Here is a 45,175-nt window from a genome sequence, read left to right on the forward strand (position 1 = left end):
GTGTCGCAACTTAAACGTTAGGGTGAGATTGTGGTTGCTGGCAAGTCCTTTTTCTTTTCTAAAATAGGAGTGCAGAGTTGTGTACGTTTCCGTTGCACACTTCTGCACTCCTATTTTGCACTACACAAATGGAACAATCGACATTTATAAACAAATAAGGGAATAAAGAAAGGAAAGGATATGAATAAAATAGAATCCAAGTTCAATCGTGTAAAAAAGATGATAGAAAAGTACCCACAGGTGTTCGAGTACGGTCCAGGAGCTTCAGAAGCTGCCATTCAAGATGTGGAGAAACAACTGAATGTAACGTTTCCTCCGCTGTACAGAAAGTTTTTAGAAATCTATGGCTATCTTGTAACAGAAGATGAATCGATTTGGGGAATCGCGCCTCAAAACCTTGAATATGATTTAGTCTTTCAAAACGATAAGTTCAAAAATATGTTAGCAAAATCAGGTAAACCGCCTCTTCCTTCATATTTGGTCGGCATCCAAACTTTTGAAGAATCGCTCATCTGTCTTGATTTAAAGACAAAGTCATACGATGGGGCAGAAGTGAAGACTTGTTTTTATCCACCGGAAAAGGAGGGTTTTGAGTATTTAGATGACTCTTTCACAGAACTATTTTATATGGAATGCGACAATGCGATATCTTCTTATTTAGATGAGCAAACCTTTAAGAAGGACAATCACACGCCTTTAACAATTAAAGAAACGAAACTATCCTCAACTCAAGATGATTTATATGAGACAGCAAAGCAGCTAATTCTTCAACATCCCGAACTTTCTGAGTTAGGTGACGGTTATACCAAGGAAGAAATCGCAATCGTCGAACGGGAATTAGGGGTCAACTTTGCAGGAAGTTATTATACGTTTTTAAACGAGTTCGGTGGGGGACTGTTTGGAGAGAACGTGTTCTTCTCTTTGGACGATGATGAGTTGATAAAAATCAACCTACAACTATATCATCCGACCGATTACGAATATGGGCTGGCAAAAAAGCTGGTAGCGGTATACTACGATGACTTAGAAGACTTCTACGCCTGCCTTGATTATGAAAATAAGATAAACGGAGAGCCGAGCGTCGTATACCGGAACGCGAACGTATCCGAGGAAGATTATGATCAAAACGAACGACTTCAGTCTTTCGCTGAGTTTCTTTTATACATCATTAAGGACACAGTATCAGTCGATGGATAGGTCGAAAAATTGAATCTAATGCAAAGCAAACCCTTATCAGAGAGTAAATTCTCTAATAAGGGTTTTCCTATACTAAAGTCAGCCTTGTGACTTTTTCTCTTTGATCGCCACCCACACTTCGCTATAGACGTTGTCCGACGGACCATCATGCTTCGTGAACGAGATGCTCGGCAAGTCGGCGAGTTCGTACCCGGACGTCGGCAGCCATTCGGCATACGTCTTCGCCATCGTCTCCTGGAGCGTCTCCGGGAACGGGCCGGTATTCGGGAAGACGGCCCACAGGTTCGACTTAATCGTGATTTGTTCAAGGTCCTCGTACGGATTATCTTGCATCGTCGCGAAGCCGATCATGTGCGTCAGTGAGCCTTGTTCGTTCAAGTAGCCTTCATCGAACTCATACGATACATTAAGCACTTGGTGCGGATAAAGGTCCGCCAATTGATGCATCTCGCTACGCTGTTGCTCCGTGATTGATTGTGCCAACTCGACGATTGAATTGTTCACCCCTTCAAACTGAATCGGGACCCGTTTGGACACGCCGACGACATTGAAAGTAGGTTTTTGTTCTAGTTTGAATTCCATCGAGATTCCTCCTTTGATATCGATAAAGAATGTGAATTTCGGGAATGACTTTTGAATCTTGTTTTTAATCACTTCTGACGGTAAAAAGCCGCACCAGTCTCGAAACGCCCGCGAGAACCCATCGATGGATTGATAGCCATACGTAAAGGCCACGTCCGTGACCGATTTCACATGAATCAAGTCCTTATTCGCCTCGGATAATCGACGGTTTCGGATGTATTCATTGAGCGTCATTCCGGCCATGTACGAAAACATGCGTCGGAAATGATAGTCGGACACCCCGACGATGCGGGTCACGTCCTGACTCGTGATGTCTTCCGTTAAGTGTTGATCGATGTGGTCCATCAATCGGTTCAATGATTCAAGCATATGCATTCCCTCCTTTCTGCATTCATCATACTTTGAACATCGTGGGGGTACTCGATGATTTCGATACGGACATCATCGGATAGAAGACATCACTGGTTGTAGCCTATGAACATCGTGAACATGATGAGGATGACCGATGACGTCATGAGTAGAAACGCGAGCGCACTCGCGAACATGAGAAATCCTTTGGAGAAGTGGAGGCGTCGCTTCCAAATCCCGATTAGAAACACTACGTTCAGAATGAGAAACAATGTGAGCAAGAGCAACGGGAGGGCCCGGTTCTGCATTAAAATAAGTAAGTCCATAAAACATTTCCTTCCTTTGCTGTTTGTTGGTTAACGAAACTTCCATTTAATGATCAGTGATGTTCGGTGAAGACGATGTACCAACAATCTTGACCTCGCCAGACGCGTGTCGTCCAACAATAACCATTCGGAAACTCATCAGGCAAGAAGGAGACATCAAACGTGAGATGATGTTTGAATGTTTTTTTTCCACGCCATTAGTAGTTGATCGAGTTGTTGTTCTTCCAAGTGGATTCGTCGTGAAGACTGATGTCGGCTCACAAAACATCGGACTGTCTCCGGGCCAAACAACAATCGTTCGATGGACTCCAGATTCAATTTCTCAAGCATCTCGAATAAAGATACAAGCAAATCTCCTTGATAGAGCTGTTCATCGGTGTTGTTGATATAAAAATTTGATGTGGTCAATGTGACTGTCCTTTCATTCAACTATTTAAAAATCAGGTGATTAATCATAACCTCCCCTTATAATAAACAAGCATTAAAGCGCATATTGTTTGTTACTAAGGAGGAAAGAACAATGAAGAAGCTACTTCGTGCGACCATCGCTGGAATCGCTCTGTTCACGCTAAGCGTCGCGCCGTCAGAAACCGTGGACGCCGCACCGAAAAAATTCAAAAATTGCACCGAGCTGAATAAGACGTACAAGGGCGGTGTCGCCAAAACAAAGACGACGAAAAACAAGGGCGGCAAGACGAAATACAAGCCGTATGCCAACAGTTCGCTGTACAAAGCGAACGAATCGAAAGATCGCGATAATGATGGGATTGCCTGTGAACGCTAAGAGATGAGGGGACAGTCGTCCTCCATCTCTTATTTAGTTATTGAAGCGGTATGATACGTCTCCCGCAGCATCGTAACCGGTGATGGCGTCAATCGATTCGATTTGGTCGACGACGACAAACCAGACGTCATTCCCGGATTTCGTCTTCATTAGTTCCGGTTCGAACCGCTCCCCGTTCAACTCGACGACGACACGTGTTGTCGTCCCATGATTCATCCCGTAAAGGATATCGAACGGAGCGCAGTCCAGCTCATCCCCGCACGTCCGTCCGTCGACCGACCAGGTGAGACCATCATCTGACAGCGAGCGGGACGTGACCGATTCGACACGGTCGTCGATGGTGATTTCCAAGCCGATGCCTTCGATGAACAGTTCATCGCTCAGCTCGTCCGTCGAGTAGCGTTCTGTGAAGAAACGGATTGTCATTTCAGGGTCAGCGACCTGATGGACCAGGATGGGCTCGGCCGTCGCTGATAATTCGGGTTGCTCGGTCGATTCCACTTTCCAGACAATCCTGGCAGAGAGTAGCAACACAACGACGATGATGAGCACAAGCTGTTGATTACGCTTCATAAGAACTCGCTCCTTGTGTTGATAATAAAAACTGACGCACCCGCTCGAGCGGGAACTCCGGACTCCAATGAACGAAGTGACCTCCAGGAACGGACTGATAGGTGATTGGGAGTCGCTCTTGCTGAAGACTCGTAACGGAAGTCTTCGTCAATTCAGCACCTCGGCGAGCGTCAGTCCCTCGTTTCCTGAGAATCCCCCAGCCGGTAGGAACAACAGCGGAGACCCGCTCCCGATCACTTCCGCATCATGTCGTCCCAAGTCATCAACCCTTCCTCAAATCCCAATATATGTATTCCTTTCATTGTAAAGGAGATATCGTACGAAAAGAAGAACATTCTTCCATCAACAGCATGCAGGTCGCTTCAAATTCGGGTATAAACTACTGACACGTGTCCAGTCCGCACTTGTCGTTTTGCTGTGTCGTCTTCTACTTAGCCAAGGAGGAATGCTGTGTGAAACTATCAGGCAAGACAGCGCTCGTGACCGGTGCCGGTTCTGGCATGGGGCGGGCCATCGCCAAGCTATACGCCGCGGAAGGTGCTCGCATCGTCGCCGTCGATATGAACGGGGATACGGTCGAGGCGGTCGCAAGTGAGATCAAGTCGTCCGGCGGGGAAGCGGTCGGTATCGCCGCGAACGTGACGAAGCAAGCGGACATCGACAACATGGTCGCGACGGCGACGGGGCAGTTCGGCTCACTCGATATTTTAGTGAACAACGCCGGCATCATGGACAACTTCATGACGGTCGGTGAAGTGACCGACGACGTATGGGACCGTGTCATCGCCGTCAACTTGACCGGTCCGATGAAGATCGCCCGGGCCGCCATCAACGTGATGGAGAAACAGGAGTCGGGTGGGGTCATCATCAATATCGCCTCGGTCGGCGGTTTGTTCGGGACACGAGGCGGGGCTGCATACGTCGCATCAAAACACGCGCTCATCGGCCTTACGAAAAACATCGCCGCGACGTATGGCACATTCGGCAAGATTCGGGCCAACGCCATCGCACCAGGCGGAGTCAATACGAACATCGGGGCGACGATCACGGCGCCGAGCGAGCTCGGGATGCGCGCCATTCAAGCGGCAGGAGAAGCACCGATTGGCGAACCGGACCAAATCGCAAACGCCGCGTTGTTCCTCGCTTCAAGTGACTCAAGCTTCGTCAACGGGGACGTCTTGAAAGCAGACGGTGGTTGGACCGCCCGCTAAAAGACAAGCGGGCAACGGAAGCGATTTACGAGGAGGTACACGATGAGAGCAGTGATTTGTACCGCATATGGTCCGCCGGATGTGTTACAGCTTCAAGAGATCGAAAAGCCTGTGCCAAAAGCAACCGAACTTCTGATTAAAGTACACGCATCAGCCGTTCAATCCGGGGACCGCCGGCTTCGTGCGTTAGATGTACCAACAGCAGGCAAGTTGCCGATGCGGGTCGTCGTCGGCTTTAAAGCGCCGAGACAGCCTGTCTTAGGTGTCGTCCTAGCAGGTGAAGTGGTGGAGACGGGCAGCCGCGTACAACACTTCAAGGTGGGAGATCGTGTCTATGCGCTGACCGGGATGCGATTTGGCGGCTATGCCGAATATGCATGCATCAAAGAGACGAAGTGTGTCGAACTCATGCCTCAACACGCAAGCTTTGCAGAAGCAGCCAGTCTTCCGTTCGGCGGAACGACAGCTCTTCATTTTTTGCGTAAAGTGAACATCGAACAGGCGAAGACCGTATTGATTTACGGAGCCTCCGGGGCGGTCGGTTCCATCGCGGTACAGATCGCCAAACATTTCGGTGCTCACGTGACAGCTGTCTGTCGGGAACGAAACTTCGAATTGGTCAAAAGCCTTGGCGCAGACGTCGTCATCGATTATACAAAAGAGGGCTATGACAGCGAACTGACAACGTACGACGCTGTGTTTGACGCGGCAGGGAAAATCGATAAACGGAAGGCTCGTAAACATGTCGGGGAAACAGGCCGGTTCAGTTCGGTTGCCGGACAGGGAGTAGCGAGTGAGCGGAAAGAAGATCTGAGCCTGTTGAATCAGATGTTTGAAGCCGGAGACCTGAAGGCCGTCATCGATTCGATCTATCCGATGGAGGAAATCGTCGCAGCGCACCGCTATGTGGACGCCGGTCAGAAAGTTGGAAATGTCATCGTGTCGGTCGTGCATGAGGAATGACATCGTCTCTCGTCCATCGAGAACGCAAAAAGAAGGAGTCTAGCCATCGAAACTCGGCGGCCAGACTCCTGTTTTCATTTCCTCTTCACTTGGTCTTCTTGCCCTTGCGGTAAGCGAGCGGGGTGACCTTATGTACTTTCTTGAACGTCTGGACGAAGTGACTGACGCTCGTGTAGCCGAAGCGACTCGCTATTGCGGCGACCGACTCCGTCGTCTCTTGTAACTGATGCGCCGCCGCTTCCATGCGGACGTCACATGCATAGGCGAGCGGGCTCGTGGCGGTCCACTTCGTGAAATAACGGCAACATTCCGCCCGGCTCAAGCCACCGGCCTCGGCAATCTGTTCGAGCGTCACGCGCTCCGTCACATGTTCATGGATATAAGCGAGCATCGCCTTCATCCGGTCTTGACCGACCAATCGCGGTTGCTCGTTTGTCTGTTGAATCCAGTAACGCCAGACGACCGCCATCTGGAGCGTGGCATCTAAGAGGGCGAACGATGAGTCGCCATGTAAACTTCGGGATACCTTGTCGATCGTATCTAACACGGCCTTCTCCGCGCGCTCGGTCGGCGTGAGGAGTTTTAGGGGCAACGTCGCCCCCGTCATGAACGGCGTGACGAACCTTTCGGCAAGCAACGGCGCGAACAAGTCGTATGGATCGACACGGACGTCGACGAACCGAGTCGCTTCTTTGGACGAAACGACTTGATACAGTTGCCCCGGCGCTAACAAAAGGCCCGACCCAGCGCGGAGACCATGACGGTCCCCGTTGACCATCAAGTCGACGCGACCTGCCCTCACTATAAAGGCGTGGAAGTGATCGGTCACATGGATCATAGCTGTCATGACCGCGCCTGTTGACGATTCCACGCTCTGAAGTGAACTTTGTTCCAACATCTTCATCCCACCTCAATATTTGAACATTTGTTTCGGGATTACACCCGGCTGACAGTCTTGAACCAGATGAATTCATGATTAATCCGACATTTATATATCTATTGTCACGAGACGTCTTATCACGTTCCTTCTATATAATGGAGCAGAAAAGATAGCCGGCTCCACTCAGAAGATGAAAAGTGACGTGATCCCGGCGTGAACGAGAATCGCGACCGGGACCCCGATCCGAAACTTCGGCTTCAACGTCTTGTGACGGAAGAGGCGCATCGCGACATAAGCCCCAAACGCTCCCCCGATCCAGACGAGAATGAGCAACGTTTGTTCCGAAATACGCCAAGCCCCGGATTTTGCACGTCGTTTATCGATGAAAAATGACATAAACGCTAGTAAATTAGTCACAATGTAATACAGCAGTAATAGTTCCAAAGACTAAAACCTCCTTTCTCACCTTATCAGTATAGCTGAAAACGGCTCAACAAAGCCATTTTTATCTAGATTGTAAGAATTCAGACTCCTCTCATCTCCCTGAAAGCTTCTGTAACTGAACTGATATCACTCTCATATCAGCCTGTAACGGCAGTGAAATATAGAGGTGTTACAGTAAGGGAGCGTTAGAAAAGGGAGGAATATTCTTATGAAAAAACCACTATTGACACTAACGGCACTCGCTGGCCTTAGTTTAGGAGTCGCTGCTCCAGCTTCGGCAGCATCAACACACACGGTTCAGTCTGGAGATACTTTGTACCGTATCGCCGTGAACAACGGTGTATCTGTGAACGACATCAAACAAGCAAATAGCTTAAACTCGAATATGATTTATCCTAACCAAGTGTTGAAGCTTGCGAAGTCGGAAGCGAAAGCGACAGCTTCTTCAAACACTTACACAGTTAAATCAGGCGACACGTTGTATCGGATCGCGAAAAACAATGGTGTCTCTGTCAATCAATTGATGACATGGAACGGTCTTAAATCAGATCTCATTTTCCCTGGTCAACAATTCGCTGTGAAAGGTGCCAAAGCAGCATCGGTTGCGAACAGTGCACCAGCAGCTAAACCAAAAGCATCAACGTCTGCACCGGTGACAAAACAGTCTACGTCTACAACGCAAACTCAAGCTCCGGCTTCGGGTAAGACGATGACAGTTGAAGCAACGGCGTACACGCCATATTGTGCAGGTTGCTCTGGTATCACAGCAACAGGTATCGACGTTCGTTCGAACCCGAACCAAAAAGTCATCGCGGTTGACCCTTCAGTCATCCCACTCGGCTCTAAAGTATGGGTTGAAGGCTACGGCGAAGCAATCGCTGGAGACACTGGCGGCGCAATCAAAGGGAACAAAATTGACCTCTTGATGCCGACACGTGAACAAGCGCTCAACTTCGGTCGTAAATCAATCACAATCAAAGTCTTAAACTAATCGATTTACCCCAAAAACACCGCAGGCGCGGTGTTTTTTTGCGTTCCATCCGCTCAAACCTGCAAGCTCGTATACCTTTCTCCTCCGAAATCAGGCAAACTAGATATATCAGGTCTTGTCTGGTCAGAAAAACCGGGTATGTACCAAATCGTAAAAGGGGGAGAACCTGATGCTCACGACAGAAATCATCATCAGCGTGTTCGGCATCCTGCTCGTCATCTTGAACATGACGTTCGCCATCACGATCATCTTCTTTGAACGGCGCGACATCGGCTCGACATGGGCCTGGCTGCTCGTCCTCTTCTTTTTGCCGCTCATCGGCTTCTTCATCTATATCTTCTTCGGTCGTTTGATCAAGTCGAACAACTTCTATCAAGTCGACGAAGAGCGGCGTAGTGAGTATGCGTTGCACGTTCAACAACAGCTCGATGAGTTGGATGGGAACCAGCTGATCTTCAAGCAAGACCCGCTGTTAGCAAAATACCGGCGTCTCGCCAGGTTGAACCTGTCGTCGACAAACGCGCTCGTCACGTATCATAACGACATCCAAGTCATCCATGACGGGAAACAGAAGTTCGCGGCCTTGTTCGACGATATCGAGGCGGCCAAACAAGAAATCAATATCCAATACTACATCATCCAGAACGATTCGCTCGGCCAGGCGTTGATCGCGGCGCTGACCAACCGGGCCCAAGCCGGTGTCCGGGTCCGGTTGCTCTATGACGCCGTCGGCTCGAGAGAGCTGAGACGTAAACATTTCAAAGAGCTGATCGAAAGCGGAGGCGAGGTCAAGTCGTTCTTCCCGTCGAGCCTCGGCATCAACTTCCGCGTCAACAATCGCAATCACCGCAAACTGTGTGTCATCGACGGCGACATCGGCTATATCGGCGGCTTCAACGTCGGCGACGAGTATATGGGGACGAACCAGCATTTCGGCTATTGGCGTGACGTCCATCTGCGGATGAACGGGGAGGCGGTCCAAGAGTTGCTTGAACGGTTCTTGCTCGATTGGAACCGTTCCGTCCCGACGAAACGAAAAGCGTTGAAAGAAGAGTTCATTTGGCCAAGCAAGACCCTCGAGGCGTTCAAGTCACCCGTCCAGATCGTCACGTCCGGTCCGAACTCGACGACGGAGCATTTAAAGAATATGCTCGTCAAGATGATCGGGGAAGCGAAAGAGACGATCTACATTCAGACACCATACTTCATCCCGGACGCGAGTTTCCTTGACGCCTGCCGGATCGCGCTCATGTCAGGGACGAAGATTCAACTGATGATCCCGAACAAACCGGATCACATGTTTGTCTACTGGGCGACATACGCCAATGCGGCCGAACTCGTCCGGTACGGGGCCGAGGTGTATACGTACGAGGGCGGTTTCTTGCATGCGAAGACGCTCGTCATCGACGGCGAGGTCGCTTCGATCGGGACGACGAACATCGACGCCCGCAGCTTCCACCTCAACTTCGAGATTTCAGCCCTCGTCTATGATGAGGCTGTCGCCCGGTCCGTCATCGACGCATTCGACCGCGACAAATCGTGCGCTGAGCTGTTGACGCTCGAACGTTATGAGACACGGACGAAATGGATTCGCTTCAAAGAGAGCGTGTCGCGTCTGTTGAGTCCAATCCTATAAAAAAACCAGTCAAGACGCCCGGGTTCAATCCCGAACATCTTGGCTGGTTTTATTTTTTCAACACGTGTTTGACGTGTCGTTCAAACGCCTCGACGACCGTGGTCGGCGCTTCTTTCTCACCGTACTCGGCCGCCTCGAGCCAACTTGCGAACAAGCTTCCGTCGGTAAAGTCGATCCGTTCCAACCACTCGTGCGCGGTCTCCTCGCGATGGCGAGGGTGCACCTGTTCGAGCCGGCGTCCGGCCTCGAGCAAGCGGACATCACGTGGCGTCCGCGTCAAGCGACGTTCCGTCCGTGCCGTCTGATGGGCCTTTTTCGGGACCGACAGCACTTCTTGGATGTCTTTTCGCTTTTGTAAATAGAAGAACAACAGGACACCGCCGACGAGCAGGACGATGAAGAAGATGACTAGCGCGGAAGACTGATTCTTCGCCGATTCGAGCAACGTCTCGTTCGCGATCGTCTCGGCATCGAGGTTCGGGTTGTCCGGTATCATGAATCGATTGACCCGGTCGGACGGGTCGAGCGTGATCCCATCGAACCAGCCGCCGATCCAAAGCAAGAACGGTCGGATCCAAGTGATGAGGTCGCCGAACAACAGCTCTTTGACCGTCCGGATGACAAAAGCCAGTCCGAGACCGACCGCTAGGCCGACGACGAGCGTCGACAACATCCGTTTATAGTCGCGACGGTAATACAGGCTCCGTTGCCAAAATAAAAACAGGAACGGGAACACGATCATGAGGAGCGGTTGCTCGGCCGGTGGGAACAGCCAATCCGTGATCAAGAACAACACGCTCGCGATCGCGTAACGGTCGGTCCAATCGAGCGTGCGGATGAAGGCGTGCGCATACGTGAACAACAGCAACGTGATGCTCATCTCATACGAGAACCAGAGCGCACCGATACTGAGCAAAGTCTGGACGCCGAGCTGCCAGTTCCGCGGCAGACGGAGCGTCAACAGGAAGACGAGCGGATAGACGTGACCGACATAAAATGCCGCGAACGACCACCAGAGCCAGTTCATTTGCCGTCACCTCCGAGCCTAAGAATCGATTGGCTGCCGCCGTATTTGGCGACTTTCCGTTCGAACAATGACCGGGCCATCGGGAAGTCTCGTTCCGACAGACAAGCGAGCGTCGTCATGACCTTGCGGAAATGGGTCTCGCCGCTCCCAGGTGCGAGGTCGTACGTGATCCCGTCTTTCGTCAGCGTCGGGACGATCAGTCCGTAGCTCGCGTTCTCTTTCTCGAAGTCACGGCACAGCGCCGCCGCTTGCGAGATCACCCGTTCCATCTGATGGGTGAGGGCGCGGCCGTCTTTCGTCAACAAGTCCAAGACGACGACGTACTCGTTCGCCTGGACGGGTTGCTCGGTCCGGGCCAGCAGTTCGCCCGTCTTCGCATAAGCCGACCAGTACAGTTGACGCATTGGTTGACCGTGATACGGGGCGACCGACTGGAACGTCTCCGGGTCACGGTAGGCGCTATGCCGGACCATCTCCTCACCCGGTAGCGTCGGTGGGCGTTTCGGGATCGGATAAGGCAGGAACTCTGGGAAGACGTACCCGATCCTTGCGAGCGGTTCCTCTTTATAGAGCGAGAACATGCGGAGCGGGTCACGGATCTCCATGCCGATCGCCTCGATACGGATCGGACCTCGCTTGATGGCTTTGAGCGGTAAGTCATAGGAGACGACCGACTCGCCGCCGACATAATTCTCTTGGCGCCAGAAGGCGTGGTTTTCCACTTCGACGGTCGGGTGGAGATAACCCGACAAGCGGACGACACCGAGCGGGACTTTCGCAGTCGAGATGAGGCGGATGACGTACGACTCTTCGTCACCCGGGAACAGTTTCAGTTCGTCCGTCACTTCGACACGGACGTGTTCGGCCAGGCGGAACAACAGCTCGGGCATGACGAGCGCGTAGATGCTGACGCCGAGCAAGGCGCTCGCGAGGAACACGTTCCCGTAAAGCGCCGTGAAGACCCCGACGACGAACAAGAGCCACATGTAGCCGGATTCTAGATAGCGCGGGCTGACGAGTTGCATGTCACACCTCGGATGGGACCGCGATGGTCTCTAACACAGATTTGATCAGCTTCGACGGTTTCGTCTTGAGCGACGCCTCGACCGTCAAGACGATGCGGTGTCCAAGAATCGGCAAGGCGAGCGCCCGGATGTCTTCCGGTGCGACGTAGTCCCGTCCGTCCATGTAGGCGTGGGCCCGGGCCGCCATTGTGTAGGCGAGCGTCGCCCGCGGGCTCGGTCCGACCTCGATGTCCCGGTGGTGGCGGAGCGCCTCGACGAAGTCGAGCAGATAGTCTTCCATCGCCTCGTGCAGCGTCACGTCACGGACGGCTTGCTGCATCACGGCGAGCTCTTCGTGTTTCAACGTGAACGGAGCGGCGCTCAAATGCTCGTTTCGGAGCAGCCGGCGCTCTGACTCCCGTGACAGCGGGGCGAGCGAGAGCTTGAACAAGAACCGGTCGAGCTGAGCCTGCGGAAGCGGGAACGTCCCTTGTCCGTCGAACGGATTCTGCGTCGCGATGACGAAGAACGGGTCCGGCAAACGGAGCGACACCTCACCGAGCGTCACTTGACGCTCTTGCATCGCCTCTAAGAGCGCCGACTGTGTCCGTGGTGTCGTCCGGTTGATCTCATCGACGAGTAAAATCGATGTGAAGATCGGTCCGGTCCGACGTTCGAACGCTCCTGTCGTCGGATTGAACAGTTCCATCCCTAAAATGTCACTCGGCAGCGTGTCCGGCGTACATTGCACGCGCTGGAACGCGGCCGATACGGAGGAGGCGAGGCTCCGGGCGAGCGTCGTCTTGCCCGTCCCCGGCCGGTCCTCGAGTAAGACATGTCCCCCTGAAAGCAAGGCGATCGTCGACAGCTTGATCGCTTTCGATTGCCCGATCACTAAACCGTTTAAATGTGTCGTCCATTGTTGCACCATAATAAAATTCCCCCGTCTATTTTCTGATAATTAAGAAAATCATAGCACACTCGTGGACCGAGGTGGCACGCTAAAGACTAGACGTTCCCGAATGCGTCCATTGCACACCGTTAATCCGGAGAGGAAGATTTCGCTTTTTTGCGATGATGAAACGTGACAAACACGTAATAGAGGACGATCATGCTGGTATATGGGTTTAAAGCACTGACCCATGCCGGCCCATCGAACAAAATATACGTGAGTGTGATGATGAGTGCCGAGAAAAATAAGAGTTTTGAGAACATATGTGATGCGTCTCCTTTGGATTGAATGATGGAATATGTTGACTATACCATGTCACTTTCTCAATAGCCGCCCGACGAAAAAACTGACCTGCCCGCATCAGGCAAGTCAGTCATCGTTTCGGTGTATCCAAATAGCGTTCGAAATGCCGCTCGAGCCAGTCTTGGAAGAACGACATGAACGTGCAGATGCCCCAGTAGATCAGAGCGACGACCAAATACACGGTCATATAGTCGAACTCACGACCACCGACGATCTTCGCCTTGTTGAAGATCTCAGGGACGGTGATCATCGCGGCGAGCGAGCTCGCCTTGATCAGATCAAGGAACACGTTCGAGAGCGGGGGCAGGGCGATCCGCGTCGCTTGAGGCAACGTGACCCCTTTCAACGTCAGCCACTTGTTCATGCCGAGCGAGCGGGCCGCTTCAATCTGTCCCTGATCGACGGCACGGATCGAGGCGCGGATGATCTCCGCGATATAGGCGGCCGAGTTCAAGCTGAAGCCGATGATCGCTGCCGTCAGCGCCGCGAACTCGATCCCAATGAACGGGAACCCCGAGTAGAGAATGAACAAGATGATCAAGATCGGGACGCCGCGCATGAACGAGACGTAAAACGTCGACGGATAACGCACTAGCCTTGACGGAGACAGCTTCCCGAGCGCGAGCACGAGCCCTAACACTAAACCGAAGAACATGCTGAGGAAGGAGATCCAGAGCGTGTTCGGTAGCCCACCTAGCAAGTATGGGAACGAGCGGATGGCGAGGTCGGCGTCAAAGATCGCTTCCCACTTCACACCTTCGAACATATCGCCTTAGTCCAATTCGACGATTGTCGCGTCGACGTCCGGTTCGACGGATACGTCAGCACCGTTATAGAACTGTTCGGAAAGCTCCTTCACCGTGCCATCCTCAAGCATCTCTTCGAGGACGCGGTCGATGTTCTCTTGCAAGTCGACGTTGTCTTGATTCATCAAGAGTGCGACGTCTTGCGGGTTATAGGCGATATCCGGGTGGATCGCGATATCGAATTCCGGGAAGAAGGCGAGGGCGAGCGTCTGGAGGTAGTAGTCGTTCAAGATGACGTCGGTCCGACCTGTCGACACGTCGCGAAGATATTGGTCGTTCGTCGCGTTGTCGTAGATGACTTCTTCAGCCCCATACTGGCGCGCCACGTCCATGAAGACGGTCGTCGCTTCACCAGCTGCCTTTTTACCTTTCAAGTCTTCGAGCGACTTGATGCCTGAAAGATCGCTCTTCCGGACGATCGCCGTCCCGTACGTGTGCTTATACGGTACGGAGAAGGCGAACTTCTCTTTGCGGTCGTCCGTCACCGAGATGTCGTTCGCCACGACATCGACTTGTCCGTTTTGGACGCTCGTCAACATGTTATCGAACGCCATTTCTTTGAACTGGACCTCGAGGTCGAGACGTTTTCCGATCTCTTTCATGACCTCGACGTCAAACCCCGTCAAATCGTCACTTTCTTCTTCGCGGAACGAGGCAGGGTAGAGTGTCCCGGCCGTACCGACCGTGAGCGTACCTTCTTCTTTAATCTCATCCCAGCGTGTCGTATCGGCCTGATCGGTGCTAGAATCACCACACGCCGCGAGCGGGACAGCGAGCAAGATGGCTGCTGCTAAACCTTTTGTCATACGTTTCATTCGTGTTCCTCCTTAAAGTATCATCTGTCTAAAAATAGCATGATGAACGCCTAGAGGCAACTGCGAAGAACATCGAAACAGCAGGTAAGATATTTTTGAAACGTTTATTCTAAAAGCGCTATCATGTGATTGAATCAGGGTTTCATACAGGTAATACAGATAAGAATAATTTATGAAACAGCATGCGATTCACCAACCTTCAACCTCTAGAAAATCGACAGGTGCGCAAGTGGGAGAAAGAGGCAAGATGAGTCCACAGCTTTTTAAATCAGATGAGAGGACTGTGCTAGTTCCCGAGAGGAAGACCTATGCTAGCCTGTCCAAGAACAGGCGAGGACAGTTAGGTTCTTTGCCATCGTTTCAGGGTATTTCCTCTGTAGATAGAAGGAGGGAAAGCTAAAAACGATGGAAGGAGTGACATAATGAAGAATAGTAGCTTGATTGTATATTACTCATGGATCGGCAGTACAGAAGTAGTCGCGAAAGAAATTCAAAGGATTACAAAATTTGACATTCAAAGAATCGAAGATAAAAAGAAGCCAAAACTCGGTAACATCGCCAGTGCAGCAATGGGAGCGTTTTTTGGTCTAGGAGGCGTTATCATGCCAATGGACTTTGCATTAAAAGAATATGAGCATCTATTCCTAGGAACCCCAGTCTGGGCAGGAAAGACGCCCCCGGCAATTAATAGTTACTTAAAAAAGACTTCTTTCAAAAACAAGAAAGTTTGGCTGTTCATAACTAAAGGTGATGAAAAAGTTCCCCAACAGGTTATCGACTCAATTACAAAAAGGATTGAGAAGAAAGATGGAAAAGTGATGGGCAGTATTTCGATAACGACAAAATGGGATCCCAAGACGAACATTCCTATTGCGCTTGAGGATGTCCAGAAACCGATCTATGACTGGCTGAAAAGAGGAGGCATTTTATAAAATTTGAACGGAATCAAGCTGTGCCAACGTCTGAGCGAGGAACAACAAAACGAATCGGTGGCTAAGGGAAGCACGACCTGCCGACATAACTGATCACGTGGACGTGGGAAGCAGGTGAGTCCTGAAAACTACCGAGGAATCGATTCAAATTTTATTAGTTTACATAACATATATTATCAGTAAAAATAAAACTCTGTCTCAATCCTTTAGTATACTTAAAGTAGTGAGACAGAATCTGAAATTATGAGATCGGGATCAAATTCGCGTAAACCGGATCAATGTGACACCTGGTTCCGGTTCGAACTCGGCGCTCGGCTCGAAGCCAAGCTTCGAATACAATCGTTTGGCCGGACCGTTATGTTTGCCGGTATGCACGTAGACAAGTTTGTCCTCGTGTAGACTGAGCACGTGTTCTAACAACGTCGTCGCGAGCCGCGCCCTGAAGTATGTCGGATCGATGCACAGCTTCGTGATCTCGACCGTGTTCTCGGCCGCCTCGATCGTCACAAACCCGATCATCCGCTCCTCGTTGTATAAGCCGTAGCTCAGACCCGGCAAGTTTTGAATGACCTCGACCGTCTCATATCGGGCCGGAATCTCGTCAAATCCGATCAGTTCGGCCTCGACCGCATAGGCGTTCCGTTGAATCTCGAGCATTTGCTCGGCTTGCCGGTAATCCGTCGTCCGAATCTCCCGTAACTCCATCTGTCATACCCCCAAAGATTATCGTGAAAAGCGACGGGCTTGCTTACGCTTAGCTCGTTTCAGTGCCAAATAGAGCCGATGTGTGCCTTCAAGCGCTTTGCCGTGGCCGACGAACGTATGACGCGGCGCCAAGTCAAGCAACCGCTCGGCATGGTCGACCGCGGCCCGCTTGTCCCATGTCGCCAGACCCGGGAGCGGGAACAACGGACGCGTGTCCCCTGCCACTGCGACTCCCCCATGTGATTGGAACGCGTCACCGGCGAACAACAGGCGATGCTGTTCATCGAAATAAGCAATCGAGCCCGGGGTGTGGCCGGCGGCGGCATAGACGCGAAGACCGAACAGCCGCTCACCCGGGTCGAGCAGCTTGTCCGGTAGCGACCGGATCGGCGGCAACGAGCCTCTTATGTTGAGTGGCCGCTCACCTGAGTCCGTCGTTCGGTCCCCTGCTAACAAGCGGGCGTCACGGCGTGAGACGTAAAGCTCGGCGTGTGGATGCGCCTTCAGGATCGTATCGACCCCACCGACGTGGTCCCCGTGGGCGTGGGTGAGCAAAATCGCGAGGAGGGGGCGGTCTTGTGCCTCGATATACGTTAAAATGTCAGCGGCGTTCTGCTTCAACCCGGTATCGATCAAGACGAGGCCGAGCTCTTTCTCGATCAATTGGACGTTGATCGGCAAGACGGGTGAATAGAACGTCAGCTGGTGGACATCTTCAATCCGTGTGACTTTCATAAGACCTCCCCTTTCCTAGTCGAACAGTGTGACCCAATCGTCCTGCCACCGGGCGTCAAAGCACATATGGAGCTGTTCGAGCGTGTTGCGGGCGAGCGACAACGGCGGCAAGGCGTCACGCGAGAAGAAGCCGATCTCGCTCGTCTCATGGCTGACTTGAGCTTCCCCGCCGATCAGCTCACACTCGATGAACAGTTTATAATAATGTTGTGACAACGGCGGGTGCGGGTGACGGTGCATATCGAACAAGGCGACGAGGCGCATCGGGGCGACATCAAAGCCTGCCTCTTCCCCGATTTCCTTGATGATATTGTCTGACGGTGACAGCCCGACCTCACAGAAGCCGCCTGGCAGCGTCCACAGCCCGTCCGACCGCTCACGCACGAGCAGCAACTCGTCGTCTCGGAAGACGACACCGCGTACGTCGAGCTTCGGTGTCGGGTAGCCGTTGACGTGCGTCAGTTCAGTGATCTCATGCAAGGCGAGGTTCGACTGTCGTTCGAACATATCGGTCGCAATCTCCTGGAGCTCGAGATAACGCTCGCGGTCGAACTCGTCCTTCGTGAACGTCAAGCCCGCTTGCGACAGTGCTTGTAGCCGTTTGGCCCAAGTGAGCCAGTCTGACATAGAAATCCCTCCATCGTTTGTCCTGCTTATCCCATTCGCCATCGGGCTTGATTGTTCCTTTTCATAATACCCGCTCCCGCAAGAAAGTATTTGTCGCGCCAGTCTGGAGTTTACGACACCCGGCTCATGGTATACTCGACGGAAACATCCGTAGCAGTAGAAGGAGGAGGCATATGACCGCTATCGAACTATTGTCCCGATTCAAGCAAGACCTCGACCAATACTCATCTAATCAACTCCGCTATAAGGAGAAGACGGATGTTTGGTCGATCGGGCAGATGTATGACCATATCATCATCGTCGCCCATGAGTATCTAGACGAGATGGAAGCGTGTCTGACGAATGCTGAGCACCAACCGCTCGGGAAGACCGAGTTTGGGGAGATGTTGTTTAGCGACGGTGGATTCCCCCCTATTAAAATCAAACTATCGGACGAAATGAACGCCCCGCCCGACAATACCGATAGCCGTGAAGCTTTGAAACGCCGTCTTGACGACCTCATCACACGGTTGGAGAAGTGTGAGCCGATGATTCACGCGGCCGATCCGAACTGTAAAGCGCTACATGGCGGCTTCGGCTGGTTGAACGCGCAAGAGTGGTACAAGCTCATCGAGATGCACACCAGACACCATTTGCTTCAACAGGCGGAATTGGAACGGTATCTTAGAGCGTTCCATGACTGACAAAGACGAATAGAGACAAAAAAAGCCTGCACACGCGACAGTATATGTCATGTGTGCAGGCTTTTGCTGAATCAATCGAGATAGACGTCCTCGATGTCACCGAACGTCTCCTCGTCGAAGACGAACGAGCCGTTGGCGTAGCGGTCGAGCAGTGTCAGTTGTTTCGCGTTGACCGTCTTCGCGGTCTCTTTGCCGACGATGTGGATCGTCTCATCCCCATGCACCGGCAGCACGCGGCGGATCTGGTGCGGTTTTGATTTGACCTCACGGATGAGCATCGTGCCACGCAGGTTGCGGTTCGTGCAGTCGAACTGGTCCTCGAGTTTCATCTTCTTGACCGCTCCGCGTTGCGTCACGAGGACGAACAGCGGCGGTGTGAAGAAGGCGAACGCGTCGGCGACGACGTCACCGTCTTTCAAGTTCATCGCTTTGACACCGGCGGCACGCTGTCCGACGACCGGGACGTCGTCTTCTTTGAACCAAAGCCCGTATCCACGCTCAGAGACGAGGAAGAGTTGGCCTGGACCGTCACTGATGCCGGCGAAGACGACCTCGTCGTCCCCTTTCAGTTTCAGCGCCATGAGCGCCTTCGACTTGCGCTGGGCGTCATAGTCACGGAGCGGCGTCCGTTTGACCATGCCGTCTTTCGTGACGAACAGGCAGTGTGCGTCCGTCTCGAACGTCGAGACGACGTCGGCCGAGACGACTTGCTCGCCTTCGATCGGCACGAGGTTGGCCACGTGTTGGCCCGCGTCTTTCCATTTCGTCTCCGGGATCTGGTGGACCGGGATGAGCAGATAGCTGCCTTTGTTCGTCCAGACGAGCAAGTGGTCGGTCGTCATCGCCTGGGTGAGGAGGACGGGCCGGTCTTTTTGTTTCATCTCCGGCATATCCTCGCTCGAGGCGCCGTATGAGCGCATCGACGAACGTTTCACGTAGCCGTCACGGCTGACGAACACCATCGTCTCTTCGACGGCGATCATGACCTCGGTCTTCAGTTTCAATTCTTCGACTTCGGCCTCGATGACCGAACGCCGCTCATCACCGAACTCGTCGCGGAGCGCCGTCAACTCTTTTGAGATGAGTTTCCGCTTCGTCGCGTCGACGTTCAAGATGTTGGCGAGACGCGCGATCTCTTTTTGCAACACTTTCGCTTCTTTTTGGAGCTCGACGATGTCTGTGTTCGTCAAACGATACAATTGAAGCATGACGACCGCTTCGGCTTGACGGTCCGTGAACGAGAAGCGATCCATGAGCTTCTGCTTCGCCTCGGACTTGTCCTTGGCCGAACGGATCAGTTCGAGCGTCTCGTCAAGCACTGAGATGGCTTGTTCGAGCGCGTCGACGATCTCGGCGCGTTTCTTCGCCTGTTCGAGCTCGAACGTCGTCCGGCGGGTGACGACTTCCTCGACATGTTTCAAATACGCATCGATGATCGGTAACAGACCGAGCTGTTTCGGTGTCCGCTGCACGATCGCGACCATGTTGTAGTTATAGGCGAGCTGCAGGTCGGTATGCTTCAAGAAGAAGTGGAGCACACCTTCCGCATCCGCTTCTTTCTTCAATTCGATGACGACGCGGACCCCGGTCCGGTCGGTCTCGTCACGGACTTCGGCGACGCCTTCGACTTTCTTGTCGAGACGGAGCTCTTCCATCTTCTTGACGAGGTTGGCCTTGTTCACTTCATACGGGAGCTCGGTGATCGTGATCTGTTCACGGCCGCCCTTGAGCGGCTCGATGACTGATTTGGCACGGATGATGATCTTGCCTTTACCGGTCTCGAACGCTTTCAAGATGCCGTCTTTGCCCATGACCGTGCCACCGGACGGGAAGTCGGGACCTTGCATGTAACGGAAGGCGTCATTCGGCGTCTCGACTTCGCCGGCGAGTCGGGCGATGGCGAGATTGAGCACTTCGGTCAAGTTGTGCGGTGGGATCTCGGTCGCATACCCCGCCGAGATCCCGGTCGTCCCGTTCATGAGCAGGTTCGGTAGGAGTGACGGCAAGACGAGCGGTTCCTCGGTCGAATCGTCAAAGTTCGGCGTGTAGTCGACCGTGTTCTTGGCGATCGACGTCAGCATGACACCGGCGATCTTCGACAGCCGGGCCTCGGTATACCGCATCGCGGCAGCCGAGTCGCCGTCCATCGAGCCGTTGTTCCCGTGCATGTCGATGAGCGGGTAGCGGAGCTTCCAGTCTTGCGACAGGCGCACCATCGCCTCATAGACAGAAGAGTCACCGTGCGGGTGGTAGTTCCCGATGACGTTCCCGACCGTCTTGGCCGATTTCCGGTACGCCTTGTCGTTCGTGTTGCCTTCATGGTGCATCGCATACAAGATCCGGCGCTGAACGGGCTTGAGCCCGTCGCGCGCGTCCGGGAGCGCCCGGTCTTGAATGATATATTTCGAGTAACGCCCGAAACGGTCTCCGACGACCTGTTCGAGCGACAAGTTTAAAATGTGTTGAATCGTCGACATCGTTACATCACTTCCTCAATCGCTTTAGTCACATGTTCATTGGCGATGATCGAATCATCTTCTTGGAGCCCGAAGGCGACGTTCTCCTCGATCCATTCGCGGCGGTGGGCAACGTTGTCCCCCATGAGCACCGAGACGCGCTTGTCGGCGACGGCAGCGTCATCGATCGTCACGCGGATGAGTGTCCGTGTGTCCGGGTTCATCGTCGTCTCCCACAGTTGATCGGCGTTCATCTCACCGAGACCTTTGTAGCGCTGGATGATATAGCCTTTTTTGTACACTTTGACGAGTTTCTCGAGCGCTTCCTCGTCCCAGGCGTATTCGAACTGCTCCGACTTGCCTTTCCCTTTCGAGATGCGATAGAGCGGCGGCAAGGCGACGAACACTTTGCCCGCCTCGACGAGTGGTCGCATGTAGCGGAAGAAGAACGTCAACAAGAGCACTTGGATGTGGGCCCCGTCCGTATCGGCATCGGTCATGATGATGACTTTGTCGAAGTTGCAGTCACTGAGATCGAAATCGTGTCCGACCCCGGCGCCGATCGCGTGGATGATCGTGTTGATCTCCTCATTTTTCATGATGTCATTGAGTTTCGACTTCTCCGAGTTGATGACCTTCCCGCGGAGCGGCAAGATCGCCTGGATCGTCCGGTCACGGCCTTGCTTGGCCGAACCGCCGGCCGAGTCCCCCTCGACGAGGAACAGCTCGTTCTTGGCGGCGTTTTTTGATGTCGCCGGCGTCAGTTTCCCGTTCAAGATGCTCGAACGTTTCTTTTTCTTGCCGTTACGCGCCTCTTCACGCGCTTTCCGGGCCGCTTCACGGGCCTGGGCCGCGCGGATCGCTTTCTTGATGAGCATCGTCGCCATCTGCGGGTTCTCCTCGAGGAAGATCGTCAGCTGCTTGGCCATGACGGCGTCTGCGCTGGCACGGGCTTCAGGCGAGCCGAGTTTCGACTTCGTCTGTCCCTCGAACTGGAGGAACTCCTCCGGGATCCGGACCGAGACGATGAGCGTCAACCCTTCACGGACGTCGCCGCCGTCGAGGTTCTTGTCTTTTTCTTTCAACAAGCCGTTTTTGCGGGCGTACTCGTTCATGATCCGGGTCATCGCCGTCTTGGCGCCGACTTCATGCGTCCCGCCGTCCCGGGTGCGGACGTTGTTGACGAACGACAACACGTTCTCCGAGTAGGCGTCCGTGAACTGGAAGGCGAGTTCGAGCTCGATGTCGTTCTCGGTCCCTTCGAAGTAGACGGTCGGGTGGAGCGTCGCCTTGTCGTCATTCAAATAGTGGACGAACTCGGCGATCCCGTTCTCGTAATGGAACGTCTCTTGCTTGTCCGAGCGTTCGTCGGTCAACGTGATCGTCAACCCTTTCAATAGGAAAGCCGACTCTCGGAGCCGTTCGGCGAGCGTGTCGTAGTTATACGTCGTCGTCGAGAAGATGCTTGTGTCCGGCTTGAAGTAGACGCTCGTCCCGGTCTGGCGGGCTTTCCCCGTCTCGAGGAGCGTCGTCTGTGGCACACCGCCGTCAGCGAACGTCTGCTCGAACACCTTGCCGTCGCGATAGATCGTGACGAGCAGCTTGCTCGAGAGCGCGTTGACGACCGAGGCGCCGACCCCGTGCAGTCCGCCTGACGTCTTGTAGCCGCCTTGGCCGAACTTTCCGCCGGCATGGAGGACCGTGAAGATGACCTCCGGCGTCGGTTTTCCCGAGGCGTGCATCCCGGTCGGCATACCACGTCCGTGGTCACGGACCGTGATGGCATCGTCTTTATGGATCGTCACATCGATCTGGTCACCGAAACCGCCGAGCGCCTCGTCGATCGCGTTGTCGACGATCTCGTAGACGAGATGGTGCAGCCCGCGATGGTCGGTCGAGCCGATATACATCCCTGGTCGTTTCCGAACGGCAGCGAGCCCTTCAAGCACTTGGATGGCGTCTTCATTATAATTAAATAGTTTTGTTGACATGTCAGTCACCTCATCTTCGAACACATGTTCGTTTTTCATACCTAATTGTATAGCTGTTTCGGGATTCTGGCAAGCCTTCCTCCCCGCGTCGTCGACGCGTGAAAAAAAGTAGACCTGCCGCAGGGGCAGGTCTCAGCCGAGGAGTCGAGCGTGCTCGACGTAAATACACCGGTTCTCGATGTAGTCAAGTCCGGCAGCATGAACGATTCGTTCGGCGTCCTTGCTCGACAGACCGAGCTGGTTAAAGACGAGTCCGACATCCCCATGACGGACCGCGTCCTCGGCAACGCCGGCCAAATATTCGTTCCGGCGAAACACGTCGACGATATCGATTCGTCCCGGGATGCTCTCGACCGTCGGATACACCTTGCGGCCGTTCCACGTCTCGAGCGTCGGATTGACAGGGATGACCGTATACCCTTGCAGGAGCAAATACTCCGCAATCTGGTTGGCGGTCTTGTTCGGGTTCGATGACACACCGACGACAGCGATCGTCTTCGCTTCAGCGAGATGTTGTTTCAAACGTTGGTCGTCCATCCTGAAATCCCCCTTTTGTTTACGTTCTCAGTGTAACGTTACCTCGTTCCCCGTTTCAAGCTTTATTTTCGCTTAACGGATGAACGGCTGTCGAAACAAAAGTTTATATCCCTCATAGTGGTTTACATAATAATATATTGTCACCCTGTTGATTCGCTTTTAAATCGAACGATGCCACCATGTCTGTTTTAACGAATCAAACGACGCTTCTATAAACCTTGCGTGAAATATCTATTTCACGCAATTATAACGTCCTGAAATCAACGTTTACAGAGAGTGGATTGACTTGATTCATGAACAGGCGTAGGCAAATCCTTACCGTTTCGGTATACTGGAACGAGGAGGTGTTCACGTGGGGACTGCCTATGAGGAACGTCGCGGTACACTGTATAATTACCGCATCACTTTTTACGGGAACGCGCTCGCATGGCTCATCCATGTCGTGTTCCTGATCACATTTTGGCGGCTCGACGTCATGGTGCTCGCCTGGTCGAACGTGTTCAGCGTTCTTTATTACACGCTCTCATTCTATTTCGTACATAAACGGTACTACCGGATATTCTTTACCGGACTGTTCGTCGAAGTCGTCTATAACGCCATCATCTCGACGATCGTCCTCGGGTGGGGCGCGAACGTCCATTACTTTATCATCATGGTGGCGTACGGGGTGTTCTTCATGCCGAACGTCAGTCGCTTGGTCCGTATCATGTCGACCGGACTCGCGATGGCGATCTACAGCTTCCTCTACTTGAACGTCACGGTCGGGACACAGCCGCTCGCCCCCATGATCGAGCAAGTGATCGGGCTGACTTGTCTGCTGTCGACGATCGCACTCATCGCCGGGCTGACGTTCGTGTTCGAGAACTCGGTCGTCGAGGTGACGACCGAGTTAGAACGGTCGAACGAACGATTGAACGTCCTCGCTTCACGGGACGGATTGACCGGGCTATATAACCGGATGACCGGCTATCAACGAATCGAGCAAGCCGTCATGGAAGCCGTCGCAGACGGCCGCCCATATGCCGTCGCACTCGCCGATATTGACCACTTCAAAGCGTTCAACGAGCGCCACGGCCATGATTGTGGCGACCTCGTCCTCAAACAAGTCGCCGCCGCCCTCGAGCGGACCGACGGGATCTGTGTCCGTTGGGGCGGAGAAGAGTTCTTGCTGTTTTTGAGCAATCAGACAGCAGATGAGGTCGCACAGACGCTCGACTGCCTCCGGGAACGGATCAAGACGACCGAGACGATCTATGACGGGCGTCGCCTCAGCGTCACGATGACGTTCGGCGTCTCGTGCCGCGACGGATTAGAGGCCGTCGACACACTCGTCAAAGAAGCAGACGACCGCCTCCGGGCCGGGAAACAGGCCGGCAAGGACCGGATCGTCACATCGATCAGTTAACAAAAGGAGAGATTTTTTGAGTATATTCCGCCAGCTCGGGCAAGCGCCGGCACGTGTCACGACGCAGCGTTTCAAGCTGAACGGATACGAGCGCATGCCCGGCTTCATCCAACGTTTCTTGAACCATTTGGCCGCGAAACACTATTCAGAACAGACCGCCCAGCGGTACTTATACGATTTCTTCGACTTCTTCCGGTGGGTCGAGGCCGCGAGCGCATCCGAGGTCGACCCAACCACGGTCGACCTCGCCTCGTTCGTCGAACTCGATTATGCGGGCGCGGATGCCTACGCGTCCTATCTCGCGCTCGAGCTCGACAACGCCCCGAGCGTCATCAACCGAAAGTTGTCGACGATGCAGTCGTTGTTCAACTTCTTGATCGAGTCCGGGATCGCGTCACACAACCCATTCCAAGCGGTCGAGCGTCCAAAGCGCGCCAAACGGAACCCGGTCTATTTGACGGAACATGAGTGGCTCGACTTCTCGACGCTCGTCCGCAGCAACGTCGGCATGTCCGACCGCGAGGCGAGCTGGTACGAACGGAACCGCGACCGTGATTTTCTGATCATCCAGCTGCTCGGACTGACCGGGATGCGCGTCTCCGAACTCGTCGGGCTCGACTGGAGCGACATCGACCTCGCGACCGGGACGATCCGTGTCATCGGGAAGGGGAACAAAGAGCGGGTCATCCCGCTCGCCTCCCCGCTCGAGCCGTTGCTGCTTGACCATCGTCAAGACGGGACCGGGCCGCTGTTCCGTTCCGAGAAAGGAAGACGCATCTCGGTCAGGACGGTGCAACACCTGCTCAAAGGACATATCGACCGGTTGAAACCGTACCTCCCGTTCTTGACCCACAAGCAGGTCACGCCCCACAAACTTCGCCACACGTTCGCTTCCCGGTTGGCGATGAGCGGGGTCGACGTCTTGACGATCCAACAACTGCTCGGTCACGAGTCGGTGGCGACGACGCAAGTCTATGCCCATATCGGTGACGAGAAGAAAAAACAAGCGCTATCCGGTTTACGATAATATGTTATGTAAACCATACTGTAAAAGCACGGCCCTCGATTCGTAGAGGGCCGTGCTTTTACAGTTGTTTCGTCGACAAGATGACGATCGTCTCGTCGAGTACCGTATAATAAGCGTCTTCGAACGCCTGTCGCTCGTTCGCCTCCAAGTTGAAGATGCTGACCCCGCCGTTGCGCCCATCGGCCGATTCGTGGATGAAGTAGTTCGCGTCGAGCACCCGTTCGAACGGTGCCGTGTCCAAAAATCTCGCCCCGGTCGTCGCATCGATCAACTCCGTATGCTCCCTCGATTCTTCGACCTTGATGAAGATGGTCGAACTGACGTCGTCATACGTGAAATCGATTGGTTCATAGGCACCCCAGTCGACGACGGCGAGCTCGTGCAGGACGTCCGGTGCCGCCAGTTCGTACACCGTCTCCTCATTGGCTGCGTCGATGAACGCCGCAAACCGGAGTTTTTTGTCACGCTCCCCGAGATACTGGACCGTGTCCCCCTCCCCTTGCAACCGGATCAAATCATCGAACGGGATTTCGTCCGCTTTCGACCAAACGGCCTCGACCGCCTCGTCGAGCGGACAGATGAGAATCGCTTCGGAATGGTCGATCGGGTCATCGGGTGAGATGCGTCCCGATTCGAGCGCGTCATAGTAATCAAACTCGTCCAACCGTGCGTTACATACGATGTAAGACACACCTTCGAGCTCTGTCGTGAACAAATACAGTTCACGGAAGCGCCCGGCATGGCCGACGAGCCGCTCGTCACGGATACGTTCTTCGCGGGACGTCTCGGCGTCGAACAGCCACGCCTCGTCCGTCGCCTCGAAACTCGTCAAAAAGAGGAAATAACGGTCGGCGAGCACCCAATATAACGTGCTGTTGCCCCGTTTCTCGAACGTCGTCAGCACTTCTTCATCACCTGTACGATAGTCGAACGCGATCAGTTCCGTGCTCACGACCCCGGTCCGGTCCGGGGTCTCGTTCAAAAAGTAGACACGGTCGGCGCTGATGAACAGTTTTGATATGCCATAGTCTTCGAAGACGCGGCGATTGATTTGCGTGATGGTGCCATCCGCTTCATCGTACCGAAAGATGGAAAAGCTCGTCTCCCCCGTCTTCTCACGGTAGTACACGGACGACTCGGTGACGGCGATCAAGTCTTCGTGGCTGATTGACATGGCGCGTGCATCGACGATTCTCATAGAGCACCTCTTTCATAAGTGGATTCGATCGGTTCGACGGTGACGATACCGGGAGGACGTTTCGGGAACGAGATCCGAAGATGGGCGTACTCGATGATCGACTGGTGAGAGTCTGCCTTCTCGACCCAGCGGATCCGTTGCTGGTTCGCAAGCGCGTGGCCGATCTTCTCTTCGATTTGAAACTTGGATATGCCGCGATAAGCGACTTCTTGAATATAGGTCGACTCATCGGACTCGAACTGCTGCCACACTCCCATGACGAGCTGTCCGAGGGCCGAGACCCGGTTCTCGGGCAACCGGACCGTGCGCAACGTCTGCTCGACTTCTTTCAGACAAACGACCGGGTCGTCGGCGACTGCGAACAGCCGCTTCGCCGAGTTGTTCATGACCCGGTAACGGCGCTTCCCGCTCTCGAGCCGAAGCACTTGGGCGTACGGTTCGACCGGTACGCCGTGGAAGAACGTGTCCGTCCCGCCCCAGGCGAACCCGAACGACGGGTCGAACTTCCGGATCGTTCGCATGAACGCGAGCATGAAGTCTTCGACTTCCCTGCGCTCGAGCCGGAGCCATTCGGCGAGCGCCAACGGTCCGTGCTGTTTCGAGATCCGGTCGACCGGGAAGAACAGGTCCCCTTCGGCGAGACGGTGGGGGCGCAGTTCGACCCCGTCGGCCCGGTAGTCGGTCGCTTGACGGCCGCTGCGCCCCGCGTAGATGATCCACTCGTCGTCCGTGCTCTCGATGGCGTACGCCTGATGCGCCCAAGGCGGTGTCGCGTATAGCGCCGGGAACTCCTCATACGTCTCGAGATGCAAGTACGAGCGGTCGTTCCAGATTTGGGCGAGCAATCGGACGATCTCCCCCGTATCCGAGTCTTTCGGGGCGATATAGTTGCCGGTGTTCCCGATATAGGTCAAGATGTGGAGATCGTAGGCGTGGTAGAGATGCCGGACGATCCGTTCAAACACCGCTGCGATCATCCGCTCGAACAACGGGTGGTCCTCGCTCCGGTCGACCGTCGTCGCATCGACGGTACACATGAGCCAGCCCATGCGCACATACAGCCGGATGCGGAGCGGATAAGAGATCAACGGCGACGAGGACGCGTGGATCTCCGTCATTCCGATGTTGGCCATATTCTCAACCTCTAGCGTAAACCCGCTACGCCTCAGCTGCTCCTCCATCTTCTTCTTCCAATTGATCGTCTCCATCTGCCTCACTCGCTTTCTGTCGCCACGTCATCTTGACTGACTCGTTCTGAAATTTTTCCCGTTTCTCGTTTCATACAAACGCTTTTCCGTCGGAATGGGTCTTGATCCGTCCGAGCGCCTCGTCAACGATCGTCCGGGATGTACCGAAATTGAGACGCTCGAACGTCGACGCCGATGCCCCGAACGGAACACCCGGTGACAAGAAGACCCGCACTTCCTCGTGGAGCCATTTCTTCCGAGCTTCGGGCTCAAGGCCGAGCGCGGCGAAATCGATCCATAACAAGTAACTCGCCTCCGGCATGAAGCACGTCAGCCGGGGTAACTCGGCATTCAGGCGCTCGACGACATAGGTGGCTTGTTCCTCGAGCTCGGCCGTCAGCTGGTCGAGCCATCGTTCCGCCCGGACGTCTGTGTAGGCGGCGATGATGGCCGTATTGGCGAACGGTGTCGGTAGGACGTGGTGTTTGTTTTGGACTTGGATGATCCGTTTGCGCCAGGCGTCATCCGGACAGATGATGTACGACGCGAACAAACCGGCGATGTTGAACGCCTTCGACGGGGCGCTCACCGTGATGCCCCGGTCGTCGAGTCGGTTGATCGCCGTATGGTGCTGCGACGGATACGTCAGATCGGCATGGATCTCGTCTGCGACGATGATGACGTCGTACGTTCTCGCCAACTCGACGACGCGCGCGAGCTCGGACTCTGTCCAGACGCGACCGACCGGATTATGCGGTGAACAGAGCAAAAACAGTTTCGCCTGTCGCATTGCGTGTTCGAGGGCGTCAAAATCCATCTCATACTTGCCATCGACTTGTTTGAGCGGGGCGTCACGCACAACGCGTTTCAACCCGGTCACGAGTTCATGGAATGGTGGATAGACCGGGGATTGGATGACGATCCCGTCCCCTTCCTTCGTCAACGCCTCGACGATGTGGGTCAGTCCGGGCACGACCCCGCTCGAGAACAATACATGTTCGGGGGTGACGACGAGTCCGTGTCTCCGCCCGTACCAAGAGCTGACGGCTTCCTGGGCTTCTTTCGCGAACATCGTATAGCCGAACTCTCCTGTCGCCGCACGCGCCGCAAGCGCTTCCGAGATCGAAGGTGCCGTGCGGATATCGATATCGGCCACCCAGAGCGGCAGTACGTCAGACTTCACATGGAACCAGCGCTCGAGGCCGTCCCATTTCACCGAGTCGGTGCCGACCCGGTCAAGCGGTTGATGTAAGATTGATTTCATAGTGATCCCTCCTGTCCCTACTGTAACAAAAATTGAAGCCACTGGTCGTCAAAAGCGTGGCGGATTTTCGAGACGTCGGCTATAATCGACCGAGAACAGTGTTTGGAGGTGACAACGATGAGCGTAAGTATCATCCGCCATAAACGGCGAAAAAAAGCGGCTTTCTACATAACAAACGAAGGAATCGAGCTCCGCATCCCGGCCCGGTTGCCGAACCGGGTCGTTGAGACGATCTTAAAACAGCATGCGGACTGGATAAACGACCGGCTCGCGGCATTACCTAAAACCCCGTCGTTGCCGAACGACCGGCTCCGTTATCGAGGTGAGACCGTGCCGCTCGTGCGCACGAACGCCGTTGACGCCTTCGACTACGACGGGACAGCTTTCCGGTGCCCGGACCGGTGGGACGAGTCCAGGATAGGGGCCGCATACGAGGCGTGGCTCCGCGACGAGGCGCTCACTTATGTCACCAAGCGAGCACCTTACTATGAACGTCTGCTCGGGGTGAGCGCTGCGAAAGTCCGCATCGGCCATCAAAAGACGCGCTGGGGCTCGTGCAGCTCGCGCGGGACGATCTCGATCAACGTCCGGCTCATGCTCGCGCCGATCGAAGTGATGGATTATGTCATCGCCCACGAATGGACACATCTCGTCCATTTCGACCACTCCAAATCGTTTTGGTCGACTTTATCCTCTGTTTATCCGGACGTCGATGGGGTGATGGCGTGGTTGAGACAACACGGTCATACGCTCATCGTCAAAAAAACCAATTGAGTGGACTCGCCACCGACGACGGTGGCGGTTCCTTCAATTGGTTTTTTCGTCAGATCGCCGAAGTGAACTGTTCGGCCGTCCCGTTCAATGACTGGGCCGACTGCTCGATCTTCCCGAAGCGTTCGAGCGTCGCTTCCATGATGTTGACACTCGCATGAATGTCTTCGTTCGATCGTGAGACGCCGTCGACAATCGAGGCGAGCTCTTTGTTCATCCCCTCGGTGTTGGCCCGGACCTCGATGACGGCGCGCTCGACGAGACGAGACAAGTTACGGACCTCGGTCGCGACGACGTTGAAGCCGAGGCCGTGTTCACCTGCCCGTGCCGCCTCGATGGCGGCGTTCAGTGACAACAGGTTCGTCTGGGCCGCGATCTCTTTGATCGTACTGGCGATTTTCGTGATCTCTGCCGCTTGGTCTTGAAGGTTGCCGAGCGTCTTCAAGTTTACCGATGCGTCCGACTCGAGCCGCTCAATCGTCCGCTTCAAATGTAGGCTCTCCTCCATGCCACGGCGGGCCCGGTCATCAAGATTCTCGGCCATGTCACGGAACGTGCGGGCGTATCGTTCGATCGTCTGTTGCCGCTCGGTGATGTCCGAGGCGATCTTGACGACACCGATGACGTCATCCCCCTCATAGATTGGCATATACGTCGCCTCGAGCCAAATCGAGTCGCCCCGGGCGTCGATGCGTTCGATCTTGTCGGCCGAGCTGAACCCGTCGAACAACTTGTTCCAAAACGCTTGATAGTCCGTACTGTTGACGAAGTTCGGCGTACAGAACAGATGGTGCTGCATCCCGACCATCTCATCGCGTTTGTATTTCATCGCCTTGGCGAAGGCGTCGTTCACATCGACGACACGGCGCTGGCGGTCAAATCGAATCATCGCCATGTTCGCTTCGATGGCGCGAAGCACGTCTGGTGACGATAGGCTGACATCTCTCGTTTCAATCATTCCGATAATTCCCACCTTTATAATTTGAGTTATTTCAGGACATTTTTCCTTTGTTAGTACAATCGAATTCAAGTGTAACTTGTGATAAAAGTCCTGACTAGCGCCGTTTTTAACAGTAAGTCAATATCTTGAGTTTGAAGTATTTACCAACTTCATCACAGGTCATCAGACAATGAATCGCAAAAAAAGAACTCCTCGTTTACAGGAGTCCCATTCGACCTTTTCGTGAAACTGACGGTGCTAATCTTGTAAAAAGATTTGCTTCTACGTAGTTGTCGACCCTTCGGTCAGTTGCGCGCGATTGGCGGATTCATCGACACCGCCAATCGTCGCTGCAGCCGAAGTCTCATCAAACCAAACGTTCTGCTTACTCCACGGCACTGGGAAAAAGTTCATGGAATATTTTCGCACCTTCACTCGACAACTTGAACTGTTCGTCCGTGTTCATATCTTTCACGAAGACATCAACTTTCTGCGAACGTTTGTGGTAACTCAACTCGAACTGTTGACCACGATTTCCTTTCAGCAGCGTCAAATACATGTACTCGCCTGCTTCCCCACTTTTGGTCGAAGGTGTCCCCGTCTCGAGCGCCTCGGTCAATCGTTCATAGCCTTGCCCCTCGATGCTGACTGCGTCCGGATAGTAAAACGGGACACTGGGATGGTACGGGTATTTATGGACATAACCGATCGAGACGGCATCGGTATCGGTCGGCTCCGTGATGAATGGATTCGGTTTGAATCGAATCGAGATCGTCTTCGTCATCTTTTGACCGTTTGACTCGTAGGTTAATTCGTATAACGGAAACGGTTCGAGCGGTTCGAGCGTACCGCCTTCAAGAAGCGTCCGGACATTTAAGTTGTCGACTCCGACCAGTAATTCGCCATCGTTCAACGAATGCTGGCCATAGTGAATCCCGTCACTCGACATTAACATGTATGGCGTCTTCGTCTTCGTGCCATATCCTAACGCAACATGAGTGTCCTCCCTGACCACGTAAGGAGCAAAATCTAAATACGGTGTGAAGACCCCGTCGTCCCCGATTCCAAACTCGATGGACCCGTTGAAACCGGGCGAGATCGTATAAAGACTGTTCATGAACGGTCGAATGGTGAGGTCTTGCCTGTAAGAATGAATCGCTTCTTCCCGTGATAACCTTTCCCGAATTTCTTCTGTCCCGCTTACTACGCTAGGTAGCAACGAGATCTCGCGTGCGGTCTCGTCTTTCAAAAACTCCGGTCTTTCCTCCAGCTTGACCGCCCGATATCCCTCAACGTGGTCCGACTTACACAGCGCGTAAACGGCATCACCTTCGACGAACGATGTCTCATTGAAGGCGTATGTTTCAGTATCGGGCTCAGTGAACGGCATTCGGCTTGCAAACGTCACGCCAAGCAAGGATAGATGGTCCTCCTCGATGTCGTTGAGTAACTCGCCTTGTTCACAATAGGTCAACATGTCCTTGGCCTTGATTGCCTGCACTTCAAGGTCGAGTGTGATGTGCTCTGCCGTCCAATGGGCCTCGACAACATCATATCGGACTACTTCTTGGTCCCGGGCGCATCCTGCGGCCAAAACGAATAGCGATAGACCGATTCCTAATTTGAACTTTTTCATCAGTTCACCTCAATTCTTCGGTGTCTTCTTCAAGTCGGGGAAGTAGGACAAGAACGTCTCCACCCCTTCGCTCGTCAGTTTGTACGTTTCGCCGGTCAGTTTATCCGTCAAGAAGATGTCTATCTTTTTTGAGCGCTGTTTATACGTCACTTCAAACTCTTGGCCTTTCAGCCCATCGAGAATCGTCAACTGATGATACTCGCCCGCATCCCCACTGCGATTGACCGATTCTGCCGCGTCTATGGTGTCGATCAAGTCGGTCATGTCGGTCCCGGCCGCCTTGAGGACATCCGGATAAGCAAGAGGCTGTTCATGGCTGAACGGTTTCTTATGTAAATAGACGAACGGTTCATCAGATTGCCACATAGACTGCATGTCGGTATGCTCCTGCTGAAGATCACGTTCTTCTTCCGTGATGAACGTCTCTTCCCGATACGTGATCGTCACCGTGTCGGTGATCGGCGCTCCGTCTTTCATGTACGTGAACGTAAAGATCGGGTAGCTCTTGCCGGACTCAAGTACTTGTTCGGTGAGCGGAATCCGTTCAATTTTTAATGATTCATATCTCGGGGCCGCCTCGGTCGCGTCAAACGTGACTTCAATCGGTTGAGACGAGAAAGAACCGTTCTGATGCCCCATCAACACGTACGGAAGCTTCTCTTCTGGACTGAAGGCCATCATCATTTGGACGTCACCCATCGACGACGTCGCCGGTTCGAACGTATTGATCGGGAACAGTGTCGGCCAACCTTCGACAGCGATCTCCATCTCCCCATACAGCGCCTGTGAGAAGCTGAATAACGAATCTGGAAACAATTCAAGTTCATGGTCATATCCGCTCTTTACCTCTGATTGAAGGAACATCGCTCCGTCCGAGGCTTTCGTCTGTAACACGGCAGGAGCACGGCCGATCGAAGTTCCTGTCGACGCGCTTATCTCTTCTGGGAAAGACGGAATCACTTCCGCTTGGAGACGATGAGAGACCATATCGCGGCAAATTGCATAAGATTTATCCCCTTTGACGTATGTCACACTTTTGAACATGTAATCTTCCCCTGAGTTCGTCAAAGGGGGCCGGCTCGCCACGACCGTGTCGAAGACCGTTAACTCCCCGTCTAGCGACGTCGTCAAGTCACCCGTGCACGCCGCTAACGTCTCATCGATATCGGTGACCGGCTCTGCCTCAAGCGAATATTTATTCACGGTCCAATGGTGATCGATATAATCCAATTTCAACGCGCTCGTCTCGTCTTTTCCGCATCCGGAAAGTAAAACCGCGCTCAACAGCATCCATTTGACAGATTGTTTCAACGTTTCCGCCCCTCGTCTTCTTGATGACCCAATTTTACCATTATCTTACTTATTAAAGAACATAAAAAAACCCGTCCACTTACTTGGACGGGTTCGACGCTTCGATTAGATGCTGTTATCGATGGCGCGTGTCAGTCTCGTCTCGACATCCAGTGCGATGGACTGGAGCGACTCGTCCTCGATCAATTCGATCAGTTTCGTCGGTTTCGGCATCCCGACATGGGTCGCCCCGTCTTTCGTGAAGACGGCGAGCTTGCACGGCAGGAAGTAGCCACCCTCCCGGTGCGCCGTGATGACTTTCTTGGCCTTTTTCGGGTTGCACACTTCGAGGATATGATAGTCCCCGTCGATGGCTTCCCCTTTCTCTTTGAGCGTATCACTCAAGTCGAAATCCCACAGCACGCCGAACGCTTCGTCCTTGAGCGTCGCTTTCAACTTCTCGACCACTGCTTCGACCGACTGATCCGTCTTCACTGTATAATCAAACATATAAGCCCCTCCTTGTTTGTTGTCTCTCTCGTCATGTACCCGAACTAGTCTGAAACAAATCGTATCGTCGTTTTGAAAAAGTATATGTGATTTGAAACATATTCCGCGTTCGACTCGTAGTAATGAGAGAAAATAAAAGAGTCCATACTTACGCAAAGGAGAAGTGGTTGTCGTGACGGTCACCGTATTCACGCATACAAGCTGCAGTTCTTCCCGCAAGACGCTCGATTGGTTACGCGAACAGAATATCCCGTTCATCGAGAAGAAATTGACCGACCAAGGAATGTCGTTCACCGAGTTCAAGGAGATGCTCCGGCTCACCGAAAACGGGACGACCGATCTCTTGTCTGTCCAAAAAAGTGTCTACAAACAAGCGGCCGACCAGCTCGACGAGATGTCGCTCCGCGAACTGTACAGTTTTGTCGCGACGCATCCACAGATCTTGAAGAGTCCGATCGTCGTCGATGACAACCGGATCCAGATCGGGTTCAGCGAGAAAGAAATCCGGACGTTCATCCCGCGGCATAACCGGATCGCCGACTTGAAACGACTAAACGACTATTAGACAAACAGTAAGAGCGCCGCAAATTTTGCGACGCTCTTTTGTCAGGCTTTCTTTAGTCGGGCCGCCAAACGGTTGCCGAATGATTGGATCGACTGCACGAGCAGGATCAAGACGAAGATCGTCACGTACATGACCTCTGGCTCGAACCGGAGATGCCCGTACTGATAGGCGATATCGCCGAGTCCACCCGCACCGACGAGACCCGCCATCGCCGTCGCGCCGATCAGACCGATCGTCGCGATCGTCAGACCGAGCACGATTGACGACCGCGCCTCACGGATCAATACGTACCAGATGATCTTACGCGTCGAGATGCCCATCGCCTCGTACGCCTCGACGACGCCGCGGTCGACTTCGAGCAGTGCCGACTCCATCAAGCGGGCGATGTATGGCGCCGTGAAGACGATGAGCGGCAAGAGGACGCCTTGGACGCCGATCGTCGTCCCCATGATGAAACGGGTGAACGGCAAGATAAAGAATAGCAGAATGATGAACGGGATCGAGCGGACGACGTTGATCACGCTCGACAATGCCCCGTAAAAGTAACGGTTCGCGAGCCGTCCATTCGGCCGCGTCAAGACGAGGAGCGTCCCGAGCGGCAAGCCGATCAGTGTCGAGATGACGAGCGCGATGCCGGTCATCGTCAGCGTCTGGATCGTGCCCGTCCAAATCAAGTCACCCCAATTTCCCCAAAACTGCAGCATGGTTCGTCACCTCCTTCACTTTGACGCCGCTCGCTTCAAGGTAGCGGACGGCTTGGTCGGTCTGTGCCTGGTCCCCGTCGAGATGGACGAGCAAGTTGCCGACGAGACCGCCTTTCAGCTTTTTGATCCCGCCCCCGATGATGTTCGGCAGCAGGCCGAACCGTTTCGTCAGCTCGGCGAGGACGGCCTGTTCGGTCTGGTGACCGATGAACGACAAGTTGACGAGCGTCCCGTGCGAGCTCAACACGTCGACGACTTCTTTCGGGACGTCGAGGTTCGCTTTCAAGAAGCGGCGCGTCGTCGGATGTTGCGGGTCTGAGAAGACGTCGAGGACGTCGCCTTCCTCGACGATCTTGCCGGCGTCGATGACGGCGACCCGGTCACAGATCCGCTCGATGACTTCCATCTCATGGGTGATCAAGAAGATCGTCAGCCCGAGCTCGCGGTTGATCTCGAGCAACAGATCGAGGATCGACTCGGTCGTCTCCGGGTCGAGCGCGCTCGTCGCCTCGTCGCTGAGCAGGATGTCGGGCTCGTGCGCCAACGCCCGGGCGATGGCGACGCGCTGTTTCTGGCCGCCCGAGAGTTGCTCCGGGTAATGTTTACGGTGATCGGTCAGTCCGACGATGTCGAGATACTTGTCGACCCGCTCGCTGATCGAGCGTTTATCGAGTCCTTCTAGGCGGAGCGGGATGGCGACGTTGTCTTCGACGGTCGCCGTCTTCAACAGGTTATAGTGCTGGAAGATCATCCCGATGCGGTGACGGAGCTTCGATAACCCTTTTTTGTCGAGCGTCGTGATGTCTTGCCCTTCGATCTCGACTTGACCTGACGTCGGCCGTTCGAGCAGATTGATCATGCGGATGAGCGTGCTCTTGCCGGCGCCGCTCCGACCGATGATGCCGAAGATCTCGCCCTTTTCAATCGTCAGCGAGACGTCGTCGAGCGCCGTGACGGTCCCTTTGTTTACCGTGAATGTTTTTGAGATCTGTTTGAGTGCGATCATAGTGCCTCCTTAAAACGCTGGGACGATCGAGCCGTTGAACGTCTCTTCGATGAACGTCCGGACCTCGTCCGAGTGGTAGTAAGATTTGAGTGTCTCGACGACTTCATCGTCCTTGTTGTCGGTACGGACGACGACGTAGTTCGGGTACGGGTTGTCGACCGTGTCTTCATGGAACAAGGCGTCCTCATTGATCGATAGGCCGGCACCCATCGCGAAGTTCGTGTTGATGGCCGCGAGCGCGACTTCCGGGAGCTGGGTCGGGAGCTGTGACGCCTCGAGCTCGATGAATTCGAGGTTGAGCGGGTTCTCGGCGATGTCACGTTTCGTCGCCTTGTCCGTCAATCCTTCTTTCAAGGTGATGAGTCCGGCCGTCTCATACAGGCGCAGCGCCCGAAGTTCGTTCGCCGGGTCGTTCGGGACGGCGACTTTATCGCCTTCCTTCAACTCCTTGATGTCCGTCAGCTTATCCGAATAGAGCCCCATCGGGAAAGCGACCGTCTTGAACACGTCGTCGATCTTATAGCCTTTGTCCGACTTCTGCAGCTCGAGGAACGACAGCGTCTGGTAACTGTTCACGTCAAGGCTGCCTTCGTCGAGCGCCGTGTTCGGCGTGTTGTAGTCGTTGAACACTTTGATGTCGAGCTCGAGGCCATCCTCGGCTGCGAGTTCTTTTACTTTCTCGGCGATCTGCTGGTGCGGTCCGCCTGTCACGCCGATCGTGAGGGATTCTGTGCTGAGCGCTTCGCTCGCGTCCGATTGGCCGCACGCCGACAAGGCGATGGCCGCGAGTAGAGATGTTCCTGCGAGTACTGTTTTCTGTTTGATGTTCATGAATGATTCCTCCTCCAAAATAAAAGCCCGCTACTCATAAAGAGTGGCGGGCACGACAAGTCAAAGACAGTCGGACACGCTCATCTCCCAGACGTTTCGTCTGTTGGAATTAGCACCATGATCGTTACGATCTGGTTGCCGGGTTTCATAGGGCCAGTCCCTCCACCACTCTTGATAAGCTATCGGTCTTATTTAATTGTTATCATCTTACTTTTAATCCTTTTATTTGTAAACAGAAAATACTGAATTTTCAAAAATTATTTTCAAATAGTCAATATCGAGCGGGACGGGTGAGCGTTGCAATTCAGTCTCGGCCCGGACCGCGTCGACCAGTTGCGGGATGTCGGCCGGAACGAGTCCGAGCGTCTCAAGTGACGTCGGCGCGCCGATCCTGGCGAGCCACGCCTCTAAATACGGGGCGTCAGACGAGCCACGCAACCGTTCTTGGACAAGGAGGCCGAAGCCGACCTTGTCGCCATGTAAGAACGGATGGGTCGACTCGAAGCGGCTGAGCGCGTTGTGGACGGCGTGGGCGACGGCGACGCGTGTCCCGGCGTCCCCGAAACCACCGACGGCACCGCCGACGGCAAGGATGTGATCGACCGCGAACCGGGTCTCTGGCCCATACGCGGTGAAACTGGACTCACTCAAGTCGAGTTCGACGAGCCGGCCGCATTGCTCGGCCAAGGCGAGACCGGTATTGACGCCGGCATCAGGCGAACTGTCGCCGCTCAAATAGCGGGCCTCGTAAAACTTGGCGACCGTGTCGATGACGCCGGCTCGGAAGTAGTCGTACGGCGAGTCCGTCACGACCCTCGCGTCGACGATGACCCGCTCGATGACGACGCGGAACACGTCGTAGCGGTCATAGGCGCCCTGCTCGTCATAGATGACGCTGAGCGGTGTGAAGGCGGCACAGTTCGAGGCGAGCGTCGGGATGACGATCAGCGGGACACCTTGCCGGTAAGCGACGAGTTTCGCCGTATCGACGAGCTTGCCCCCACCGACGGCAAGGAGGACATCCACATCCTTCAAACGGAGCCGTTCGACCTCCGCGTCCGTGCATTCGCCACGGAACAGCGATGTCGGATAGGCAGTGATCGCTGGCAGGACGCGCTTGACGACGTCAAAACCGTTCTGGCCGCGCAGCACGTGAGCACGACGGCCAGCGATCAATTCATCGAGCCGCTCGAGCGCGTCATCCGCATGGTCGTACTCGAGCACGGCTTGGCGGATCATGCCCGGACCTCTTCATACGTCGCGAACAGTTTCTCGATCCGCTCGACGGCCTCGTCGATCTTCGACTCGGCGGAGACGAGTCCGAACCGGACGTACCGCTCGCCTTCTGAGCCGAAGAAATAGCCCGGCGTCACGGCGACCCCTGCCTCGTGGAGCAGCTTATGCGAGAACGATTTGGCGTCCCCGTCCGGCACTTTCGCCCAGACGAAGAACGAGCCGCTCGGGGCCGTGATGTCCCATCCGGCCTGACGTAACCCGTCGACGAGCCGGTCGCGGCGGGCCTCATACAACCGTGACAAGTCGTCCCGGAGCGAACGCGGTGACTCGAGCGCGGCGATGGCCGCCTCTTGGATGGCCGAGAACACGCTCACATGGACGTGGTCCTGATACGTGTTGATCGCCTCGATGATGTCGCGGTTGCCGACGGCGAAAGCGACCCGCCAGCCGGACATGTTGAACGCCTTCGACATCGTATACACCTCGATGCCGATGTCTTTCGCTCCCGGCGTCTGCAGGAAGCTCGGCGGGACGTGACCGTCGAAACCGATGCTGCCGTAGGCGAAGTCGTGGACGACCATGAGGTCATGCTTATTCGCGAAACGGACCGTGTCGTCAAAGAACGCGGGCGACGCGACGGCACCGGTCGGATTGCTCGGGTAGTTCAAATACATGAGTCGCGCTCCCTGCGGATCGAGCGTCTCATAATCAGGAAGATAACCGTTCTCTTCCCGGAGGACGAGGTCGTGGACGACCGCACCGGCGAGACGCGCCCCCGAGATGTAGTCCGGGTAGCCCGGGTTCGGGAGCAACATGCCGTCACCTGGCTCGAGCACACATTGCGGGAGCGTGATGAGTCCCGACTTGCTGCCGATCAAGATGGCCACTTCGGTCTCGGCATCGAGCGCGACGCCGTATTCGGTCTGGTAGAACGTCGCGACCGCTTGCTTCAGGCGCGTCTGTCCCCGGAACGGTCCGTATTGGTGTGTCGCCGGGTCGAGCAGGGCCGTCTGCAACGCCTCGCAGATCGGGGCTGGTGTCGGCAAGTCGGGCGTCCCTTGGCCGAGCCGGATGACGTCGCGGCCTGAACGCTCGAGTGCGGCGACTTCAGCGGCGAGTCCGACGAAATGCTGGGGTGGTAACGTTTTAAGTAACTTCGAGCGTCTGTCTGTCATGAATAGTCCTCCTATGCAAAAACACCCCTTTCCGAGGAAAGGGGTGTCGAGATACGGACGTATTCAAACAACCACCTTTCCATCTCTCAAGGTCACCTTGCTGGAATTAGCACAGTATTGAAACAATCTGTTGCTGAAGCTTCATCGGGCCAGTCCCTCCGCTTCTCTTGATAGAAAGTGTTTTTATATGCAATTGATAATTTCTGTAATATGTCATTTAGTAAACCAAACGTTACCAACCTTGTCAATCCTTATTTCAAAAATTCCTTGGCGCTATTGAATCCCGGTAAAAAAACGTTCATAGTAAAAGATGAACGTTATTCTGCAAAATTTACAGCATGAGGGGATAGACCATTGGAACTAAACCGTCAATTGATATGGAAGTTAAGCGTGATCGGGCTGATTCTGCTCGTCCTATGGAAAGTCATCAGTGAGCCGGACACGATCTCTCGGGTCCTGCAATATGCGTTTCAGCTGTTGACGCCGATCATCATGGGAATCGCCATCGCGCTGCTCCTCAACACCGTCCTGTCCTACATAGAAGAACGGTTCCACTTGAAGCGCTACCAAGGCTTGTTGATCGTCTACGTCACGTTCATCGGGATCCTTGTCGTGTCAGCGGTGACGCTGTTCCCTCGCATCTATTCGAGTGTCGCGTCTCTCATCGAGGAGCTCCCGTTTTATATTCGCCAAATCGATAGCTTCCTCGGTCAATTCAACACGTATTTGAGAGAATACAACGAGACGATCGCCCAAGCCATCGACTTGAACCGGTTCGAGGAGCGGTATTCCGGATGGGTCGAGACGGCCGTCGTGTCTTCGGTCGGTTACGTGTCGAGCTTCACGATGACGTTGATCAACTTGTTGATCGGGATCGTCATCTCGATCTACTTGTTGAAAGACAAGGAAGTGTTCGCCCGGATGTTCAAACGTCTGCTGTATGCGATGTTCCCGGTCGCCTCGGCGAAGACGACGATCGACATCTTCCAAGAGATGGACTATATCTTTAAACGCTACATCATCGGAAAGTCGCTCGACTGTCTCATCATCGGCGTGATGGCCGTCATCGGGCTCTTGATCATCGGCGCGCCGTACGCGCTCTTGCTCGGTGTCATCATCGGGGTGCTGAACTTCATCCCATACGTCGGGCCGCTCTTAGGGATGATCCCGGCGTTCATCATCACCTACTTCTACGATCCGTTCACGGCCCTGCTCGTCTTGTTGTTCATCTTCTTGCTGCAACAGTTCGACGGACTCTGGCTCGGCCCGAAAATTCTCGGCGACAGCGTCGGGATCACCCCGTTCTGGGTCATCACATCGATCATCATCGGGGGGAGCCTGTTCGGCCTCGTCGGGATGTTTATCAGCGTACCCGTGACCGCGATGATTCAGGTCGTCTTGTCCCGGTTGATCGATTATCGGCTCACCCGCAAGAATTTAAATGAACTGTTATGACGCAAGTCAAAATATGTTGACACATTTCAAGAATCTGTCATACAGTTGAAATGAAGAGTAAACTTTCAGAAAGGAGGACCCGCCATGTCAGTCATGACGCAGCCACATCGTATCCAATTTCATACTGACGGGTCGGGGTCTTCCGTTTCATGAACTGAAGTCACCCGCCTGTCTTCCGAGGCGTACATAGGTTAAGTAGGGACGAGTATGCCTCCGTGCATCCTTCGTCCCTTTTATTTTGTAGAAGCAGGTGAAACGTATGATTCAATCACTCAAACGGCTCGACCGTAACATTTGGATTCGTTTCCTCGGCGAGACGATCACCGGTGTCATGATGTTCATGATCGCCCCGTTCCTCGTCCTCTATTACAGCGACAAGCTCGACAGCTACGTCCAAGTCGGTGTCATCTTGGCGACCGGACCGATCATGGCGCTCATCGGCTCGGTCGTCGGCGGACGTCTCGCCGACCTGTATGGCCGAAAGCCGGTCATGATGACCGCCATCCTCGGTGATGCGGTCGCCCTCATCGGTTTCGCTTTCGCGGAAACGTTTTGGCCGCTCCTGCTCTTGAACGCCATGCTCGGCTTGACGAACTCGTTGTTCCACCCGGCCGCGAGCGCGATGGTCGCCGACGTGACCGAGCCGGAACAGATGAACGAGGCGTTCGGTCTCTTACGGATGGGGCATAATATCGGCGCGGCGTTCGGTCCCCTGCTCGGCAGTGCCGTCTTGTTCATCGACCGACAGTACATCTTCTTCACGGCAGCGTTCGTCTTTGCCTTTTATGCGCTCGTTCTCGGACGTTTCATCCGCGAGTCGCTCCCTGAGACGACCGGGCAGGACACACCGTCGAACCGTGACGTCTTGCGCGTCTTTTACAACGACAAAGTCTTTCTCGTCTTCATCTTCGCCGGAGTCTTCATCTCGATGGGCTTCTCGCTGATCGAGAGCATGTTGCCGCTGTTCTTGAAAGAGTCGATGCCGTCGTTCACCGACCGCGAGAACCCGTTCGCCTATCTGCTCGCCTTGAACGGCATCATGGTCGTCTTGTTCCAATTCCCGATCGCCTCAAAACTCGGGCGCAAACCGTTCGGCAACGTCATGCTGGTCGGGGCGACGATTTTCGGGATCGGGATGATGTTGATCGCGGTCGTGCCGCGGCTCCTCTATACGCTCGGCACCCCGTACCTCGTCCTCGTCGGTATCCTGCTCGCCGTATACGCGTTCTATACGCTCGGCGAGATGATCATGTCGCCCGTCCAACAGACGTTCATCGCCATGATCGCCCCCGAGAACATGCGCGGTGCCTATAACGGGGCCGCCAGCATCCAATGGTTGATCGGCGGTGTGACCGCGCCGCCAGCATCCAATGGTTGATCGGCGGTGTGACCGCGCCGCTCATGGCCAGCCTGTTCCTCGACCAGCGCGCCGGGCACATCGCCCTCATCCTCGTCGGGGCGGCGAGTTGTCTGTCGGGTTTCATCTATTGGCGCCTCGGGAGATACGTCAGCGCGGAAGAAGCTAAACAAAAGACTGCTTAGTTCATCAATCCACCTAAACAACTTGGTTTAGGTGGATTTTAGTTTCGTTTCAAACCTGTTAAAATTTGAACTTCACTTTCATTTTTCCTTTACAAACATAATGATTCTTCTTATGATAATACGGTCAAGGAGGGATCTTTCATGGAAAGGATCGATAAACAGAAAATTGTGGACAGTGTGCCACAAAAAGGATTTTTCGGACAGCCGAAAGGCTTGTTCACGTTGTTCTTCACTGAATTTTGGGAACGTTTCTCGTACTACGGGATGCGGGCCATCCTCGTCTTCTACATGTATTACGAGGTATCGGAAGGCGGTCTCGGGCTCGACCAGAACGTCGCCTTGTCGATCATGTCCGTGTACGGCGCGCTCGTCTACATGTCAGGAGTCATCGGGGGATGGCTCGCCGACCGCGTCTTCGGGACGTCCCGGGCCGTATTTTTCGGTGGTGTGTTCATCATGCTCGGTCATATCGTCTTGTCGATCCCGGGCAGCCTCACGTTCTTGTTCATCTCGATGGGTCTCATCGTCATCGGGACCGGACTGTTGAAGCCGAACGTGTCGAGTATCGTCGGTGACCTGTACCACGAGACGGACCGTCGCCGTGACGCCGGGTTCAGTATCTTCTACATGGGGATCAACCTCGGGGCCTTCATCTCGCCTTTGATCGTCGGCGGCGTCCAAAAGAGCTACGGCTTCCATTGGGGCTTCGCCCTCGCCGCGGTCGGGATGTTCATCGGTCTCGTCGTCTTCGTCCTCACGAAAAAAGGCAACCTCGGCCTCGCCGGGTCTTACGTGCCGAACCCGTTGACGGCGTCTGAAAAGAAGAATGCGATCAAGTACACGACATTGGCCGTCATCCTCATCGGAGGATTACTGGCCATCCTGATCCCACAAGGCTTGTTCACGATCAACACGTTCATCGGACTCGTCGGTGTGTTCGGAATCGCCATCCCGACGATCTACTTCATCGTCATGTACCGGAGCCCGAAAACGACAGAAGTCGAGCGGTCACGCATCATCGCCTACATCCCGCTCTTCATCGCCTCGGTCATGTTCTGGGCGATTCAAGAACAGGGCGCGACGATTTTGGCAAGCTATGCCGATAAGCGGACCGATCTTGAATTTTTAGGGTTCACGCTGTCGCCGGCCTGGTTCCAATCACTGAATCCGTTGTTCATCATCCTGCTCGCCCCTGTGTTCGCCTGGTTATGGGTGCGGCTCGGTGATCGTGAGCCGAGCATCCCGACGAAGTTCGCTTTCGGGATCTTGTTCGCCGGTTTGAGCTTCCTCGTGATCTTGCTGCCGGCCTACTTCGGTGGACCGGACACGCTCGTCAATCCGCTCTGGCTCGTCCTCAGTTACTTCATCATCGTCCTCGGTGAGCTCAGTCTGTCTCCGGTCGGTCTGTCGGCGACGACGAAACTCGCCCCGGCCGCCTTCTCGGCCCAGACGATGTCGCTTTGGTTCTTGTCGAATGCGGCGGCACAAGGGATCAACGCCCAGCTCGTCCGGTTCTACTCGCCAGAGAACGAGATGCTCTACTTTGGGATCATCGGCGGAGTAGCGATCGTGCTCAGCATGATCTTGTTCGCGCTGGCCCCGGTCATCAAAAAGTATATGCGCGGTATCCATTAAGTCAAAAAAACGCCATTCCTCGCGCGAGGAGGGCACTGAAAAACTTCAAATAATTTTGAGCAGAGGAGCGTCATCCCGGATGGGATGGCGCTCCTCTGCTTTCATTGCCCTTCAAGCCGCCCTGTCCGGCACGCCGCTTTCCTGGGGGCGGTCAGCGAGCCGCATCGCGACGATGTCGCTGCTGGGTCTCGCCTTGCCCGCTGTTCCCCCGGGAGTCGGCGTGCCCTCGGGGCGACGCTGTACGTCCTTGCCGTTTCGGACTAAACTGGCTATAACTACACATCCTGGAG

Annotated in this window: 45 protein-coding genes and 2 riboswitches; of the genes, 16 read left to right on the forward strand and 29 right to left on the reverse strand. The window is 54.4% G+C overall.

The window, feature by feature from the left end:
- Positions 1-180 precede the first annotated feature (180 nt).
- Positions 181-1,197, forward strand: coding sequence for an SMI1/KNR4 family protein (locus EVJ26_RS12880; RefSeq protein WP_131470628.1), 1,017 nt, complete (start codon positions 181-183; stop codon positions 1,195-1,197).
- A 78-nt stretch (positions 1,198-1,275) separates the two neighbouring features.
- On the opposite strand, the gene EVJ26_RS12885 is transcribed toward EVJ26_RS12880, so the two are convergent.
- Complete coding sequence (locus EVJ26_RS12885) at positions 1,276-2,148, reverse strand: AraC family transcriptional regulator (RefSeq protein ID WP_131470630.1); 873 nt, start codon at positions 2,146-2,148, stop codon at positions 1,276-1,278.
- Positions 2,149-2,237: 89 nt separating this feature from the next.
- Positions 2,238-2,453 (reverse strand): hypothetical protein, encoded by a 216-nt coding sequence (locus tag EVJ26_RS12890; protein ID WP_131470632.1) that lies wholly within the window; start codon positions 2,451-2,453, stop codon positions 2,238-2,240.
- A 520-nt stretch (positions 2,454-2,973) separates the two neighbouring features.
- On the opposite strand from EVJ26_RS12890, the gene EVJ26_RS12895 reads away from it, so the two are divergent.
- Positions 2,974-3,237 (forward strand): excalibur calcium-binding domain-containing protein, encoded by a 264-nt coding sequence (locus EVJ26_RS12895; RefSeq protein WP_131470634.1) that lies wholly within the window; start codon positions 2,974-2,976, stop codon positions 3,235-3,237.
- 33 nt (positions 3,238-3,270) lie between these two features.
- Here the strand turns inward: EVJ26_RS12895 and EVJ26_RS12900 are convergent, their stop codons facing one another.
- Positions 3,271-3,810 (reverse strand): hypothetical protein, encoded by a 540-nt coding sequence (locus tag EVJ26_RS12900; RefSeq protein ID WP_131470636.1) that lies wholly within the window; start codon positions 3,808-3,810, stop codon positions 3,271-3,273.
- 452 nt (positions 3,811-4,262) lie between these two features.
- Between EVJ26_RS12900 and EVJ26_RS12905 the strand changes: the two genes are divergently transcribed.
- Positions 4,263-5,021, forward strand: a complete 759-nt coding sequence (locus tag EVJ26_RS12905; protein ID WP_016508744.1) for a glucose 1-dehydrogenase — start codon at positions 4,263-4,265, stop codon at positions 5,019-5,021.
- A gap of 42 nt (positions 5,022-5,063) precedes the next feature.
- Entirely contained in the window at positions 5,064-5,984 is a 921-nt protein-coding gene (locus tag EVJ26_RS12910; protein ID WP_131469315.1) for an NAD(P)-dependent alcohol dehydrogenase, read from the forward strand.
- Between the two features lie 85 nt (positions 5,985-6,069).
- On the opposite strand, the gene EVJ26_RS12915 is transcribed toward EVJ26_RS12910, so the two are convergent.
- The gene (locus EVJ26_RS12915) at positions 6,070-6,882 is read right to left on the reverse strand and encodes a helix-turn-helix domain-containing protein (RefSeq protein ID WP_161567621.1); all 813 of its coding nucleotides are present in this window, start codon (positions 6,880-6,882) and stop codon (positions 6,070-6,072) included.
- A gap of 165 nt (positions 6,883-7,047) precedes the next feature.
- The gene (locus tag EVJ26_RS12920) at positions 7,048-7,308 is read right to left on the reverse strand and encodes a DUF1294 domain-containing protein (protein ID WP_035386026.1); all 261 of its coding nucleotides are present in this window, start codon (positions 7,306-7,308) and stop codon (positions 7,048-7,050) included.
- A 208-nt stretch (positions 7,309-7,516) separates the two neighbouring features.
- Between EVJ26_RS12920 and EVJ26_RS12925 the strand changes: the two genes are divergently transcribed.
- A complete protein-coding gene (locus tag EVJ26_RS12925; protein WP_131457695.1) occupies positions 7,517-8,299 on the forward strand; it encodes a LysM peptidoglycan-binding and 3D domain-containing protein in 783 nt (260 codons plus the stop codon).
- Positions 8,300-8,468: 169 nt separating this feature from the next.
- Positions 8,469-9,935 (forward strand): cardiolipin synthase, encoded by a 1,467-nt coding sequence (gene cls / locus EVJ26_RS12930; protein WP_131457696.1) that lies wholly within the window; start codon positions 8,469-8,471, stop codon positions 9,933-9,935.
- Between the two features lie 49 nt (positions 9,936-9,984).
- On the opposite strand, the gene EVJ26_RS12935 is transcribed toward cls, so the two are convergent.
- The 6 genes from EVJ26_RS12935 to EVJ26_RS12955 form a co-directional block, all read right to left on the reverse strand.
- Entirely contained in the window at positions 9,985-10,962 is a 978-nt protein-coding gene (locus EVJ26_RS12935; RefSeq protein ID WP_131470640.1) for a hypothetical protein, read from the reverse strand.
- Positions 10,959-11,987 carry a DUF58 domain-containing protein gene (locus EVJ26_RS12940; protein ID WP_131470642.1) on the reverse strand — a complete coding sequence of 343 codons (1,029 nt, stop codon included), beginning with the start codon at positions 11,985-11,987 and terminating at the stop codon, positions 10,959-10,961. The genes EVJ26_RS12935 and EVJ26_RS12940 overlap by 4 nt, the downstream gene beginning before the upstream one ends.
- Before the next feature lies 1 nt (position 11,988).
- Positions 11,989-12,897 carry an AAA family ATPase gene (locus tag EVJ26_RS12945; protein ID WP_070327249.1) on the reverse strand — a complete coding sequence of 303 codons (909 nt, stop codon included), beginning with the start codon at positions 12,895-12,897 and terminating at the stop codon, positions 11,989-11,991.
- A gap of 110 nt (positions 12,898-13,007) precedes the next feature.
- Positions 13,008-13,181 carry a hypothetical protein gene (locus EVJ26_RS14420; protein WP_161566967.1) on the reverse strand — a complete coding sequence of 58 codons (174 nt, stop codon included), beginning with the start codon at positions 13,179-13,181 and terminating at the stop codon, positions 13,008-13,010.
- Between the two features lie 110 nt (positions 13,182-13,291).
- Positions 13,292-13,987: an amino acid ABC transporter permease gene (locus EVJ26_RS12950; RefSeq protein ID WP_016508715.1), complete on the reverse strand. Its 696-nt coding sequence runs from the start codon at positions 13,985-13,987 to the stop codon at positions 13,292-13,294.
- A 6-nt stretch (positions 13,988-13,993) separates the two neighbouring features.
- Positions 13,994-14,842, reverse strand: coding sequence for a transporter substrate-binding domain-containing protein (locus EVJ26_RS12955; RefSeq protein WP_131470644.1), 849 nt, complete (start codon positions 14,840-14,842; stop codon positions 13,994-13,996).
- A 422-nt stretch (positions 14,843-15,264) separates the two neighbouring features.
- Between EVJ26_RS12955 and EVJ26_RS12960 the strand changes: the two genes are divergently transcribed.
- A complete protein-coding gene (locus EVJ26_RS12960; RefSeq protein WP_131470646.1) occupies positions 15,265-15,774 on the forward strand; it encodes a flavodoxin family protein in 510 nt (169 codons plus the stop codon).
- Positions 15,775-16,029: 255 nt separating this feature from the next.
- Here the strand turns inward: EVJ26_RS12960 and EVJ26_RS12965 are convergent, their stop codons facing one another.
- The 3 genes from EVJ26_RS12965 to EVJ26_RS12975 are packed head-to-tail and all read right to left on the reverse strand — an operon-like array spanning position 16,030 to position 17,841.
- Positions 16,030-16,479 (reverse strand): GNAT family N-acetyltransferase, encoded by a 450-nt coding sequence (locus tag EVJ26_RS12965; protein WP_016508735.1) that lies wholly within the window; start codon positions 16,477-16,479, stop codon positions 16,030-16,032.
- Positions 16,480-16,497: 18 nt separating this feature from the next.
- Entirely contained in the window at positions 16,498-17,214 is a 717-nt protein-coding gene (locus EVJ26_RS12970) for an MBL fold metallo-hydrolase (RefSeq protein WP_070327246.1), read from the reverse strand.
- A gap of 15 nt (positions 17,215-17,229) precedes the next feature.
- Entirely contained in the window at positions 17,230-17,841 is a 612-nt protein-coding gene (locus EVJ26_RS12975) for an NUDIX hydrolase (RefSeq protein WP_071397532.1), read from the reverse strand.
- Between the two features lie 173 nt (positions 17,842-18,014).
- On the opposite strand from EVJ26_RS12975, the gene EVJ26_RS12980 reads away from it, so the two are divergent.
- Positions 18,015-18,524, forward strand: coding sequence for a DinB family protein (locus EVJ26_RS12980; protein WP_131470648.1), 510 nt, complete (start codon positions 18,015-18,017; stop codon positions 18,522-18,524).
- A gap of 71 nt (positions 18,525-18,595) precedes the next feature.
- Here the strand turns inward: EVJ26_RS12980 and parC are convergent, their stop codons facing one another.
- The 3 genes from parC to EVJ26_RS12995 all read right to left on the reverse strand — a co-directional run bounded on the left by parC (position 18,596) and on the right by EVJ26_RS12995 (position 23,508).
- The gene (gene parC / locus EVJ26_RS12985) at positions 18,596-21,001 is read right to left on the reverse strand and encodes a DNA topoisomerase IV subunit A (RefSeq protein ID WP_131470650.1); all 2,406 of its coding nucleotides are present in this window, start codon (positions 20,999-21,001) and stop codon (positions 18,596-18,598) included.
- Between the two features lie 2 nt (positions 21,002-21,003).
- Positions 21,004-22,971, reverse strand: a complete 1,968-nt coding sequence (gene parE / locus EVJ26_RS12990) for a DNA topoisomerase IV subunit B (RefSeq protein ID WP_131458887.1) — start codon at positions 22,969-22,971, stop codon at positions 21,004-21,006.
- 132 nt (positions 22,972-23,103) lie between these two features.
- Entirely contained in the window at positions 23,104-23,508 is a 405-nt protein-coding gene (locus tag EVJ26_RS12995; RefSeq protein WP_016508698.1) for a CoA-binding protein, read from the reverse strand.
- Between the two features lie 352 nt (positions 23,509-23,860).
- On the opposite strand from EVJ26_RS12995, the gene EVJ26_RS13000 reads away from it, so the two are divergent.
- Positions 23,861-24,913, forward strand: a complete 1,053-nt coding sequence (locus EVJ26_RS13000; RefSeq protein ID WP_131458886.1) for a GGDEF domain-containing protein — start codon at positions 23,861-23,863, stop codon at positions 24,911-24,913.
- Between the two features lie 16 nt (positions 24,914-24,929).
- On the forward strand, positions 24,930-25,940 hold the full coding sequence (locus EVJ26_RS13005; protein ID WP_070327241.1) for a tyrosine-type recombinase/integrase: 1,011 nt from the start codon (positions 24,930-24,932) through the stop codon (positions 25,938-25,940).
- 58 nt (positions 25,941-25,998) lie between these two features.
- Here EVJ26_RS13005 and EVJ26_RS13010 read toward each other — a convergent pair whose 3' ends face one another.
- The 3 genes from EVJ26_RS13010 to EVJ26_RS13020 form a co-directional block, all read right to left on the reverse strand.
- Positions 25,999-27,138, reverse strand: a complete 1,140-nt coding sequence (locus EVJ26_RS13010; protein ID WP_131458884.1) for a hypothetical protein — start codon at positions 27,136-27,138, stop codon at positions 25,999-26,001.
- Positions 27,135-28,346 carry a hypothetical protein gene (locus tag EVJ26_RS13015; protein ID WP_131458883.1) on the reverse strand — a complete coding sequence of 404 codons (1,212 nt, stop codon included), beginning with the start codon at positions 28,344-28,346 and terminating at the stop codon, positions 27,135-27,137. Before EVJ26_RS13015 ends, EVJ26_RS13010 begins: the two co-directional genes overlap by 4 nt.
- 70 nt (positions 28,347-28,416) lie before the next feature.
- On the reverse strand, positions 28,417-29,589 hold the full coding sequence (locus tag EVJ26_RS13020; protein WP_131470652.1) for a MalY/PatB family protein: 1,173 nt from the start codon (positions 29,587-29,589) through the stop codon (positions 28,417-28,419).
- A 117-nt stretch (positions 29,590-29,706) separates the two neighbouring features.
- On the opposite strand from EVJ26_RS13020, the gene EVJ26_RS13025 reads away from it, so the two are divergent.
- A complete protein-coding gene (locus EVJ26_RS13025) occupies positions 29,707-30,363 on the forward strand; it encodes a M48 family metallopeptidase (protein ID WP_131470653.1) in 657 nt (218 codons plus the stop codon).
- 49 nt (positions 30,364-30,412) lie between these two features.
- On the opposite strand, the gene EVJ26_RS13030 is transcribed toward EVJ26_RS13025, so the two are convergent.
- The 4 genes from EVJ26_RS13030 to EVJ26_RS13045 all read right to left on the reverse strand — a co-directional run bounded on the left by EVJ26_RS13030 (position 30,413) and on the right by EVJ26_RS13045 (position 34,736).
- Positions 30,413-31,318, reverse strand: a complete 906-nt coding sequence (locus EVJ26_RS13030; RefSeq protein WP_167615645.1) for a methyl-accepting chemotaxis protein — start codon at positions 31,316-31,318, stop codon at positions 30,413-30,415.
- A gap of 367 nt (positions 31,319-31,685) precedes the next feature.
- The gene (locus EVJ26_RS13035; protein ID WP_131470654.1) at positions 31,686-32,936 is read right to left on the reverse strand and encodes a hypothetical protein; all 1,251 of its coding nucleotides are present in this window, start codon (positions 32,934-32,936) and stop codon (positions 31,686-31,688) included.
- Positions 32,937-32,945: 9 nt separating this feature from the next.
- Positions 32,946-34,247, reverse strand: a complete 1,302-nt coding sequence (locus EVJ26_RS13040; protein WP_131470655.1) for a hypothetical protein — start codon at positions 34,245-34,247, stop codon at positions 32,946-32,948.
- Positions 34,248-34,352: 105 nt separating this feature from the next.
- The gene (locus EVJ26_RS13045; RefSeq protein ID WP_131470656.1) at positions 34,353-34,736 is read right to left on the reverse strand and encodes a DUF302 domain-containing protein; all 384 of its coding nucleotides are present in this window, start codon (positions 34,734-34,736) and stop codon (positions 34,353-34,355) included.
- Between the two features lie 172 nt (positions 34,737-34,908).
- Between EVJ26_RS13045 and EVJ26_RS13050 the strand changes: the two genes are divergently transcribed.
- Positions 34,909-35,301 (forward strand): Spx/MgsR family RNA polymerase-binding regulatory protein, encoded by a 393-nt coding sequence (locus EVJ26_RS13050; RefSeq protein ID WP_131470657.1) that lies wholly within the window; start codon positions 34,909-34,911, stop codon positions 35,299-35,301.
- A gap of 41 nt (positions 35,302-35,342) precedes the next feature.
- On the opposite strand, the gene EVJ26_RS13055 is transcribed toward EVJ26_RS13050, so the two are convergent.
- From EVJ26_RS13055 to EVJ26_RS13075, 5 genes are all read right to left on the reverse strand, one after another.
- Positions 35,343-36,005 carry a methionine ABC transporter permease gene (locus EVJ26_RS13055; protein WP_016508742.1) on the reverse strand — a complete coding sequence of 221 codons (663 nt, stop codon included), beginning with the start codon at positions 36,003-36,005 and terminating at the stop codon, positions 35,343-35,345.
- On the reverse strand, positions 35,977-37,011 hold the full coding sequence (locus EVJ26_RS13060; RefSeq protein WP_070327233.1) for a methionine ABC transporter ATP-binding protein: 1,035 nt from the start codon (positions 37,009-37,011) through the stop codon (positions 35,977-35,979). Before EVJ26_RS13060 ends, EVJ26_RS13055 begins: the two co-directional genes overlap by 29 nt.
- Before the next feature lie 9 nt (positions 37,012-37,020).
- Positions 37,021-37,842, reverse strand: a complete 822-nt coding sequence (locus EVJ26_RS13065; protein ID WP_131458876.1) for a MetQ/NlpA family ABC transporter substrate-binding protein — start codon at positions 37,840-37,842, stop codon at positions 37,021-37,023.
- A 77-nt stretch (positions 37,843-37,919) separates the two neighbouring features.
- Positions 37,920-38,023, reverse strand: a riboswitch (SAM riboswitch).
- A gap of 41 nt (positions 38,024-38,064) precedes the next feature.
- Complete coding sequence (locus EVJ26_RS13070) at positions 38,065-39,081, reverse strand: iron-containing alcohol dehydrogenase (protein ID WP_131470659.1); 1,017 nt, start codon at positions 39,079-39,081, stop codon at positions 38,065-38,067.
- On the reverse strand, positions 39,078-40,253 hold the full coding sequence (locus EVJ26_RS13075; RefSeq protein WP_131470661.1) for an aminotransferase class I/II-fold pyridoxal phosphate-dependent enzyme: 1,176 nt from the start codon (positions 40,251-40,253) through the stop codon (positions 39,078-39,080). Before EVJ26_RS13075 ends, EVJ26_RS13070 begins: the two co-directional genes overlap by 4 nt.
- 76 nt (positions 40,254-40,329) lie before the next feature.
- Positions 40,330-40,430: riboswitch (SAM riboswitch) on the reverse strand.
- A 177-nt stretch (positions 40,431-40,607) separates the two neighbouring features.
- Here EVJ26_RS13075 and EVJ26_RS13080 point away from each other — a divergent pair.
- The 4 genes from EVJ26_RS13080 to EVJ26_RS13090 all read left to right on the forward strand — a co-directional run bounded on the left by EVJ26_RS13080 (position 40,608) and on the right by EVJ26_RS13090 (position 44,885).
- Positions 40,608-41,708 (forward strand): AI-2E family transporter, encoded by a 1,101-nt coding sequence (locus EVJ26_RS13080; RefSeq protein WP_070327230.1) that lies wholly within the window; start codon positions 40,608-40,610, stop codon positions 41,706-41,708.
- 259 nt (positions 41,709-41,967) lie between these two features.
- Positions 41,968-43,086 carry an MDR family MFS transporter gene (locus EVJ26_RS13085; protein WP_236635573.1) on the forward strand — a complete coding sequence of 373 codons (1,119 nt, stop codon included), beginning with the start codon at positions 41,968-41,970 and terminating at the stop codon, positions 43,084-43,086.
- Positions 43,041-43,250 carry a hypothetical protein gene (locus EVJ26_RS14525; protein WP_236635574.1) on the forward strand — a complete coding sequence of 70 codons (210 nt, stop codon included), beginning with the start codon at positions 43,041-43,043 and terminating at the stop codon, positions 43,248-43,250. The genes EVJ26_RS13085 and EVJ26_RS14525 overlap by 46 nt, the downstream gene beginning before the upstream one ends.
- A gap of 141 nt (positions 43,251-43,391) precedes the next feature.
- Positions 43,392-44,885, forward strand: coding sequence for a peptide MFS transporter (locus EVJ26_RS13090; RefSeq protein WP_131458871.1), 1,494 nt, complete (start codon positions 43,392-43,394; stop codon positions 44,883-44,885).
- Positions 44,886-45,175: the final 290 nt, after the last annotated feature.

It is taken from the genome of Exiguobacterium sp. SH3S1 (genome assembly GCF_004337105.1).
GTDB classification, from domain to species: Bacteria; Bacillota; Bacilli; order Exiguobacteriales; family Exiguobacteriaceae; genus Exiguobacterium; species Exiguobacterium aurantiacum_A.

What these genes read in the sequence shown, in the direction of transcription:
- EVJ26_RS12975 (WP_071397532.1), bottom strand. Translation starts at nt 17,841, where the DNA reads ATGTCAGACTGGCTCACTTGGGCCAAACGGCTACAAGCACTGTCGCAA.
- EVJ26_RS12885 (WP_131470630.1), bottom strand. Translation starts at nt 2,148, where the DNA reads ATGCTTGAATCATTGAACCGATTGATGGACCACATCGATCAACACTTA.
- EVJ26_RS13065 (WP_131458876.1), bottom strand. Translation starts at nt 37,842, where the DNA reads ATGAACATCAAACAGAAAACAGTACTCGCAGGAACATCTCTACTCGCG.
- EVJ26_RS13035 (WP_131470654.1), bottom strand. Translation starts at nt 32,936, where the DNA reads ATGAAAAAGTTCAAATTAGGAATCGGTCTATCGCTATTCGTTTTGGCC.
- parC (WP_131470650.1), bottom strand. Translation starts at nt 21,001, where the DNA reads ATGTCGACGATTCAACACATTTTAAACTTGTCGCTCGAACAGGTCGTC.
- cls (WP_131457696.1), top strand. Translation starts at nt 8,469, where the DNA reads ATGCTCACGACAGAAATCATCATCAGCGTGTTCGGCATCCTGCTCGTC.
- EVJ26_RS13045 (WP_131470656.1), bottom strand. Translation starts at nt 34,736, where the DNA reads ATGTTTGATTATACAGTGAAGACGGATCAGTCGGTCGAAGCAGTGGTC.
- EVJ26_RS13025 (WP_131470653.1), top strand. Translation starts at nt 29,707, where the DNA reads ATGAGCGTAAGTATCATCCGCCATAAACGGCGAAAAAAAGCGGCTTTC.
- EVJ26_RS14525 (WP_236635574.1), top strand. Translation starts at nt 43,041, where the DNA reads ATGGTTGATCGGCGGTGTGACCGCGCCGCCAGCATCCAATGGTTGATC.
- EVJ26_RS13010 (WP_131458884.1), bottom strand. Translation starts at nt 27,138, where the DNA reads ATGAGAATCGTCGATGCACGCGCCATGTCAATCAGCCACGAAGACTTG.
- EVJ26_RS12880 (WP_131470628.1), top strand. Translation starts at nt 181, where the DNA reads ATGAATAAAATAGAATCCAAGTTCAATCGTGTAAAAAAGATGATAGAA.
- EVJ26_RS12965 (WP_016508735.1), bottom strand. Translation starts at nt 16,479, where the DNA reads ATGGAGTTACGGGAGATTCGGACGACGGATTACCGGCAAGCCGAGCAA.
- EVJ26_RS12995 (WP_016508698.1), bottom strand. Translation starts at nt 23,508, where the DNA reads ATGGACGACCAACGTTTGAAACAACATCTCGCTGAAGCGAAGACGATC.
- EVJ26_RS12935 (WP_131470640.1), bottom strand. Translation starts at nt 10,962, where the DNA reads ATGAACTGGCTCTGGTGGTCGTTCGCGGCATTTTATGTCGGTCACGTC.
- EVJ26_RS13055 (WP_016508742.1), bottom strand. Translation starts at nt 36,005, where the DNA reads ATGCTGCAGTTTTGGGGAAATTGGGGTGACTTGATTTGGACGGGCACG.
- EVJ26_RS13060 (WP_070327233.1), bottom strand. Translation starts at nt 37,011, where the DNA reads ATGATCGCACTCAAACAGATCTCAAAAACATTCACGGTAAACAAAGGG.
- EVJ26_RS12925 (WP_131457695.1), top strand. Translation starts at nt 7,517, where the DNA reads ATGAAAAAACCACTATTGACACTAACGGCACTCGCTGGCCTTAGTTTA.
- EVJ26_RS13090 (WP_131458871.1), top strand. Translation starts at nt 43,392, where the DNA reads ATGGAAAGGATCGATAAACAGAAAATTGTGGACAGTGTGCCACAAAAA.
- EVJ26_RS12955 (WP_131470644.1), bottom strand. Translation starts at nt 14,842, where the DNA reads ATGAAACGTATGACAAAAGGTTTAGCAGCAGCCATCTTGCTCGCTGTC.
- EVJ26_RS12950 (WP_016508715.1), bottom strand. Translation starts at nt 13,987, where the DNA reads ATGTTCGAAGGTGTGAAGTGGGAAGCGATCTTTGACGCCGACCTCGCC.
- EVJ26_RS12890 (WP_131470632.1), bottom strand. Translation starts at nt 2,453, where the DNA reads ATGGACTTACTTATTTTAATGCAGAACCGGGCCCTCCCGTTGCTCTTG.
- EVJ26_RS12940 (WP_131470642.1), bottom strand. Translation starts at nt 11,987, where the DNA reads ATGCAACTCGTCAGCCCGCGCTATCTAGAATCCGGCTACATGTGGCTC.
- EVJ26_RS12900 (WP_131470636.1), bottom strand. Translation starts at nt 3,810, where the DNA reads ATGAAGCGTAATCAACAGCTTGTGCTCATCATCGTCGTTGTGTTGCTA.
- EVJ26_RS14420 (WP_161566967.1), bottom strand. Translation starts at nt 13,181, where the DNA reads ATGTTCTCAAAACTCTTATTTTTCTCGGCACTCATCATCACACTCACG.
- EVJ26_RS13085 (WP_236635573.1), top strand. Translation starts at nt 41,968, where the DNA reads ATGATTCAATCACTCAAACGGCTCGACCGTAACATTTGGATTCGTTTC.
- EVJ26_RS12980 (WP_131470648.1), top strand. Translation starts at nt 18,015, where the DNA reads ATGACCGCTATCGAACTATTGTCCCGATTCAAGCAAGACCTCGACCAA.
- EVJ26_RS12910 (WP_131469315.1), top strand. Translation starts at nt 5,064, where the DNA reads ATGAGAGCAGTGATTTGTACCGCATATGGTCCGCCGGATGTGTTACAG.
- EVJ26_RS13070 (WP_131470659.1), bottom strand. Translation starts at nt 39,081, where the DNA reads ATGATCCGCCAAGCCGTGCTCGAGTACGACCATGCGGATGACGCGCTC.
- EVJ26_RS12915 (WP_161567621.1), bottom strand. Translation starts at nt 6,882, where the DNA reads ATGTTGGAACAAAGTTCACTTCAGAGCGTGGAATCGTCAACAGGCGCG.
- parE (WP_131458887.1), bottom strand. Translation starts at nt 22,971, where the DNA reads ATGTCAACAAAACTATTTAATTATAATGAAGACGCCATCCAAGTGCTT.
- EVJ26_RS13020 (WP_131470652.1), bottom strand. Translation starts at nt 29,589, where the DNA reads ATGAAATCAATCTTACATCAACCGCTTGACCGGGTCGGCACCGACTCG.
- EVJ26_RS13015 (WP_131458883.1), bottom strand. Translation starts at nt 28,346, where the DNA reads ATGGAGACGATCAATTGGAAGAAGAAGATGGAGGAGCAGCTGAGGCGT.
- EVJ26_RS12970 (WP_070327246.1), bottom strand. Translation starts at nt 17,214, where the DNA reads ATGAAAGTCACACGGATTGAAGATGTCCACCAGCTGACGTTCTATTCA.
- EVJ26_RS13075 (WP_131470661.1), bottom strand. Translation starts at nt 40,253, where the DNA reads ATGACAGACAGACGCTCGAAGTTACTTAAAACGTTACCACCCCAGCAT.
- EVJ26_RS13030 (WP_167615645.1), bottom strand. Translation starts at nt 31,318, where the DNA reads ATGATTGAAACGAGAGATGTCAGCCTATCGTCACCAGACGTGCTTCGC.
- EVJ26_RS12895 (WP_131470634.1), top strand. Translation starts at nt 2,974, where the DNA reads ATGAAGAAGCTACTTCGTGCGACCATCGCTGGAATCGCTCTGTTCACG.
- EVJ26_RS12945 (WP_070327249.1), bottom strand. Translation starts at nt 12,897, where the DNA reads ATGGTGCAACAATGGACGACACATTTAAACGGTTTAGTGATCGGGCAA.
- EVJ26_RS12960 (WP_131470646.1), top strand. Translation starts at nt 15,265, where the DNA reads ATGAAGAATAGTAGCTTGATTGTATATTACTCATGGATCGGCAGTACA.